63 protein-coding genes, 1 pseudogene and 6 riboswitches (1 of these 70 only partly in view) are annotated in these 56,343 nt (G+C 40.7%); of the genes and pseudogenes, 47 read left to right on the top strand and 17 right to left on the bottom strand.

The genetic code is table 11. The features are described from left to right. From proB to C6Y07_RS12515, 5 genes are all read left to right on the top strand, one after another. Positions 1 to 161, top strand: the 3' portion of a protein-coding gene (proB, locus tag C6Y07_RS12535) for a glutamate 5-kinase (protein WP_106061913.1). Its footprint begins 937 nt before the window's first position; the window shows 161 of its 1,098 coding nt (coding positions 938-1,098); the start codon falls outside the window, past its left edge; its stop codon occupies positions 159 to 161. Between the two features lie 12 nt (positions 162 to 173). Continuing rightward, positions 174 to 1,421: a glutamate-5-semialdehyde dehydrogenase gene (locus C6Y07_RS12530; protein WP_106156777.1), complete on the top strand. Its 1,248-nt coding sequence runs from the start codon at positions 174 to 176 to the stop codon at positions 1,419 to 1,421. A gap of 129 nt (positions 1,422 to 1,550) precedes the next feature. Continuing rightward, on the top strand, positions 1,551 to 2,687 hold the full coding sequence (locus C6Y07_RS12525) for a Rap family tetratricopeptide repeat protein (protein ID WP_106156775.1): 1,137 nt from the start codon (positions 1,551 to 1,553) through the stop codon (positions 2,685 to 2,687). Then, positions 2,677 to 2,811, top strand: coding sequence for a hypothetical protein (locus C6Y07_RS12520; protein ID WP_034662996.1), 135 nt, complete (start codon positions 2,677 to 2,679; stop codon positions 2,809 to 2,811). Before C6Y07_RS12525 ends, C6Y07_RS12520 begins: the two co-directional genes overlap by 11 nt. Before the next feature lie 198 nt (positions 2,812 to 3,009). After that, positions 3,010 to 3,438: an organic hydroperoxide resistance protein gene (locus C6Y07_RS12515; RefSeq protein ID WP_106036732.1), complete on the top strand. Its 429-nt coding sequence runs from the start codon at positions 3,010 to 3,012 to the stop codon at positions 3,436 to 3,438. Positions 3,439 to 3,470: 32 nt separating this feature from the next. On the opposite strand, the gene C6Y07_RS12510 is transcribed toward C6Y07_RS12515, so the two are convergent. Next, positions 3,471 to 3,917 carry a MarR family winged helix-turn-helix transcriptional regulator gene (locus tag C6Y07_RS12510; protein ID WP_034662988.1) on the bottom strand — a complete coding sequence of 149 codons (447 nt, stop codon included), beginning with the start codon at positions 3,915 to 3,917 and terminating at the stop codon, positions 3,471 to 3,473. A 161-nt stretch (positions 3,918 to 4,078) separates the two neighbouring features. Between C6Y07_RS12510 and ohrB the strand changes: the two genes are divergently transcribed. Continuing rightward, complete coding sequence (gene ohrB, locus C6Y07_RS12505) at positions 4,079 to 4,495, top strand: organic hydroperoxide resistance protein OhrB (RefSeq protein ID WP_106156773.1); 417 nt, start codon at positions 4,079 to 4,081, stop codon at positions 4,493 to 4,495. A gap of 59 nt (positions 4,496 to 4,554) precedes the next feature. Here ohrB and guaD read toward each other — a convergent pair whose 3' ends face one another. From guaD to C6Y07_RS12490, 3 genes are all read right to left on the bottom strand, one after another. After that, positions 4,555 to 5,025 (bottom strand): guanine deaminase, encoded by a 471-nt coding sequence (gene guaD, locus C6Y07_RS12500; RefSeq protein WP_106156772.1) that lies wholly within the window; start codon positions 5,023 to 5,025, stop codon positions 4,555 to 4,557. A gap of 138 nt (positions 5,026 to 5,163) precedes the next feature. Continuing rightward, positions 5,164 to 7,452, bottom strand: a complete 2,289-nt coding sequence (metE, locus tag C6Y07_RS12495) for a 5-methyltetrahydropteroyltriglutamate--homocysteine S-methyltransferase (RefSeq protein WP_066030992.1) — start codon at positions 7,450 to 7,452, stop codon at positions 5,164 to 5,166. Between the two features lie 153 nt (positions 7,453 to 7,605). Beyond that, a riboswitch (cobalamin riboswitch) is annotated at positions 7,606 to 7,797 on the bottom strand. A gap of 112 nt (positions 7,798 to 7,909) precedes the next feature. Next, on the bottom strand, positions 7,910 to 8,869 hold the full coding sequence (locus tag C6Y07_RS12490) for a S8 family peptidase (protein WP_003210884.1): 960 nt from the start codon (positions 8,867 to 8,869) through the stop codon (positions 7,910 to 7,912). A 445-nt stretch (positions 8,870 to 9,314) separates the two neighbouring features. Here C6Y07_RS12490 and C6Y07_RS12485 point away from each other — a divergent pair, with 445 nt between their 5' ends. The 7 genes from C6Y07_RS12485 to C6Y07_RS12455 all read left to right on the top strand — a co-directional run bounded on the left by C6Y07_RS12485 (position 9,315) and on the right by C6Y07_RS12455 (position 15,303). After that, positions 9,315 to 10,001 carry a response regulator transcription factor gene (locus C6Y07_RS12485; RefSeq protein WP_060596098.1) on the top strand — a complete coding sequence of 229 codons (687 nt, stop codon included), beginning with the start codon at positions 9,315 to 9,317 and terminating at the stop codon, positions 9,999 to 10,001. Positions 10,002 to 10,004: 3 nt separating this feature from the next. Then, entirely contained in the window at positions 10,005 to 11,354 is a 1,350-nt protein-coding gene (locus C6Y07_RS12480; RefSeq protein WP_106156770.1) for a HAMP domain-containing sensor histidine kinase, read from the top strand. A 67-nt stretch (positions 11,355 to 11,421) separates the two neighbouring features. Continuing rightward, entirely contained in the window at positions 11,422 to 12,111 is a 690-nt protein-coding gene (locus C6Y07_RS12475; protein WP_066030991.1) for a PepSY domain-containing protein, read from the top strand. A 93-nt stretch (positions 12,112 to 12,204) separates the two neighbouring features. Then, positions 12,205 to 12,723: a PepSY domain-containing protein gene (locus C6Y07_RS12470; RefSeq protein ID WP_034662966.1), complete on the top strand. Its 519-nt coding sequence runs from the start codon at positions 12,205 to 12,207 to the stop codon at positions 12,721 to 12,723. A gap of 76 nt (positions 12,724 to 12,799) precedes the next feature. After that, positions 12,800 to 12,940, top strand: coding sequence for a hypothetical protein (locus C6Y07_RS18970; protein WP_003212346.1), 141 nt, complete (start codon positions 12,800 to 12,802; stop codon positions 12,938 to 12,940). Between the two features lie 132 nt (positions 12,941 to 13,072). Next, positions 13,073 to 13,236, top strand: a riboswitch (M-box (ykoK) riboswitch). 208 nt (positions 13,237 to 13,444) lie between these two features. Beyond that, positions 13,445 to 14,803: a magnesium transporter gene (gene mgtE, locus C6Y07_RS12460; protein ID WP_034662959.1), complete on the top strand. Its 1,359-nt coding sequence runs from the start codon at positions 13,445 to 13,447 to the stop codon at positions 14,801 to 14,803. A 101-nt stretch (positions 14,804 to 14,904) separates the two neighbouring features. After that, complete coding sequence (locus tag C6Y07_RS12455; protein WP_060596101.1) at positions 14,905 to 15,303, top strand: hypothetical protein; 399 nt, start codon at positions 14,905 to 14,907, stop codon at positions 15,301 to 15,303. A 110-nt stretch (positions 15,304 to 15,413) separates the two neighbouring features. Here the strand turns inward: C6Y07_RS12455 and C6Y07_RS12450 are convergent, their stop codons facing one another. Then, positions 15,414 to 16,277: a LysR family transcriptional regulator gene (locus C6Y07_RS12450; protein WP_060596102.1), complete on the bottom strand. Its 864-nt coding sequence runs from the start codon at positions 16,275 to 16,277 to the stop codon at positions 15,414 to 15,416. Between the two features lie 188 nt (positions 16,278 to 16,465). On the opposite strand from C6Y07_RS12450, the gene C6Y07_RS12445 reads away from it, so the two are divergent. Then, positions 16,466 to 16,837, top strand: coding sequence for a cupin domain-containing protein (locus C6Y07_RS12445; RefSeq protein WP_080869519.1), 372 nt, complete (start codon positions 16,466 to 16,468; stop codon positions 16,835 to 16,837). Between the two features lie 119 nt (positions 16,838 to 16,956). Here C6Y07_RS12445 and C6Y07_RS12440 read toward each other — a convergent pair whose 3' ends face one another. Further along, positions 16,957 to 17,286, bottom strand: a complete 330-nt coding sequence (locus C6Y07_RS12440; protein ID WP_012009715.1) for a MerR family transcriptional regulator — start codon at positions 17,284 to 17,286, stop codon at positions 16,957 to 16,959. 183 nt (positions 17,287 to 17,469) lie between these two features. On the opposite strand from C6Y07_RS12440, the gene C6Y07_RS18965 reads away from it, so the two are divergent. The 3 genes from C6Y07_RS18965 (at position 17,470) to C6Y07_RS12430 (ending at position 18,652) form a co-directional block, all read left to right on the top strand. Beyond that, entirely contained in the window at positions 17,470 to 17,625 is a 156-nt protein-coding gene (locus C6Y07_RS18965) for a hypothetical protein (protein ID WP_189318371.1), read from the top strand. Positions 17,626 to 17,663: 38 nt separating this feature from the next. Next, complete coding sequence (locus C6Y07_RS12435) at positions 17,664 to 17,828, top strand: hypothetical protein (protein ID WP_034662950.1); 165 nt, start codon at positions 17,664 to 17,666, stop codon at positions 17,826 to 17,828. 359 nt (positions 17,829 to 18,187) lie between these two features. Continuing rightward, entirely contained in the window at positions 18,188 to 18,652 is a 465-nt protein-coding gene (locus C6Y07_RS12430) for a MarR family winged helix-turn-helix transcriptional regulator (RefSeq protein ID WP_088004396.1), read from the top strand. A gap of 30 nt (positions 18,653 to 18,682) precedes the next feature. On the opposite strand, the gene C6Y07_RS12425 is transcribed toward C6Y07_RS12430, so the two are convergent. Further along, complete coding sequence (locus C6Y07_RS12425; RefSeq protein WP_066030987.1) at positions 18,683 to 21,106, bottom strand: bifunctional diguanylate cyclase/phosphodiesterase; 2,424 nt, start codon at positions 21,104 to 21,106, stop codon at positions 18,683 to 18,685. Positions 21,107 to 21,351: 245 nt separating this feature from the next. Between C6Y07_RS12425 and C6Y07_RS12420 the strand changes: the two genes are divergently transcribed. From C6Y07_RS12420 to C6Y07_RS12405, 4 genes are all read left to right on the top strand, one after another. After that, positions 21,352 to 21,966, top strand: a complete 615-nt coding sequence (locus tag C6Y07_RS12420) for a DedA family protein (protein WP_106030756.1) — start codon at positions 21,352 to 21,354, stop codon at positions 21,964 to 21,966. Between the two features lie 68 nt (positions 21,967 to 22,034). Beyond that, positions 22,035 to 22,206: riboswitch (yybP-ykoY riboswitch) on the top strand. A gap of 31 nt (positions 22,207 to 22,237) precedes the next feature. Next, positions 22,238 to 23,029 carry a TerC family protein gene (locus C6Y07_RS12415; RefSeq protein ID WP_106156768.1) on the top strand — a complete coding sequence of 264 codons (792 nt, stop codon included), beginning with the start codon at positions 22,238 to 22,240 and terminating at the stop codon, positions 23,027 to 23,029. 215 nt (positions 23,030 to 23,244) lie between these two features. Beyond that, positions 23,245 to 24,000, top strand: a complete 756-nt coding sequence (gene sigI, locus C6Y07_RS12410) for an RNA polymerase sigma factor SigI (RefSeq protein WP_034662939.1) — start codon at positions 23,245 to 23,247, stop codon at positions 23,998 to 24,000. Beyond that, positions 23,997 to 25,178 (top strand): anti-sigma factor domain-containing protein, encoded by a 1,182-nt coding sequence (locus tag C6Y07_RS12405; protein WP_106071540.1) that lies wholly within the window; start codon positions 23,997 to 23,999, stop codon positions 25,176 to 25,178. Before sigI ends, C6Y07_RS12405 begins: the two co-directional genes overlap by 4 nt. Positions 25,179 to 25,217: 39 nt before the next feature. Here C6Y07_RS12405 and C6Y07_RS12400 read toward each other — a convergent pair whose 3' ends face one another. Further along, positions 25,218 to 25,412, bottom strand: a complete 195-nt coding sequence (locus tag C6Y07_RS12400; RefSeq protein WP_003211343.1) for an alpha/beta-type small acid-soluble spore protein — start codon at positions 25,410 to 25,412, stop codon at positions 25,218 to 25,220. 105 nt (positions 25,413 to 25,517) lie between these two features. Then, positions 25,518 to 26,246 (bottom strand): DUF1836 domain-containing protein, encoded by a 729-nt coding sequence (locus C6Y07_RS12395; RefSeq protein WP_060596106.1) that lies wholly within the window; start codon positions 26,244 to 26,246, stop codon positions 25,518 to 25,520. 280 nt (positions 26,247 to 26,526) lie between these two features. On the opposite strand from C6Y07_RS12395, the gene htpX reads away from it, so the two are divergent. From htpX to C6Y07_RS12375, 5 genes are all read left to right on the top strand, one after another. Continuing rightward, on the top strand, positions 26,527 to 27,426 hold the full coding sequence (gene htpX / locus C6Y07_RS12390) for a protease HtpX (RefSeq protein ID WP_034662931.1): 900 nt from the start codon (positions 26,527 to 26,529) through the stop codon (positions 27,424 to 27,426). Between the two features lie 143 nt (positions 27,427 to 27,569). Then, positions 27,570 to 28,916 carry a TrkH family potassium uptake protein gene (locus C6Y07_RS12385; RefSeq protein ID WP_081311421.1) on the top strand — a complete coding sequence of 449 codons (1,347 nt, stop codon included), beginning with the start codon at positions 27,570 to 27,572 and terminating at the stop codon, positions 28,914 to 28,916. Between the two features lie 97 nt (positions 28,917 to 29,013). Further along, positions 29,014 to 29,532, top strand: a complete 519-nt coding sequence (locus C6Y07_RS12380; RefSeq protein WP_034662926.1) for a DUF421 domain-containing protein — start codon at positions 29,014 to 29,016, stop codon at positions 29,530 to 29,532. Positions 29,533 to 29,538: 6 nt separating this feature from the next. Continuing rightward, entirely contained in the window at positions 29,539 to 29,703 is a 165-nt protein-coding gene (locus C6Y07_RS18960; protein WP_012009727.1) for a hypothetical protein, read from the top strand. After that, positions 29,696 to 29,878: a hypothetical protein gene (locus tag C6Y07_RS12375; protein WP_034662925.1), complete on the top strand. Its 183-nt coding sequence runs from the start codon at positions 29,696 to 29,698 to the stop codon at positions 29,876 to 29,878. Before C6Y07_RS18960 ends, C6Y07_RS12375 begins: the two co-directional genes overlap by 8 nt. A gap of 27 nt (positions 29,879 to 29,905) precedes the next feature. On the opposite strand, the gene C6Y07_RS12370 is transcribed toward C6Y07_RS12375, so the two are convergent. Further along, complete coding sequence (locus tag C6Y07_RS12370) at positions 29,906 to 30,925, bottom strand: acyltransferase family protein (protein ID WP_106072266.1); 1,020 nt, start codon at positions 30,923 to 30,925, stop codon at positions 29,906 to 29,908. Positions 30,926 to 31,217: 292 nt separating this feature from the next. Between C6Y07_RS12370 and C6Y07_RS12365 the strand changes: the two genes are divergently transcribed. From C6Y07_RS12365 to C6Y07_RS19230, 3 genes are all read left to right on the top strand, one after another. Next, positions 31,218 to 33,413: a PAS domain-containing sensor histidine kinase gene (locus C6Y07_RS12365; protein WP_060596110.1), complete on the top strand. Its 2,196-nt coding sequence runs from the start codon at positions 31,218 to 31,220 to the stop codon at positions 33,411 to 33,413. A gap of 1 nt (position 33,414) precedes the next feature. Continuing rightward, positions 33,415 to 33,906 carry a methylated-DNA--[protein]-cysteine S-methyltransferase gene (locus tag C6Y07_RS12360; protein WP_066030983.1) on the top strand — a complete coding sequence of 164 codons (492 nt, stop codon included), beginning with the start codon at positions 33,415 to 33,417 and terminating at the stop codon, positions 33,904 to 33,906. Between the two features lie 91 nt (positions 33,907 to 33,997). Then, complete coding sequence (locus C6Y07_RS19230; protein WP_262417168.1) at positions 33,998 to 34,132, top strand: hypothetical protein; 135 nt, start codon at positions 33,998 to 34,000, stop codon at positions 34,130 to 34,132. Between the two features lie 25 nt (positions 34,133 to 34,157). Here C6Y07_RS19230 and mtnA read toward each other — a convergent pair whose 3' ends face one another. Beyond that, the gene (mtnA, locus tag C6Y07_RS12355; RefSeq protein WP_106038807.1) at positions 34,158 to 35,219 is read right to left on the bottom strand and encodes an S-methyl-5-thioribose-1-phosphate isomerase; all 1,062 of its coding nucleotides are present in this window, start codon (positions 35,217 to 35,219) and stop codon (positions 34,158 to 34,160) included. A 6-nt stretch (positions 35,220 to 35,225) separates the two neighbouring features. Next, on the bottom strand, positions 35,226 to 36,419 hold the full coding sequence (mtnK, locus tag C6Y07_RS12350; RefSeq protein ID WP_106156766.1) for an S-methyl-5-thioribose kinase: 1,194 nt from the start codon (positions 36,417 to 36,419) through the stop codon (positions 35,226 to 35,228). Between the two features lie 79 nt (positions 36,420 to 36,498). Next, positions 36,499 to 36,657: riboswitch (SAM riboswitch) on the bottom strand. Positions 36,658 to 36,820: 163 nt separating this feature from the next. Between mtnK and C6Y07_RS12345 the strand changes: the two genes are divergently transcribed. From C6Y07_RS12345 to C6Y07_RS12320, 6 genes are all read left to right on the top strand, one after another. Next, positions 36,821 to 38,011, top strand: coding sequence for a pyridoxal phosphate-dependent aminotransferase (locus tag C6Y07_RS12345; protein WP_106071539.1), 1,191 nt, complete (start codon positions 36,821 to 36,823; stop codon positions 38,009 to 38,011). A gap of 44 nt (positions 38,012 to 38,055) precedes the next feature. Then, positions 38,056 to 38,157: riboswitch (SAM riboswitch) on the top strand. A gap of 71 nt (positions 38,158 to 38,228) precedes the next feature. After that, a complete protein-coding gene (mtnW, locus tag C6Y07_RS12340) occupies positions 38,229 to 39,479 on the top strand; it encodes a 2,3-diketo-5-methylthiopentyl-1-phosphate enolase (protein ID WP_181185450.1) in 1,251 nt (416 codons plus the stop codon). Then, positions 39,480 to 40,175: a 2-hydroxy-3-keto-5-methylthiopentenyl-1-phosphate phosphatase gene (locus C6Y07_RS12335; RefSeq protein WP_106047715.1), complete on the top strand. Its 696-nt coding sequence runs from the start codon at positions 39,480 to 39,482 to the stop codon at positions 40,173 to 40,175. After that, on the top strand, positions 40,139 to 40,777 hold the full coding sequence (locus C6Y07_RS12330; RefSeq protein WP_060596117.1) for a methylthioribulose 1-phosphate dehydratase: 639 nt from the start codon (positions 40,139 to 40,141) through the stop codon (positions 40,775 to 40,777). The genes C6Y07_RS12335 and C6Y07_RS12330 overlap by 37 nt, the downstream gene beginning before the upstream one ends. A gap of 16 nt (positions 40,778 to 40,793) precedes the next feature. Beyond that, complete coding sequence (locus tag C6Y07_RS12325) at positions 40,794 to 41,324, top strand: 1,2-dihydroxy-3-keto-5-methylthiopentene dioxygenase (protein WP_060596118.1); 531 nt, start codon at positions 40,794 to 40,796, stop codon at positions 41,322 to 41,324. Between the two features lie 301 nt (positions 41,325 to 41,625). Beyond that, complete coding sequence (locus C6Y07_RS12320; protein WP_034662891.1) at positions 41,626 to 41,868, top strand: aspartyl-phosphate phosphatase Spo0E family protein; 243 nt, start codon at positions 41,626 to 41,628, stop codon at positions 41,866 to 41,868. Between the two features lie 46 nt (positions 41,869 to 41,914). On the opposite strand, the gene kinD is transcribed toward C6Y07_RS12320, so the two are convergent. Beyond that, entirely contained in the window at positions 41,915 to 43,420 is a 1,506-nt protein-coding gene (gene kinD, locus C6Y07_RS12315; protein ID WP_060596119.1) for a sporulation kinase KinD, read from the bottom strand. Positions 43,421 to 43,625: 205 nt separating this feature from the next. Between kinD and mhqR the strand changes: the two genes are divergently transcribed. Further along, on the top strand, positions 43,626 to 44,081 hold the full coding sequence (mhqR, locus tag C6Y07_RS12310; protein ID WP_034662884.1) for a MarR family transcriptional regulator MhqR: 456 nt from the start codon (positions 43,626 to 43,628) through the stop codon (positions 44,079 to 44,081). Positions 44,082 to 44,110: 29 nt separating this feature from the next. Here mhqR and motB read toward each other — a convergent pair whose 3' ends face one another. The 3 genes from motB to C6Y07_RS12295 form a co-directional block, all read right to left on the bottom strand. Beyond that, positions 44,111 to 44,875, bottom strand: a complete 765-nt coding sequence (gene motB, locus C6Y07_RS12305) for a flagellar motor protein MotB (protein ID WP_060596120.1) — start codon at positions 44,873 to 44,875, stop codon at positions 44,111 to 44,113. After that, the gene (motA, locus tag C6Y07_RS12300) at positions 44,868 to 45,662 is read right to left on the bottom strand and encodes a flagellar motor stator protein MotA (protein WP_034662877.1); all 795 of its coding nucleotides are present in this window, start codon (positions 45,660 to 45,662) and stop codon (positions 44,868 to 44,870) included. The genes motB and motA overlap by 8 nt, the downstream gene beginning before the upstream one ends. Positions 45,663 to 46,037: 375 nt before the next feature. Beyond that, positions 46,038 to 48,140 carry an ATP-dependent Clp protease ATP-binding subunit gene (locus C6Y07_RS12295; RefSeq protein WP_106156764.1) on the bottom strand — a complete coding sequence of 701 codons (2,103 nt, stop codon included), beginning with the start codon at positions 48,138 to 48,140 and terminating at the stop codon, positions 46,038 to 46,040. A 243-nt stretch (positions 48,141 to 48,383) separates the two neighbouring features. On the opposite strand from C6Y07_RS12295, the gene C6Y07_RS12290 reads away from it, so the two are divergent. The 6 genes from C6Y07_RS12290 (at position 48,384) to C6Y07_RS12260 (ending at position 52,526) form a co-directional block, all read left to right on the top strand. Then, positions 48,384 to 49,427, top strand: a complete 1,044-nt coding sequence (locus C6Y07_RS12290; RefSeq protein ID WP_106036740.1) for a YkvI family membrane protein — start codon at positions 48,384 to 48,386, stop codon at positions 49,425 to 49,427. Positions 49,428 to 49,499: 72 nt separating this feature from the next. Continuing rightward, positions 49,500 to 49,544: riboswitch (PreQ1 riboswitch) on the top strand. A gap of 158 nt (positions 49,545 to 49,702) precedes the next feature. Further along, entirely contained in the window at positions 49,703 to 50,359 is a 657-nt protein-coding gene (gene queC / locus C6Y07_RS12285; RefSeq protein WP_024424683.1) for a 7-cyano-7-deazaguanine synthase QueC, read from the top strand. Next, positions 50,360 to 50,800 carry a 6-carboxytetrahydropterin synthase QueD gene (gene queD / locus C6Y07_RS12280; protein ID WP_060596123.1) on the top strand — a complete coding sequence of 147 codons (441 nt, stop codon included), beginning with the start codon at positions 50,360 to 50,362 and terminating at the stop codon, positions 50,798 to 50,800. Next, positions 50,793 to 51,524 (top strand): 7-carboxy-7-deazaguanine synthase QueE, encoded by a 732-nt coding sequence (gene queE, locus C6Y07_RS12275; RefSeq protein ID WP_034662862.1) that lies wholly within the window; start codon positions 50,793 to 50,795, stop codon positions 51,522 to 51,524. Before queD ends, queE begins: the two co-directional genes overlap by 8 nt. A gap of 15 nt (positions 51,525 to 51,539) precedes the next feature. After that, positions 51,540 to 52,037: a preQ(1) synthase gene (gene queF, locus C6Y07_RS12270; protein WP_003211403.1), complete on the top strand. Its 498-nt coding sequence runs from the start codon at positions 51,540 to 51,542 to the stop codon at positions 52,035 to 52,037. Between the two features lie 270 nt (positions 52,038 to 52,307). Next, positions 52,308 to 52,526 (top strand): hypothetical protein, encoded by a 219-nt coding sequence (locus C6Y07_RS12260; protein WP_034662856.1) that lies wholly within the window; start codon positions 52,308 to 52,310, stop codon positions 52,524 to 52,526. A gap of 123 nt (positions 52,527 to 52,649) precedes the next feature. Here C6Y07_RS12260 and C6Y07_RS12255 read toward each other — a convergent pair whose 3' ends face one another. After that, positions 52,650 to 52,838, bottom strand: a complete 189-nt coding sequence (locus C6Y07_RS12255; RefSeq protein WP_003211747.1) for a YkvS family protein — start codon at positions 52,836 to 52,838, stop codon at positions 52,650 to 52,652. A gap of 167 nt (positions 52,839 to 53,005) precedes the next feature. On the opposite strand from C6Y07_RS12255, the gene C6Y07_RS12250 reads away from it, so the two are divergent. The 5 genes and pseudogenes from C6Y07_RS12250 to C6Y07_RS19100 all read left to right on the top strand — a co-directional run. Then, a complete protein-coding gene (locus C6Y07_RS12250; protein ID WP_024424688.1) occupies positions 53,006 to 53,200 on the top strand; it encodes a hypothetical protein in 195 nt (64 codons plus the stop codon). A 307-nt stretch (positions 53,201 to 53,507) separates the two neighbouring features. Beyond that, positions 53,508 to 54,161: a cell wall hydrolase gene (locus C6Y07_RS12245; protein ID WP_095285075.1), complete on the top strand. Its 654-nt coding sequence runs from the start codon at positions 53,508 to 53,510 to the stop codon at positions 54,159 to 54,161. 116 nt (positions 54,162 to 54,277) lie between these two features. Beyond that, on the top strand, positions 54,278 to 55,594 hold the full coding sequence (locus tag C6Y07_RS12240; protein WP_034662848.1) for a polysaccharide biosynthesis protein: 1,317 nt from the start codon (positions 54,278 to 54,280) through the stop codon (positions 55,592 to 55,594). Between the two features lie 54 nt (positions 55,595 to 55,648). After that, a complete protein-coding gene (stoA, locus tag C6Y07_RS12235) occupies positions 55,649 to 56,137 on the top strand; it encodes an endospore biogenesis thiol-disulfide oxidoreductase StoA (protein WP_066030974.1) in 489 nt (162 codons plus the stop codon). 116 nt (positions 56,138 to 56,253) lie between these two features. Then, positions 56,254 to 56,343, top strand: a pseudogene (locus C6Y07_RS19100) (hypothetical protein); the annotation flags it as partial.

Here is a 56,343-nt window from a genome sequence, read left to right as displayed (position 1 = left end):
TCGTTGAAGTCGTCGGTCCGAACGGACTAGTAGGTAAAGGACAAACCTTGTACGCATCCGATGAGCTTCTCGGTATTAAAGGACTGCGAAGTGATGAGCTTTCAAATGAGAAGCCTGAAGTCATACACAGAGATCACTGGGTACAGCATGTACAAAACTGAGGAGGAAATATGATGAATGAAGTTCTTGAAAAAGCAAAAAAAGCAAGTACAGCCAAAGATCAGCTGCTGCTAAAAACGACGGAGCAAAAAAATGCTGCTTTACATGCCATCGCAAATGCACTAAAAGCATCTTCCGCTTATTTATTGAAGGAGAATAAAAAGGATGTTCAGGCTGCCGAAGAAAAGCAGTTCACGCCTTCTGTTATTGACCGGATTACACTCACAGAAGAGAGAATTGACGCCATTGCAGACGCTACTCTTCAGCTGATTCACCTAAAAGACCCAATTGGTGAAACATTAGAAACCATTCAAAAAGAAAACGGTCTGTTCATCGAAAAGGTGCGTGTGCCTCTCGGAACGGTTGGAATGATTTATGAAGCAAGACCAAACGTGACAGTAGATGCTGCCACCCTTTGCCTCAAAACTGGGAATGCTGTTATTCTTCGCGGGAGCTCCTCTGCCATTCATAGTAATAAAGCGATTGTCAAGGTGATCCATGAAGCGCTTCAGACAACGGATATTCCAGTAGACAGTGTGCAATTGATTGAAGATACAGGCCGTGAAACGGCGAAAACGCTGTTCACTTTAAATGAATATCTGGATGTCCTTATTCCGCGCGGCGGGAAAAATTTAATTGATCTTGTCGTGAGAGAGTCTACCGTGCCAGTGCTTGAGACAGGTGCAGGGAACTGTCATATCTACATTGATGAAACAGCGAAAAACGAAATGGCTGAGCAGATTGTGCTGAATGCTAAAACCCAAAGGCCATCTGTTTGCAATGCGATTGAGAGCATTGTCATTCATGAAACATGGGCAAAAACATATGGCGCTTCGTTATTTGAAGCCCTGCATGCAAATGGGGTAGAGATACGGGGCGATGAAGCCGTATGTGCCCTTGCGCCTAGTGCTTCATTAGCGACAAAAGAGGACTATGAAACAGAGTTTTTAGCGCCGATTGTCAGTATTAAAATCGTAGAGAGCATAGAAGAAGCGATTCAGCATATTCAAACGTATAGCTCCAAGCACTCTGAAGCGATCATTACGGAAAATGATCAGCATGCTTCACTTTTCTTAACAGCTGTCGACGCTGCCGCTGTCTATCATAATGCTTCTACTCGGTTCACAGATGGCTTTGAATTTGGCTACGGAGCAGAAATAGGGATTAGCACACAAAAACTGCATGCAAGAGGGCCGATGGGTCTGCCGGCTTTAACCTCTGAAAAATTTGTCATTCGTGGTCAAGGACAAATAAGAGAATAACGAATTCAAAAGAGAGTCTTGTGACAGCAGGCTCTCTTTTTCCTTTCATTTCATTTTTGTATTTCTTCGGTCAAGTATGATAAAATATGGTAATGTTTTATATTTTGAGAAGATTGGAGAAGGCAACGTATGGCGAAAATCATTCCCTCTTCGGATATTGGAGTGAAAATCAACAAGTGGTATGAATTAATCCGCAGATTTGATTCAGAACAAGCAGAACAATTAAAGCAGGAAATTCGCACCTCTCTTGATTCAATGGAAGAAGATCAGAATTTGCTTCTCTATTTTTCTTTAATGGAATTCAGGCATGAGGTCATGCTCGATTACTTAAAGCCATTAAAGGAAGGAAAGCTTCGCGCCAACTTTTCCGAGCTTTCGAAAGAAATAGATGAGCATCAAACACATGTCACAGGCATGCTTGAATACTACTATCATTTTTTCAGAGGCATGTATGAATTTGGCCGTAGGCAGTATATTGCTGCCATCTCGTCTTATCAAAAGGCAGAGCACAAGCTTTCTTTTGTGTCAGATGATATTGAACGTGCGGAATTTCATTTTAAAATGTCAGAAATATATTATCACATGAAACAAACACATATCTCGATGCACCATGCCAAACTGGCGCTGGATGTCTATATTCAACATGAGCTATATGCGCTTCGCATGATCCAATGCGAATTTATTGTGGCCGGTAACTATGATGATATGAGAAGGCATGAAAAGGCATTACCACATCTCGAGAGAGCGCTTGCGAGATCAAGAGACTTTCAGAATGTGCGTTTTATTGCTTCCTCTTTGTTTAATATGGGCAACAGTTATTACCGAATGGGAGATCTTGACCGCGCACTCGAACTAATGAAAGAATCCATCTCGTTATTTGACCAAAATCAATCCGATCACCTTCGTCGATCTATAGACCCTCTTTATACCGCCGCTCAGATATTATACAAACAAGGTAAACACGAAGAAGCCTTACACTACAGAGAAGAATGTATGAAGCGAGCAGAAGCACTTCAGGATGATATTCATATTCAGAAGACGATATTTTTAGAAGCATTGTATTTAAAGCAAGATGCGGAGCATATTAAACGAATTTTTCATTTTTTAGAGTCTGCCTATGCATATCCAGATATAGAGGAGCTGGCATTAGACACCGCAAAGTATTATAATGAAATGGGAGATTATGAAAAATCTTCCATGTTCTACGGAGAAGCGGAACATGCTCGAATCTATATTCAGAGAGGGGATTGTTTATATGAATTTTAAAAAATGGGCAGTCGTCTGTACAAGCATCACCATCCTGGCGTTATGGCTGGCAGCAGCAAATGCCGACCCGGATAACAGAAACCATACGCTAGAACAACCAAATGCGCAGCATGACATCATCTAAAAGCTTTTGTCAACAATCTGAAAGCCCTTATTCAAGGGCTTTTTTTTACTGTCTAAAAATGAATCTGCGTGACATGCTCATAAAATAGAAGTGAGAAGGAAATCTTAGAAAAAGAGTGTTTATTCATTGACTCTTGAATTTAAATTGTGTACAATTCAATTGTAGAAAATATTATTAGAGAGAAAGAGGGTTATATTCATGTCAGATATTTTATTTACTGCAACGGTATCAGCTGTCGGAGGAAGAGAAGGAAAGGTTGTTTCAACCGATGGTGTGCTTGAGCATGATGTAGCAATGCCTGGAACACCAAGAGCGAAAAAACTTGAAAAAGCAACAAATCCAGAGCAATTATTCGCAGCAGGCTACTCTGCATGTTTTGATTCAGCCCTTCAAATGGTCGCGAGACAAGAGCGTATCCGTTTTGAAAGTGAAGTAACAGCACATGTGAGCTTAGTGAAAGATAGTTCAGATGGCGGCTTCAAACTAGGCGTTAAGCTAGAAGTAAAAGGAACTGGAATCGAGCAATCAGCATTAGATGAGCTTGTTCATAAAGCACATGGCGTATGCCCATATTCAAAAGCAACTCAAGGAAATATCGAAGTAGAACTAGTAGCTGTCGCACAATAATTGACATCATAAAAGGCTGAGGGAATGTTCCCTCAGCCTTTTGGTTGTGTTAATTTTTGCAAAAGCTCATGTAAAGAGGCACGCAGTGTTTTTAACTCTTCTTCCGATCTGCCTGTCCCAGACAGCATATGAAATGGAATCGCAGTAGCCTTCTCTTTTAGCTGTTCACCATATTCCGTTAAACGAATTTGCACAGAACGTTCATCCTCTTTCGAGCGCTCGCGGATGATGAGTCCGTTTTGCTCCATCCGTTTCAGCATAGGTGTGAGTGTACCGGAGTCTAAATATAAAAGCTCTCCCATCGTTTTCACATTTAATGTCCCATGCTCCCACAATAAAAGCAGTGCCAAATATTGCGGATACGTAATGTCTAACTCTTCTAATAACGGTTTATATTGCTTCGTCATCTCTCTTGAACTTGCATATAACAAGAAACAAAGCTGATTTTCCAGCTTCATATGCTCGAATTCATTTGTCATGTCAGTCACCAACTATTTTTTGTCATACTTATTATTGTATAAGATTTTCTTCCTTTTTAAAATAAATACAGCCCAAAAATGAAAAATTCTTTAATGTGCGATAAATGTTTGAGAAATGGATAGAACGTGAAAAGAATAAATAGATAAAGGAGGAGATGAAGATGAAACCATTATTCACAGCAAAAGTAAAGGCGCAGCATGGAAGAGCTGGACATGTTCGTTCAGAAGATGGTGTACTCGTTCATAACATTGTCATGCCTAATGCAAAGAAAGACGGAGAAACTGGTACGAATCCAGAGCAATTATTTGCAGCCGGCTATGCAGCTTGTTTCGGAGGGGCACTTGAACAAGTAGCGAAGAAGCAAGGGATAGACATTGAATCGGAAGTAGAAGGACATGTCAGTCTTTTAAAAGATGAAAGTGATGGCGGCTTTAAGCTTGGTGTCAAGCTGATTGTGTCTGCAAAAGGCCTTGACCATGACAAAGCGAGAGAGCTTGTCGAGGCTGCGCATGAATTCTGTCCATATTCAAAAGCAACAAGAGGGAACATCGAAGTAGAGCTTGAAGTGGCTGAATAAAAAAGGTTTTCTATCACGCTGAAAAAAAGAAACACCTGCTGGTAAGCAGGTGTCTTTTTTTAATATTCTTTCTTTTGTTCGTATGTTTCCCAAGCTTCAAACGGTGCAAGGGTTTTTTGAAGTGTCAGCTGGTAAAATGGAATATTTCTTGATTCGTAATCCTTGTTGATTTCTTCATAAATAAACGAGTCATCAAAACCAGAAGTCGCTGCATCCTGATGTCCAGCAGCAAAATACACGGCTTTTGGTCTAGACCAGTAAATAGCGCCAAGGCACATCGGGCAAGGCTCACAGCTTGTATATAAAATACAATCTTCTAATTGGTATGTATGTAGCGTCTGGCACGCCTTTCGAATAGCTGTGACTTCTGCATGTGCAGTTGGATCATTCGTTGTTGTCACATTGTTGCTTCCTTCTGCAATAATCTGTCCATCCTTGACAATGACTGCTCCAAAAGGGCCGCCAGTACCACTATTGACTCCTTCTACTGCAAGATCAATTGCGCGTTGTAAAAAATCTTCGTGATTCATTGTCTTCCTCCCTTTGTTCGACTGACTTCTCTAGTATAAACGAATCATGCTAGAAAAGGAAACATCCTAGTAGATGGTCAAACAGGACAATCTGCGCATAAAAACCCCCGCCATGTTCGGCAGGGGAGAGGGAATCAATTATGCATGCTGCGCCAGCTTTTTACGAGCGACTTCAGCAGCCGTCACCATGTTTTTCAAAGCAGCAATGGTTTCAGGCTCTTGTCTCGTTTTTAGACCACAGTCAGGATTCACCCAGAAGCGATCTGTCGGACATACGTTCAGCGCATCATCAATGATTTGACTCATTTCTTCGACAGATGGAACGCGCGGGCTATGAATGTCATATACACCAAGTCCAAGTCCTTTCAAATACGGATGCTTTTCTAAGTAATCGAGGAATCCGCCATGACTGCGTGAATGTTCAATCGTAATTACGTCGGCATCAAGGTCTTCGATCGTATCGACAATATCCTCGAAGTTACTGTAGCACATATGTGTATGAATTTGCGTTTCATTTTGAACAGATGATGTTGATAGTCGGAACGACTCTGCTGCCCAGTTTAAATATTCTGCCCAATCACTTTCTTTGAGTGGAAGACCTTCTCTTAGCGCAGGTTCATCCACTTGAATAACTTGAATCCCTGCTTCTTCTAACGCTTCTACCTCTTTACGTAATGCGAAAGCGATTTGGAAGGCAATGTCTTTCCGGGAAATATCTGTTCTTGGGAAAGACCAGTTTAAAATGGTGACAGGTCCTGTCAGCATTCCTTTGACCTTTTTCTCCGTTAAGCTTTGTGCGTAAACCGTCTCTTTCACGGTCATTGGCGCTGTAAACTCGACATCTCCATAAATGATTGGCGGCTTCACGCAGCGTGATCCGTAGGATTGTACCCAAGCAAATTTCGTAAAGGCAAATCCGGCTAGCTTCTCACCGAAGTATTCAACCATGTCTGTACGTTCGAATTCTCCATGTACGAGAACGTCCAGACCGATTTCCTCCTGAATATCAATCCATCTTTTTGTTTCTTTCTTAATAAATTCATCATATTCTGCATCTGTCCACTCATTTTTACGCCATTTTTGACGAGCACTGCGCACTTCAGCAGACTGCGGGAAGCTGCCAATGGTTGTTGTTGGCAAAAGCGGCAGTTCAAGAGATTCGTTTTGGATACGAAGGCGCTCTTCAAAGGCAGCTGGACGTTTAAAGTCTTTCGATGAAAGATTGTTGCGTTCTGCTGTGAAATCCGCATTGGTTCCTTTTGCAAATTCTTTTAAAGTAAGAAGTGCTTGCGTGGCTTCATTGATGGCGGCTTCAATCGCTGCGGCTCCTTTTGTTAAGCCTTCTTTTAATGTTGTTAATTCATCCAGCTTTTCAGTGGCATAAGACAGTCCGTTTAATAGTTTCTCTTCAAGCTGTTCGCTTGGGTGTTTTGCAACTGGTACATGCAGCAAACTGCTTGATGGCTGCAGCCATACTTCCTTCGGCTGAGCGTCAGCAATGACCTCAGAAATGAATGACAATCTTTCTCCAAGATCTGATCTCCAAATATTTCTTCCATCAATGACGCCTGCTGCTAAAATTTTATCTTTCGGGAAGCCATGCTTTTTCATTTGATCAAGATTGCGCCCTTGATCATGGACAAAATCAAGACCGATGGCTTCAACAGGATATGTGACAAGCTCTTCATAGGCATCTACTGAATCAAAGTATGTTTGAAGAAGAATGTTTAAGGCAGGTACGGCTTCTTTAATCGTTTGATAGATTTCTTTTACGGCTTTCACGTCTTCATATGAAGCGGTGACAAGTGCTGGCTCATCAATTTGAACCCATTTGACGCCAGCTTCTTCAAGTTCTTTTAAAACCTGAGTATAAAGCGGCACGAGACGCTGCTGAATCTCTTTTACTTCATTTGGTTCATAGCCTTTAGAAAGTGAGACAAATGTATAAAGACCAAGTACAACAGGTTTTGTTTCAACACCAAACGCCGTTTTCACCTTTTCGTAAGCTTCAAGCGGTTTGTTATGTGTGAGTTTGAATTCGGTGCTTTTTTCGTATTCTGGAACGATGTAGTGATAGTTTGTATTAAACCATTTTGTCATTTCACTTGAGACAGCATCTTTTGTTCCTCTTGCCATCGCAAAGTATGTATCTAGCGGGTCTTTTAAGCTGCGGAAGCGCTCTGGAATCCAATTGAACATGACAGCAGTATCGAGCACGTGATCGTAGAAGGTAAAATCTCCAGAAGGAACAACATCAATTTGTTGATCAATTTGCGTTTTAATGGCCGTTAAAAATTGTTCATCCAGTGTGCTTAAGAGGGTTTCGCGGTCTGTTTGACCCTTCCAATAAGACTCAAGTGCTTTTTTCCATTCTCTGTTTAAACCAATTCGCGGAAAACCTAGATTACTTGTTTTAACAATTGTCAATTCCAATTCCTCCTCTAAATATAAAAAGACATTTACACTCATGGCGAAGATTGATGAGGGCAAATGTCTGGTTTAAAAAGACAAAATGTGTGTGCGAAATAAGGCGTGAGCATAACTGACGCTTTTTCCGACATCTCCTATCAACCGTAGGGGGTTTGATGTGATAGAGCGGCTGGTATCCTGGCTGGTGAATCTGCAAGCTTTTCATCCTTCCCATCCTTATGACAGTGGATTCATGAGAAAAGCTCTCCTCACTCACAGTGGCGGGACCGCGCCGGATTTTCACCGGTCTTCCCAATTAAAATTCGACGTGTGATCGAATTACCGACTCTCAAACTATGAATTTATTGTGTTCGATTATATAACGTCCACTTCATTTCGTCAAAGTAAATTTTGAATAATTTTAATTAAAAAAATCCTGAGAAAATTCAATCTATTCTCAGGACCTTTATTCAAGCTATAGAGATAAAAGATCTGCTTCCAATGTTTTTTCTAAAAGGACATCAGGCGCAGTTAAATATAAAAATCCATTACCGACGAGGGCTTTCGACTGCTTCAGTGGAAGGGTTCTTCTGACAAGCTGAGCATAGACCTCAGGCTCTGTCAGCTTGCGCTGGAACGCTTCTTCCTCGGCATTTTTAATAATGGCTAGTGCACCGCTTACGTGAGGGGCGGCCATTGAGGTGCCTGTGAGTCTGCCGTATTTATGGTTAGGGAGAGTGGATAAAATGTCTTCTCCTGGAGCGACGAGGTCGATTTCTTTATTGGCATTGGAGAATTCAGAGGATTCTCTTGCAAGGGAGACAGAGCCGACGGCAATGACTTCATTGTATGCTGCTGGGTAGGAGAACTCTTCTGTACGCTCGTCCCCATCCCCTTCATTTCCTGCTGCGCACACAACAAGTACACCGCTTTTCACCGCGTTTTGAATGGCTTCCTGCAAGGCGGGCTCATTGCTTGGACCACCGAGAGACATGGAGATAATATCCACCTTCTGCTCAGCGGCATAGTTGATGCCATTAATGATCCATTCGTATTTCCCGCTGCCATTTTCACCGCCAAGAACTTTCACGATCAGCAGCTTGGCTTCAGGGGCAACCCCTAGAATTCCGCCATTTTGATCTGTTGCTGCAATCGTCCCTGCTACATGGGTGCCATGTCCGTTGTAGTCTTTCACATTTTCAGCATCTCCGTTGTCATCATCGGTAAAGTTCTTGCCTCCGATAATCTGATCTTTTAAGTCGGGATGCTCCGTGTCGCAACCTGTATCAAGGACAGCAATGGTTATGCCTTTTCCTTTGAAGCCACTTGACCAAAGTTCGGGTGCTTTAATCTCCTGAATACTTTCCGGCGTCTCTTTCGCTTCCATCACATTGGCTTTTACTTCATACGGAATTAAGCGAATTTCACCTTTCATAAGAAAGCCCTCCTTATTTTGTTTTCAAAGTAGATTCAGGCTGCGTAATGTTATTGTATAAAAGAAACTTTTGATCGGAAAGGGTCAATTGTAATAATTTTTCAAATAATCAATCTATTATCAAAAGTGCAGTTCTCCTCACTTCTTGACGAAAGAACTCAACTTTTGAGGAAAACTCTTGATATCATATGAAAAAGGAGGATATGCTGCATAGTGAGTTTGCACCTGTACAGATGAAAATGGGTTAAAAGGACTAAAAGAGGCAAACTAAAAAACAAGGAAATCAAGCAATAAATGCGATATAAAAAGTATGTATAATGTTTTTGTTCAAAAATAAATGTTTCTTTCATAAAAAATAGACATGAAGATTGTGACTGTTCCAAATGCGAAAGGCAACATATAATAATGAAAAGACAAGCTTGCCTTTCAGATAGGAGAGATAGAGATGAATAAAGGGAAGATACTCGTAGTCGAAGATGAAAAGAAAATTGCAAGGGTGCTGTCACTAGAGCTTGAATATGAAGGATATGAGGTGACAGTCAAAGAGACTGGAATGGATGGACTTCAGGCTCTTGAAGAAGAAAGCTTCGATTTGGTGCTGCTTGACGTCATGCTTCCAGAATTAAGCGGTCTTGAAGTGCTGAGAAGGGTTCGAAAGACAAATACAGCGACACCTATTATGTTGATTACAGCAAGAGGAAGTGTTCCTGATAAGGTAAGCGGGCTCGATCTTGGGGCGAATGATTATATTACAAAGCCCTTTGACATAGAAGAATTATTAGCACGAATTCGCGCGCAGCTAAGGTTGAATATTCATGCGCAAGAAGAGATGGAGACAGAGCTGAGCATAGCAGATTTGACTGTCAACGAGAAAACAAGAGACATACAAAGGGCAGGCCAAATGCTTGAACTCACACCGAGAGAATATGATCTGCTTGTCCACTTGCTGAAGCATCAGCAGCAAGTGCTCACAAGAGATCAACTTTTAACAGCCGTTTGGGGTTTTGATTATTTTGGTGATACGAACGTGGTGGATGTCTATATCCGTTATTTAAGAAAAAAAGTCGATTACCCATTCGAAAAACAGCTGATTCACACAGTGAGAGGTGTGGGTTATGTGATGAAAGGATAAAGAATGAGATTAAAAAATAAGATCCAGCTTTATACGTCGTTGTCTTTGTTTTTAATGGTGCTCTTATTTCATACAGCCATTTATTTTATTTTTTCGATAACCTTGACGCAAAAAGATATGTCCCGGCTGTCTGAGGTGGCTGAAAATATCGCCATTGCTTTAAAAAAATCAGAAGAAGAAGGTCTTCCATCTTCGGAGCTTCTGAAAGCGTACTTGCCCCAAAATGGCATGATCCGTGTCGTGACAGAAACGGGTGAATCAAAGCTGACTGTCACAAAGGAGTCAACGTTTAGTTCACTGCCTTTCACATATGAATCTGGGCAGACAGCAGAAATCAAAGAATACAACAAGCATATGACTGCGTTCGCTGCGATCCCGGTTATTTGGACAAATGGAGAGATTGTGTCGCTCCAAGTATATGAAGAAATCGAAAATACGGAAGAGAATTTGGCGTTATTAAGAATGATTTTAATCGCTGCTGGCGTTTTAATTATAGTGCTTTCCTATTTTGCTGGCCACATTTTAACAAAACAAATCGTACGCCCTATTAGTAGAATGACGAGCACCATGAAGGCAAGTATGAAGGAGAAGGCGTTTAAACGAATCAAACTAGCAGGCGATTCAAAGGATGAATTGTATCAAATGGGACAAACCTTTAATGAAATGTCAGAAATCCTCGAGAAGCATTATGAGAAAGAGCAGCAATTCTTGCATGATGCCTCTCATGAATTGAAGACACCGATTACCGTCATTATGAGCTTCAGTAATTTACTGAAGCGCTGGGGGCAAACACGTCCAGAGGTTGTTGAAGAATCCTCCCAAGCGATTCATGATGAAGCGAAAAAAATGAAAAGGCTGACAGATCAATTGCTGACACTGGCAAAAAATGGTCAGCCTCTATATGTGGATATGAAGCCAGTCGATCTTGGTCATTTGTGCAAGCAGATATGCCATACACTTGAAGTGGCCACCAATCGAACCATTCAAACTCATGTGCAAACAGATCAGCCGCTTATTGTGGAAGGAGACGAAGAGAAAATCAAACAGCTTTTGACCATCTTGATTGATAATGCGGTCAAATATAGTACAGAGCCAGTTGATGTGACATGCGGATGGGCGGGAGAGAAGCCGTTTATTTCAGTCGTTGACCATGGGATTGGCATAAAAGAAGAGGATTTGCCGAAAATCTTTGACCGCTTTTTCCGTGTGGATGAAGCAAGAAACAGTGAGACGGGCGGAACGGGTCTTGGTCTTTCAATTGCGAAGCAAATTGCAGAAGAGCATAGAGCTGAGCTGAAGGTAGACAGCCGAATCGGCGAAGGGACAACCATGACCATTCTTTTCCGGAAATAAAATAGGTCTTTTCTCATCAATTTCTCATTTCCTCCTTATAAAATAGGAAATAGGAAGGAGGCGCTGCATGTCTAGAAAAACGAAAATGGTGCTTGCGCTCGCAGGATGTCTCGTCGTTCTTGCTGCCTTTGCAATGCTCATGATTCAAACCATTGATCAAAAAATATTAAGTGAAGCAGAAATCAAAAAAATCATCGCAAAAGACTACAATGGAAACATTACAAATATTGATTTAATCAATCATAAACAGGACTATACATTGACGCTGGAAAATGCAAATGGCATCTATCAAATCATTGCATCTTCTGCAAGCGGTCAAATGAAAGAAATCAGACAGACCAAAAGCTATCAAAAGCCAAATGAAAAAAATGCTGAGCTCCAGGCAGAGGAAGCGGCTGTTAAAAAAGTAAGCGGTACTGTCATCCAAAAGAAAGAAAAGTCAGATCGTTTTATCTTTACGATCCAATCAAAAAAAGAATTATATCAAGTCGATGTCGACAAGCAAACGTTTAAGGTGCTTGAAGCAGAAAAGAAAAAACCAACCTCTAAAGAAAAGAAACTGACGAAAATCACGGTTGAAGAAGCCATCCGAATTGCGGTAAAAGAAGTCGGAGGGACAGTGGATGATGCAGATCTTGAAACATTTAGCGGTATGCTCGTCTTTGAGGTGGAGCTGGATTTGCCTGACGGGCGTGAGGCAGAGGTGCTTGTGAACGCATATACAGGAGACATTGAAGGTATTACGTACGAAAACTAATCCTTTTCTCATGATTTTCTCATGTTTCTTTCCTTTCTTTATCATCTTGTTTCTTTAAGATAAAGGAGAAATCAAATAGAGGAGGACATGAACATGATGAAAAAAGTACTAGTAGCTACAGCATTAACAGGAACTCTTGTCGCAGGTGGTTTCACACTTCAAGCGCAAAATACAAATCAAACAGCACACGCCGAGCAGGTGGTGCAAAAGAAATCATCGTTTGTCTCAAAGAAACAAGCTGAAAAAGCAGCCCTAAAAGTCGTGAAAGGGTATGTGGACGATGTGGATCTTGAGCGTAAAAAAGGAAAATGGGTGTATGAGGTCGAGATTAAAAAAGGCGGCTTTGAATATAAAGTATATGTCGATGCGAAAACAGGAAAAGCGCTGAACGATCCAGTCAAAGAAAAGAAACAGAATGTGAAAATCACTAAAAAGCAGGCTGAAAAAATTGCCCTTGCAAAAGTAAAAGGAACAGTCACAGATTCTGATTTAGATAAAGAAAATGGTGTGTACTTGTATGAAGTCGAAATCACCACACCAAACGGCGAGGAAGTTGATTTTGAGATTTCCGCTAAAACAGGCAAAATCCTGAAGCAAGAATGGGATGATTAAGCCATCACCAAACCTTACACTTTCATGTGTAAGGTTTTTTCATTGGGACAAACTACGGGAAAGGAGGCGAGAGAATATGAAGAAAAAAGAAGAAGAGCAGACAATGGACCATGCGGAATATGTTCCGCATCCTGATGGAGAAGGATATGCTTTGTTTTTGCATGATTCCTTTCATCTCCTCTCCCAAGAGGATATGAATCAGCCAGAAGAGGAATAAAAGACATGAAAGGGCGATGGTCAACTTTGTCTATCGCTCTTTTTTTCAAAAGTAAGCGAATACATGAGGAAACTTGGCATCTTGCTTATTGACATCACTGCGCTTTTTCTGTAATCTCAGTGTGTCAACAATATGAGACTTCGTTAGGTGAGGCTCCTGTATGGAGATACGCTGCTGCCCAAAAATGTCCAAAGACGCCAATGGGTCAACAGAAATCATCGACATAAGGTGATTTTTAATGCAGCTGGATTTTTCCTATGCCATACAGTGCTAAAGCTCTACGATTGAAGGAGCAAGTGTTTATTTTGTTATGCTTACAAAGCGCCTTCATTCGGTTGAAGGTGCTTTTTTATGGGAAAAGGAGGTGTGGGGATGGATCATCCCGATTCGAGACACATAGAGAATATGTCAAAAGATCAGATTGAGACATCAGATAGAGGAGATCCTGACCCCCGCACATTCTAAGGGATTCGGGTATCTCCTGACTTTGGGGAGGTAACAGCGATGATACAAAATATTACGTACGATGAACTCATTTTACGCATCATTATTTTACTAAGAGATGGAAAACGCAAAGAATTTAAAAACATCATGGAAGAACTTCAGCCATATGATATGGCCTACTTATTTAAAGAGCTTCCAGAAAAACACCGCGGCCGCTTCCTCAGCTTTTTACCAGTCGATGACGTGACAGAAATGATGGGTGAGCTGGAGCGGGAATACCAAGAAATCGTTCTTGAAAAAGTAGGGAAAGACAAAGCTACCTTCGTCACAAACAAAATGGATAACGATGATCTAGCCAACTTGTTTGATGAGATGGAGGATGAGCTAAAGGATCAGCTTTTATCTAACATGGAAGCAGAGGAATCAAAGGCCGTCCAGCTTCTTATGAATTACCCTGCTGAGACAGCGGGACGGATCATGACCAACCGGTACGTTTGGATTCCTCAGCATTATACGGTGCAGGATGCCGTTGTGAAGCTGAAAAGCTTTGCAGAAATTGCGGAATCAATCAACTATTTATATGTGATTAATGATCAAAAACAGCTTGTAGGCGTTCTCTCATACCGTGATCTCATTTTAGGTGAACCGGATGAAAAGGTGCAGGATCTCATGTTTACAAGAGTCATTGCCGTTGGAGCCTTTCAAGATCAGGAGGAAATCGCAAAGCTGATTGAACGGTATGATTTTCTTGCCATTCCTGTTGTGGAAGAGAACAATGTCCTAGTCGGAATCGTTACAGTCGATGATATCATTGATGTTGTCATTCAAGAGGCAGGCGAAGACTATGAGAAGTTTGCTGCCTCTGGTAAAGATATTACGTTCGACACGCCGGCATTTGTGGCGGCATACCGCCGTCTTCCATGGCTCATTCTGCTCTTGTTCATTGGGCTGATTTCAGGCAGTATTTTAAATTATTTTGAAGATACCCTTCAGCAAGTCGTTGCTTTAGCGTTCTTCATGCCGATGATTGCCGGGATGACAGGGAATACAGGGACACAGTCTCTTGCCGTCGTGATTAGAGGGCTTTCAAAAGAAGAATTAACGAAAAAAACCATTATGCGTCTTATTTTTAGAGAGCTGAGAACAAGTATTTACATTGGGATCGTCTGTTCCATTATTATTACAGTCGTCGCAATGGTGTGGCAGGGCAATATGATTTTAGGTTTTGTTGTCGGCTCCTCACTGCTTGCAACACTGATTATTGGGACAATGGCAGGTACGGTCGTGCCGATTATTTTACACAGATTAAACGTGGACCCAGCCATTGCATCTGGCCCGCTGATCACAACATTGAATGATATTCTATCCTTACTGATCTATTTTGGAATTGCAACAGCATTCCTTCATACACTGATGTAGCAAGAAGACTGTAAAACGTTACGTTTTACAGTCTTTTTTGAATAAAGATTGCATATAGCGCTTCCATCCTTTACATTTTAAGGAGAAGGTGGGAGAGAAAAATGAAGAAGTTTTTATTCATTTTAATGTGCATGGTATTGCTAGGTGCATGTTCAAGGGAAGACGAGGGGAAAGACAGAAGACTTGTGGCAGCAGAGCATATGATTGAAGCGATTACCGAAGGAGATAAACGAAAAATAGAAAACATCTATGTTGAAGGTGCTGTCCCAAGCCCAAATGACATTCTAAAGCTGAAAAAGGAATGGGGCATAGAGACGCTTTCTTATGAAGATTTTCAATTGGAAGAAGCCAGCATTCACGTCTTTCATGCGAATTACGAAGATGAAAAAACAGGGGAGAAAAAGGCACTTGCCATGCGGGTAATAGAAGATCCTGAAAAAGGCGGTGTACGGATTGACTTTGTAGGGGTCGTTGAAGGAACTGACGCTTCCTCTCAATGAAAAATTTTATTAGAAGACAAGGTATAATCTAAAATGATTTTATTTAAAAGGATAGAAGAGCTGAAAGAACTTCGCTCTATCTATCCTCTTTTTTACCACAAATGACCTGATCACATATGAGTTATGCCCATTAACTCCATAAATCGTGAGAGGGCACTGGTCATGTACGAATCGCGGCGCCTTATAAACACAGTGGGCACGATTCTATGTGGTTCCGGTAATGGATGACAGGTAAATCTGCCTTGCATCCGAGATTCAACCATAGATTTTGGTAATACGGTGACTCCAAGCCCGTTTTCAACGCATTTAAGCACGCCCTCTAAAGTGCCATATTCCATTACCTTCATAGGAGGGTAGCCATTGCTCTCTAACCATCGCTGCCAACGCCCCAAATAGATGCAATGCGCGAATGACGAAAGCAATGGTTCATGTAAGATTGATTCTACCTGGAATTCCTCCCGGGAGTAGCTTGTAATCAGAGCAAGTGATTCTTCCAATACAGGGTACTCAATAATGTCCGGATGAAGAATTGGCCCATCAACCAATGCACCGTCTACCTTGTAGTTAAGAATAGCACTAACCTGATCTACAGTAGGTGCCATATACATGCTCAATTCTACTTGTGGAAATGTCTTATGATATTCTGTAAAAATGATTGGCAATCTTGTAGAAGCGGTTGACTCTATAGATCCAATGTGTAAAGTTCCCCGCGGAGTAGAGGAAAGCTTTACTGCCTCTATTGCTTCTTCAAAATCGTAGAGTAATTTGTTTACATATGGCAACAGTTCACGTCCTGCAGGCGTTAAGGATATCTTCTTGTGATATCGATAGAGAAGAGGAACACCTAATTCTTGTTCAAGACGTTGGATTCGTGCAGTGACATTCGACTGCACATAATTTAATTTCTCGGCAGCTTTTGTAATGCTTTGTTCAATAGCTACTGCTTTAAATATTTCCAAAGATTTAATATCCAAAATAACGCTCCTTTTTGCATCGCAAATTGTGATGAACTATACACTATTTTTTGATTTTACGTGATCCAATAGAATAAGTAAACTTAATGATATAAGAGATTTATCATGAGGAGGAGAATTGAAAGGTAGAGAGTTTTAACTAGGAAAAGATAAAACAGACGTTTCCAATTAAATGAGGAGGGAATTAATTGATTTCAAAGATTAATATCCAAGAGAAATTTTTGCAAATAAATGATTATTGGAATCCTAGAATAAGTGGAGAGTTGAACGACTCATACATTAAAATGGTAAAAATTAAGGGTGAATTCATTTGGCATCACCATGATGACGAGGATGAAATGTTCTTTGTATGTAAAGGGAATCTAGTCATCCGTTTTAGGGATAGAGAAATAGCTCTTAATGAAGGGGAGTTTCTTGTGATTCCTAAAGGAATTGAACATCAGCCAATTGCTGAAGAAGAAGTTCATTTGCTCTTAATTGAGCCCAAAACGACGCTAAACACGGGGAATGTGGTCAATGAACGAACTGTTTCGATTCCTGAACGAATGGATGAACACTAGATCGTTGCACTTAACAGGTGCTTTAGTTGAAAAAGAGGCAGCAATCGCTGTCTCTTTTTACTACGTTATCATACATTCACTTGTCGTTAATTTTAAAGAGTAAGCGAATCTTTATTTGTTTATCGATTTTTGTACCGGAAGTGTGCGTTAATCTGGCCTTCCAGCATTTTTTTCTTATATTGTCCGCTTTTTAATGCCTGTTCTTTTTTCTTCATGTCTTTCAAAATCTCGGCTGTTTGCACACCGTCTTCTCGTTTGTTGGCGATGTCCATTAAACGTTCTACATCAGAAAAAGAATATTTACGCGTGCCTCTTGTTGAGCGCTGGGGGTAGATGAGTCTGCGTTCCTCATAATATCGGATTTGCCTGACGGATAGCCCTGTTAATTCACTGACAATCCCGATTGAAATGACTTTTTTATCTTTATAAGATACATCTTCCTGCGTCATATACTCACCCCTGCAAGTCTTTTCTTCATATTATACAGAATGAGAAGGAAAAAAACCTATCATTTGTCAGAAAATATAACACAAAAACGAAAAAACCATGGAAGGAAATATAACAACAAATGTGAAATGAGTGTTGTGCGTGCATATAATGATGATGAGTTGAAATAGGAGGAGGAGCAAATGATGGAGCAAACACAGATCATCTGTATGGCAAAAGAAATCATCGCATTAGATATGAAGAGGGATGAATTACTGGAGCGATTCATGCAGGCGGCAGGTCAGAATGCACATGCTCTTCTAAGAGCCATACAAAATGATTTGTATAAAAGATCTTCATAAGCAACTGGTCCAGATCACTTGATAGGAGGGGATAATCGGTGCGGCGTATCTTAACAGAAGCTTTAGCAAAGGAAAGACATTATTATACGAAGCAGCTCTGTTCATTAGGAGTTTACAGCCCTGATGCGGCCAAGAACATGACAATTAGTGACTTAAAAAAAGAGTATCACTTCTTTTTCAACAAAACAGAGCGTAATTTGTGAAAATCCCTTGAAATGTGCGTATGTCACATAAAGGGTTCTTTTTTTGCGTGCTTAATATTATAGCAATATTGAATTTTGTAGAAATTTGACGAATACAGTGTAAGGAAACGCAGTTCCTTTACAGATTATGTTAAACTATGTCGCATCTTGATGGTTTGCTAAAAAAGCTTTTTTTCGAGATGATTGTGAAAAATAAGAAGGATTTTAAAAGTTTATATCGAAATCTTATACATAACACGAATGGAGTCACTTATGTGGTTGAAAGGGTTTTCAAAAACGTACTTCTATTTTTTACGAAAGGCTCCAACTGCACCGCAAGAAAGCCTTGAAGTTAAAAAAATATTATAAGAGGTAGATATGTGATGAGACTATCGTTTAATGAAGAAGAAGTAGAACGTTCAATGACACTTTACAAGGTATTTGCAAGAGCATTTAAAAGCGTTTCAGAACACAGCATTAGAGACAGCAAAGAGCATGGATTTAATCCAACTGAATTTGCCGTTCTTGAATTGCTGTACACAAGAGGTGCTCAAAAACTTCAGCAAATCGGCTCAAGACTCCTGCTTGTCAGCGGGAATGTGACGTACGTAATTGACAAATTAGAACGAAATGGTTTCATTGAAAGAGAGCAGGACCCAAAGGATAAACGGTCGGTTTATGCCCATTTAACGGATAAAGGGCGCAGTTATCTTGATAAGATTTACCCGATTCATTCTCTTCGGATTGCGCGTGCGTTCTCTGGCCTCTCGCGTGAAGAACAAGAACAATTGATTAGTCTATTGAAAAAAGCAGGCATTCACAGTCAACATTTATTATTTAGATAGAACGAAAAGGTGCCATGATTGGCACCTTTTTTATGTGTCCAGCTGATGCGCCGGATAGGCAATGAATTTTTCGATATCGGTTGCTGGAAGGGGCTTTGCATAATAAAAACCTTGCAGGTCGTCACATCCTTGCGCAGATAAAAGCTGCGCCTGCGCAAAGGTTTCCACACCTTCTGCTATGACTTCGAGAGATAATTGATGTCCCATCGCGATAATGGCACCTGTAATCTGTTCAGACTTCGAATCATTTAAAATATCTTCAATGAAGGATTTGTCGATTTTCAGTCGATGAATGGGCAAATCCTTTAAATAGCTTAAGGAGCTATGACCTGTACCAAAGTCATCAATACTAATGCGAACGCCCAGATGTTTCAGCGACGTCAGCACCTGTTTTGATTGCTTGATATTGTCCATTGTCATACTTTCTGTGACTTCAAGCTCGAGCAGTGACGATGTCAGGTTGTATTTTTTCAGTGTCAGCTTAATCAAATCAATTAAGTCTTCAGAATTGAATTGTTTCGCAGATAAATTGACAGCTACAGGAATTTTCAGCCCGTTGTCATACCACGTTTTAGCCTGCCTGCATGCGGTATCAATGACCCATCTGCCAATATCAATGATCAGCCCTGATTCCTCTGCCAGCTCAATAAAAGCCTCAGGTGATTTTAAGGAACCATCTGGTGCCTTCATTCTTAGAAGAGCTTCTACGCCAGTCATCTTTCTTGTTTTCGCACTGACTTGCGGTTGGTAATGAAGCACAAACTGTTCTCTCTGAATGGCATCCCGCAACTCAAGCTCTCGATTTAACCTGTCTTCACTTGATCTTTCCATTGATTCGGTAAAGAACTCATACCGGCTTTGCTTATGTTTTTTGGATAAATACATCGCCATATCGGCTTTCCTCATCAATTCCATCCCATCTTTGCCATTTTGAGGTGAGATGGCGATCCCAATGCTGATAGATGTAATGAGCTGATGATTCTGGATGAAAAAAGGACGTTCAAATTGACGAATGATATTTTGAGAAAGCTGCTCAATTTTGTGTGTGTCATGTCCCATGTGAGGGAAGATCATTAAAAATTCATCCCCGCCTAGTCTTGCAATAAAGCCATTGTCCGGTAAACATTGTGTCAGTCTGTTTGCAGCTGCTTTAAGTAGTAAGTCTCCTATGTTATGACCAAGTGCATCATTAATAATTTTAAAACGATTCAAGTCAAGAAACAGAACAGTCGTCGATGTTCCTGTCTCTTCTTGAGCGGAGAGAACATCATTTAAATGGTTGATGGCGTGGCGCCGATTAGGAAGCTCAGTTAACGCATCATAATGTGCCATGACATGAATTTCTTTTTCTGCAATCCGCTGCTGCGTTAAATCTTTTAAGACAAGATAAATACTGTCAAGTGTATTGTTGACATGAACAGGTATGTAAGTGACATGATAATAATAAAAACGATCTGCTGCTTTCAGTTCTGCTTCACGTGTGATGGCTTTTTTTGACCGGGAAATAAATTCTTCCCACATCTCAGTCGGCATCACGTATTGACTGACATCATCACCAATCCAAGAATTGCACATTTTTAAGATTTGTTTACCTGAGTCGTTCGCAGAAAGCACCTTTCGATCGACAGATAACACGATAATGCCATCGATATTATGTTTAATGAGCGATTGAAACCGCTGTTCATTTTCCTTTAACTGATCTGACTGCTTCATGATTCGGTGATCTATATAGGCACCAAAGATCATCAGTGTTTGGACAATCAGTGTCATCAAGCCGATGAAAATCGACAGACTGAATGGCGACATTTCAAGAGAGCCGCCTGCAGCGGACTGTCCATCTGAATGAAAAAACATAGTAGAAGCAGCCATACCAGTATAATGCATGCCAGAAATAGCCCCACCCATCACGAGTGCACCAGCTATTTTTAACAGATGATCCTCCTTTTTTTTCTCGGATCGATGGAGCCGAAAAAAGAGATGCAGTGAAAAGAAAGATGCCAGCGCAGCAATGAAAAACGAAAGAAAAAAGAGGACTGGATCATAGCTGATTGAGACATTGGCCATTGATTCCATTCCAAGATAATGCATGCTGCAAATAGCAGAGCCCATGGTGATTGAACTAATGAGCAGCCGTCTTATGGAGAGCTGCTCTTGAATGCATATCGAGAATGCGATTAAAGAACCGACAAAAGACGCCAAAATCGATAAAATCAGTAAGGGAGTTTCATATGTGATGCCGGTTTGCATGTGAAATGCCATCATGCCAATAAAATGCATCGACCATATGCCCATCCCCATGATCATTGCACCAATGACCAGCCATACCTTTTTCTTTGCACCGCTTGACTGTATCACTCGGCTGGCTAACTGAAGAGCTGAGTAGGAGGCCACAGCGGCGACAGCGACTGACAGAAAGACAAGCCATCCGTTGTAGCTTCCTGTTAATTGGGTCATGTGAGAAAACCTCCAGTATCTTAAAACAGACATATACTTAATATATCGGATCGAATGGCTTCTGTGTTCACTTTTCCTTCACTTAAATACCACAATCAACGTTTTTTTCACGTGTCTTTTATAGTAAAATCAAATTTAATGTAAAAAAACGACGAAAAGTGAATCGTTTCTTCGGTTTTATTCGTTTAATATATGGTGTGATTCTAAAAGAGATAGAATCGTCAAACGATTATGTGTGAAAGGGATTGATAAACATCGAAGATTTTATTATTTCTTTAGCTGATGCTTTTAAGAACTTGTCGTACTTTGGCATCTTCCTCGCATTATGCATTGAATTTGTTCCTGCTGAAGTGGTTCTGCCTCTTGCGGGTTACTGGGTCTCAGAAGGGGACATGGCCTTCATCGGTGTTGTGGCTGCCGGCTCCATTGGCGGCGTGGCTGGCCCTTTGACCTTGTACTGGTTAGGACGTTATGGCGGCAGACCCTTTTTAAATAAATATGGGAAGTACTTTTTTGTCAAACCTGAGTCGCTTGATAAATCGGATGCTTTCTTTGAAAAGCATGGTGGTTTCGTCGCCTTTAGCGGCCGGTTTATTCCAGGGGTCAGAACGCTTATTTCCATCCCGTGCGGTATTGCCAAGATGAATGTCTGGGTCTTTTGCTTGTATACGTTTTTGGCGATTACGCCCATTACATTTGTGTATGTGTATCTTGGGTTTGTGCTCGGGGAGAACTGGAAAGAGGTTGGCGCTATGTTAGATCCATATCTTTTACCGATTGGGATCGGGGTTGTGTTGTTGTTCGTGATGTATATATGGCTGAAACGTAGAAAAAGAAAAACAGAAACACCAACGGCCTAATCACTGAAAGTCACCTGTTGACAATACAGTGTGTATTGATTATGATATAAGTAATCTAAATATTCTTAAATCCCACCAAAGGGGAGTAGCGTCCGGTTTTTACCGGAAACAAAGTCGTCATTACATGGACTTAAGTTCCATCGGCTTTGTTGGCATGATTCTACATATCACATGTCTAGCAAGACCTTTGCCATTACAGGCAAAGGTCTTTTTTGTATTCATAAGCCTTTGTCTGTTGTGGGACAATAGATAAAAACAAGGAGGAATGATGATGGATGCAGCAATTATTTTAGAGTACGGGTGGGTTCTTCTCGTACTGATTGGATTAGAAGGGATTTTAGCAGCTGATAACGCGCTGGTCATGGCTGTGATGGTTAAACACCTTCCTGAAAAGCAAAGAAAAAAGGCATTGTTTTACGGACTTGCGGGTGCGTTTGTCATGCGATTTGGTTCCCTGTTTCTTATTTCGTTTTTAGTGGATGTGTGGCAAGTTCAAGCCATTGGTGCAATTTATCTTCTTTATATTTCCATTCACCATATTTTAAAAACGCACGTATTTAAGAAAAAGGAATCAGACACAAACATGAAGCAAAGCGGCTTCTGGGCAACAGTCGTAAAAGTCGAGCTTGCCGACATCGCTTTTGCTGTAGATTCCATCTTAGCGGCCGTCGCATTAGCCGTGACATTGCCGAAAACGAGTCTTCCGCAAATCGGCGGACTCGATGGCGGTCAATTTATTGTCATTCTTTTAGGTGGTATCATCGGTCTTATCATCATGCGATTTGCAGCTACTGTCTTTGTGAAACTGCTCAAAACAAGACCGAGCCTAGAAACAGCAGCCTTTGTCATTGTCGGATGGGTTGGTGTGAAGCTCACGCTTTATACACTGTCACATCCAGCTATTGGCGTCGTATCGTCTCATTTTATTCATTCAACATTATGGAAAGTCATTTTCTGGACAGTGCTTCTCGCAATTGCAGCATTTGGCTGGTTTTTATCAAGCCCATCAAGAAAAGGCGGGCAACAAAACAAGGAAAAACAAGAGGGACGCCTAGAAGAGTAGGTTTTTTGAAAGAAATATCATTTCATTTTCATAACACGTATATTACAAATAAGGGGGAGATACCCCCTTATTTCTTTGCTTTTAGACGAAACATTGTAAAGTAGATGATGATATACATGTCATAATTGAGTAACAGGAAATGAATTCCTCATTTCTTCCTTTGCGCTTCCCTCATAAATTAGCTATCATAAATGAGTAATATAGGGAGAACTGAGGTGAAACCATTGCTTAGCCTTTTGTTTAAAAAAGGAAAGAAAAAGCAAACATTAGAGCAGTCGGCTATCAGTATTCAACAAGGTGATATCGAGCTGCAAAATGCATTAATAGAGCAATACAAACCATTTGTCGCTAAGACGGTTTCATCCGTTTGTAAACGATATATAGATGAAAAAGATGATGAATTCAGCATAGGCTTAATTGCCTTTAATGAAGCGATAGAAAAGTACTCTGCCGAAAAAGGAAACTCACTCCTTGCTTTCGCAGAATTAATTATTAAAAGAAAAGTGATCGACTATATTCGAAAAGAAGCGAGAAATGCGCCAACGGTTCAAATGGACCTGCAAGAAAGTGAAAATGGCGAGTACTCTCAAAGCATGATTGAAGCAGAGCTGTCTACAAATGAATATAGACGTTTAATTGAACAAGAACATAGAAGAGAAGAAATAGAACATTTTAAAGAACGATTAAAAGTATACGGTCTCACGTTTCAAGAGCTGCTTGAACATTCACCAAAGCATGCAGATGCCAGGCAAAATGCTATTAAAGTAGCTCACACACTCGTTGAACACGATGAGCTCAGAACCATTTTATTTCAGAAAAAACAATTGCCGGTCAAACAGCTTGAAAAGCTAGTGGAAGTCAGCCGCAAAACGATTGAGAGAAATAGAAAATACATCATTGCGATGGCGATCATTATGACGGGTGATTATGTGTATTTGAAAGATTACCTTAAAGGGGTGCTTAATTCATGAGAAGAGGCATTATAGTAGAGAAAAACAAAAAATATGTCACGCTGCTGACCCCTGATGGACAATTTCTGCGGACAAAATATGAACAGCAAGACTATGAAATCGGTCAAGAAGTGACATTTCCGAATGAATCACGTCTCGAAAGAAAAAGAGCCGGTTTTTTTGACCTGCTTCGTTTACGTCCGTTAAATGCAGGAATCCTATCAATCGCAGCGATTATTGTCGTGATTTTTACTATGATGCCATCTTTCTCAAGTCAAAAAGCATATGCATATATGACAATTGACATTAACCCAAGCTTTGAACTGAAGCTTGATCACGATTATCAAGTGATCGGTGTCACACCACTGAATAAAGATGCGAAACAAGTACTGGCCAGTATGAAGGATTTAGAAAAAAACGACATGACCAAAGTCGTGCAGGAAATCATAGATGACTGTGACAAAAAAGGTTACGTGAACCACTCTAAGAGCATTTATATTTCAACGGTTTATGAAAACAAGCAGGACCATACATATAAAACCAACGTCAAAAGTAAAATTAACACCATCTCTGGTGAATATCAAAAGCGCGATTACAAGCTAGAAACTGTAGAAAGTGACCTGGAAACAAGAGAAAAAGCTCAAAAGGCAGGCATTTCAACAGGCACATATATCAGAAATCAAGAAATGCAAGACAAAGATCAAGAAGACATTCAAAAGGATGAAGACGCAGCAGAGAGTGATGCTGTCAAAGAAGAAGAGCCTAACAAAGATGATGAAGATCAAACAGACAAAGACAAACAAGAAGACGTCAAGACAGACGATAGCGAAGAGATGAAGCCAGATCAAGAGGCTCCTGAAGCTGAAGACAAAGAGCAGAAGGATCAAGAGAGGGAAGAGCAAGGATCTGTTCAAAAGCCTCACCAAACAAAACCTGATGATGAAAGCAAAGACAATCAAATAAAGGAAGAAAAGGATCGCTCTTTCGATAAAGAACAAAAAAAAAATCACTCAACGGAACCTGATGACAAAAGAAATCCAAACGGCACATCACGTGATGGCGCTGAAAAGCACACAAAAAAAAACGACAGGGATCAGAAATGGCCGTCCGCTGAACGAAAAAGAGAACATATGAAGCAAGGAAAAGGTGTACCGTCCCCTTATCGTGAGAACCGGGGCGAGCACACATATGAACAATAAAAAAACGCCAGAATAGCTCCGGCGTATTTCACCATGTTTTTATTTAGATTGATTGCCCATTTGTGATTGAGCCTGTTGAACGAGTCTTTTTGTAATTTCACCGCCAACAGAACCGTTTGCACGTGCGACTGTATCTGAACCGAGAGTCACGCCAAATTCTTGAGCGATCTCGTATTTAAATTGATCTAATGCTTGTTCTACTCCAGGAACAAGAAGTTGATTTCGGTTTGCCATGTCCATATTCCTCCTTTCACCTCATGTTTGTTGCGCCTTCTTATTTTGAAGAAAACAGCGTACAATTATGCTGGCAATTGCTGCACAAAAAACCGAGGTGATGATTCACCTCGGTTCTTCTTTATCCTGATGCTGCAGTGTATGAAACATCATTTCTTGTGCCGTACTTTGCAAGTGTGAAGTAAAGACAGAAAAAACGGTTGAACTGATAATGCCTTTGATCAAATGCCATTGGTGCTGTGTCAATTCAGAAAATTCTTCACGGAGCTTATCTGTCTGTTCCTCTGTGATTTCCCGTAAGTTTGTTTCTTTTAACGGAAAATGAGTATGATGATAAATAAAATCAAGGACATGCGCATATGCTTCATAAAAGCGCAGTGGACTAATAATATCATCAGTTCGATCCGTAATTGTGTTAAATAAGGCAGATAAGATGGTACGGATGGCATCAAAGTCAAAAACTGATTTTAAATCTCTAACAATTAATAAAATAACGACCTGATCAATTGAGTACTTCTTTCCAAGCTCAGGGTGGCCAATCATATCTTTAATATCACGTTTGATCCAGTTTTGAATCGCTGTCGATTTAAGAGAAGTCAGTTCGCATAGGTTTCCTAATTCTACAATTTCATTTGTGGAGAGTCCATGCTCTGATTTGTGTTTCCGACGTTCAAGCCTCTCAAAAAAAGAAGGGATTTTTAGCTCGTCATGTTCGTGATGTTTGTCTTTTTTTACAGATAAATTTAATAGCTGAAGCGGAGTCAGATCTCCCTCTCCTTTTAGAGAATAGAGAAGACTTGTCATGTCAATTCTCGTTAATTTAAAAGCACCCATTATTCCACCTCGTTTGTACGTCAAAAACGTCATAATTGATCTAATTCAACATCATAATCTCTTTTTGATGAAAATGCAAAATAAACTAAAATCCAGAAAGCGGCGTCACAATTTGTTCACTTTTCAGCTGTAGCAAATGTCGTAAATATTGAAGTGACGGGGCTTAAGCCGTTATGATAAACATAAGTAATGATTCCTTTTTCCTTGCAATTTGAGACGTTTATTTTTATAATTTTATTAATAAGTTCAAATGAACTTAATATGACAGCGGAGGTTATGTATGGGTAAAAGAATATTTCTGTTTATATTAACGAACATTCTTGTTATCACTACGATTGGTATTGTACTATCGGTTATTAGTGCAGCAACTGGTGTTGGTTCTTATATAGGAGCAGATGGTGGAATTAATTTTGTGGCATTGCTAGTATTCAGTGCAGTTGTTGGTTTTGTTGGCTCGTTCATGTCACTTGCAATGTCTCGCTGGATGGCAAAAATGATGATGGGTGTGCGCGTGTTAAACCCTGAAAAGGATTCATTAACATATGATGAGCAGCAGCTTGTTGACCGCGTGCACAGATTATCAAGAGCAGCAGGCCTTTCTAAAATGCCTGAGGTTGGTATTTATCAATCATCTGAAGTAAATGCTTTTGCGACAGGTCCTTCTAAGAGAAGATCACTTGTTGCGGTTTCCACTGGATTGCTTCATGAAATGGATGATGCAGCAGTTGAAGGTGTAATCGCTCACGAAGTTGCTCACGTTGCGAACGGTGATATGGTGACAATGACGCTGCTTCAAGGGATCGTCAACACGTTCGTTGTCTTCCTTTCAAGAATTGCGGCATGGATCGCAAGCCGCTTTGTTCCGCGTGAAGAGCTTGTGCCGATTGTTCATTTTATCGCAGTGATTGTTTTCCAAATCATTTTCTCTATCTTAGGAAGCCTTGTCGTGTTTGCATATTCTAGACACCGTGAATTCCATGCAGACCGCGGCGGAGCTGACCTTGCCGGTAAAGATAAAATGATTCATGCGCTTCGCTCACTTGAGGCGTATACGTCAAGAATCAAAGATGATGATCAAACAGCAGTTGCTACGCTTAAAATCAGTGGTAAACGAAAAGCTTCTCTTTTCTCCACACACCCTGATTTAAACGAAAGAATCAGAAGACTAGAAGCAAAATAAGAGAGACGAAAAGACATTCTGTTACAGGATGTCTTTTCTTTTTTGATGAAAAAGTAAATAAAGCATAAAATACCTTTAAAATCATGTCTCTTTTCATTAAAATGATAAGTATTGAAAAATGAAAGTTAAAAGAAGGAATGACAATGAACCCAATTAAAAAGCTAATTGACCGGCTATCGGCTTTCCAGCTGATTGCCCTTTATTATTTTCTCGCTGTGACCGTCTCATTTATTCTTCTAAGTTTGCCAGTCGCTCATCAAGATGGGGTGAAGTGGACATTTATCGATGCATTATTTACGGCAGTGAGTGCGGTAAGTGTCACAGGACTCACCGTTGTTGATACCTCCCAAACATTTAGTGTGGCAGGTATGTGGATCCTTGCGTTTGTCCTGCAAATCGGAGGTATCGGCATTATGACGCTCGGTACCTTTGTGTGGATTGTCATGCGAAAAAGGATCGGGATTAAAGAAAGAAAGCTCATCATGGCAGATCAAAACCAGAGCAATTTATCAGGAATTGTGAAATTAATGAAGCAGGTCTTATATTTAATTTTGCTCATTGAGTTTGTAGGCGGTCTGATTTTAAGCATGTATTTTCTCAAATATTACGATGTGCAGGCAGCATTCTTACATGGCTTCTTCTCAAGTATTAGTGCGACCACCAATGGGGGCTTTGATATTACAGGGAACTCGCTCATCCCTTACAAAGATGATTATTTTGTCCAATTTATTACGATGCTGCTGATCATCTTTGGAGCGATTGGCTTTCCTGTCCTCGTAGAAGTAAAGGATTACTTATTTAATCAGGACCGAAAGCACGCATCGTTCTCATTGTTTACAAAAATAACAACGATTACGTTTGGCAGCTTAGTCATTGTTGGCGCTATTGGGATTTATGCCCTTGAAGCCCGGTTTACGTTTTTAGGGAAGAGCTGGCACGAAGTTTTGTTTTATTCATTGTTCCAATCGACCGCCACAAGAAGTGGTGGACTTTCCACATTAGATATTACTCAATTGACAGAACCGACGCTGTTATTTTTATGTCTGCTCATGTTTATCGGGGCATCTCCAAGCTCGGTTGGGGGCGGAATTCGGACAACCACCTTTGCCCTTAATTTACTCGCACTGTTTCATTTTGCTCGGGGAAATAAGTCCATTAAAATCTTCAAAAGAGAGCTGCATCAAGCGGATATAAACAAATCTCTAATGGTGACGATGATGGCCTTTATATTGGTGTTTGGCGCTACATTCTTATTAACCTTATCCGAGCAAAATACGCTTCTTCAAAATTTATTTGAAGTCTGTTCTGCATTTGGAACAACAGGGCTATCACTAGGGATTACCTCTGAGCTCTCTGTTTTCGGTAAGTGTATCATTATGATGGTCATGTTTATTGGACGGATCGGCATTCCAAGCTTCTTGTACTTAATTGGCCGAAGAGAAAGCGAAGCGAATTACCATTATCCGAAAGAGCGTGTCATCATCGGCTAAACAGCATTCCGAGCGAATGCTGTTTTTTTATTTCCATTATCTAACTGGCTAAATCACGCGAGATGTTCGCAATCTATAGGTAAGAGGTGAACGAGACGTGCTGGATGTAATATGGAAAGCAATTGTCATGCTGCTAGTTGGTACCTTGCTGCTGAGAATAGCAGGGCCTAAATCCATTAGTCAATTAACTGTTCAACAAACAGTGATCATGATTTCAATCGGATCGATTATTATCCAACCCTTTATTGAGCACAATTTACTTGAAACGATTTATGCCGCTGCTACATTTATCATTGCACTCGTCATCATGGAAAAATTGTCTATCCAATCTGATTTCTTTGAAAAATTGGTTTCAGGGAAATCTGTGGTCATTTTGCAGGATGGAGAAATGCTTGATCACAAGCTGAAGAAAACGAGGCTCACAAGGGATGAATTCAAAATGCGCTTAAAGCAGCAAGGCATCACAGACATCAGCTGTCTCAAAAAAGCCACCCTAGAAGCCAATGGACAAATTGGCTATGAGTTAAAGCCAGAAGAAAAGCCCGTGACGGTCAAACAAATGAAGGAACTCCTAGACCAATTAAGAGAAGAACTAAATATGTTAAAAAAGGACTGATTTCAGATGAAAAGAAAAGCAGCGAAAAATGAAGCACTGACAAATAATATGACACCGACAGAAAGCATGGCACATGATCAAGGACAAACCCAATTTGATGAACAATCAAGAGATCGTCAGGCAAACCGAAATTCTCACAAAGGGAAACAAGGGGGAGGATCTCGTGACTAAAAAGCATGTGAAGAGCAAGGACATGAAAGACCATAAGAGGCCAATGGACCCAGATATCTTAGAAGAGGAATTTGGCAGTGAGCTTGGAGATATCAACAGCAGCAAATGGATTGATACTCTTGTAAAACCTAAGAAAGATGCTGAATGTCACAATGGACACATGGATGAAAAATAGAAAAAACGATCCTCGCGGGATCGTTTTTTATTTGATATAACTGCCTTGCCTGCCGGTGATTGTACGCAAAAGATTGTTCATTTTGAGCTCAATCACTGGCTGTGCAACGTTTTTAACAAAGGTGCTAGACAGGGTAAAGGTTAACAGAATGGTCAGCAGCAATAACATCAGTACACTTGCTGCATTCAGGGCCCAGTCGTCAAACCAAGTCGTTCTAAGCAGCTTGATCACAAAGCCATGTAGTAAATACACATATAACGTTCTTGTGCCCCATTTTGTAAAGAAGAAACGGCGTGTTGGCACTAATGCAAAGAAGCTGAATGTAGCGCCAAATGCAAGCATGTACCATGCCATTCGTTTCATTGCCGCAATCAATCCCTCATCTCCAAGAGAAGCATATGACTGTGATCCAAATAAGAAGGAATAATCAAATTCATAGAAATAGCAAAATAAAAATACAGCCATTAATACAAGAAGTGCTGCCAGCTTTCCTTTGCTTGTACGGATGAATTCAAAATGCTGCTTTTTTAAATAGAAGCCAGCTAAAAACATCGGCAAAAACACAAACGTACGCGATAAGCTGAGCGTATTGCTGATGCTGTCCACGTAACCGACAAGTAACGCAATCGACAAACTGACGATCATCGCCCAGTGAAACGGAAGTTTAGAAAAAGGAATGAGCAGCAAATTCCAAAAAAATAAACTAATTAAAAACCATAAAGACCATTGCGGATCAATTGGATTTAAATTGGCCATGCTTTGATCCTGCAAGAGATAATAGTAAACTGAATAGATCACCTGAAAAATTAAATATGGGATGATCAGCTTAACGGCGACTTTTTTCATAAAACCTGGCTTTCTAAAGCCTTTTGCAAAGAAGCCGGAAACCAAGATAAAGGCGGGCATATGAAAAGTATAAATAAACTTGTATAAATAGAGCATCCAATCATTATCATGAATGAATGATCGTAACAAATGACCAAAAACAACTAGAAAAATCAGAAGAAATTTCGCATTATCAAAATAACTATCTCGTGAAGATACCATAACATCACCTTTCCTGCTTGATTTCAAACATAAATGTCTCTGTGCACTGTTCCCGTATTTGCCCCATTTTAAAATACATTTTGGCTCATTTCGCTATTTGATGTGAAATTGTAGAACGGTTGTAAAAGAAGCGTAAGAAAAGAGAATCGCAGTTCGATCCTGTCATCCAAATGAAATAAATGAGACAGTCTTCGTGTAAAAAGTTATTTTTTTTTATGAGTCGAATGAAGGAACAATGAAAATATTGTAGAAATATTGTAGAGGAATGAGGCTGGAAAAGGAGTGTAAGAGAATGACTGAAACGCTCGATGGCGCAGAAGATATCAGAAAATTAGAAAAAGAGAACGAATATTTGCGAACAGAGTTGATGCAGCAAAAGAGGCTGTTAAATAAGACGTTAGATGCCATTTTCATATTTGATCAGCACCTCAATATTATCCAAGCCAACGAAGCGACATGCAGGCTTGTACAGACATCGAAAGAAGACCTCCTCAATAAATCCGTTCTAGATTTCCTATACGGCATCCCGAAAGACAAAATTGAATGCTCCCTTGATTTATTTTTTCGAAAAGGAAAGTTAAGAAGAGAAATCTCCATTCAGCTTGAAAACGGGGAAACAAAATACATTGAATTTGTCGCAGAGCATGACGTCGTGAATCAGCAATATATCGTGGTCATGCGAGATATTTCCTCAAAGAAAATACTAGAACGAGAACGCTCCATGAATGAGCAGCTGTTCAAAGATTTGTTTGACCGAGCCATTGACGGGATGGTCATTTTTGATCAGGATGGCTGCATGATCGACGCCAATCACTCTTTTTGTCAGAGCTTTGAGCTGCAAAAGACCGATTTAACCGATCGTTATTTAAATGAATTTGTCGAAGATGAAAATCTTCCAGCCTTGCAGCACCTTTTAACGTCACTTAAAGAAACAGGGAAAGCCAAGGGAGAGCTTCCCGTTACCCTTCAATCTGGCCAGCAAAAATTATTCGAGCTCACCATTACATCAAATGTCATGAGCGGTTTTTATATGTCCATCATGCGGGATATTACAGAAAAAAGGTTAATGGAAGAAAAGCTGTTAAAAAGTGAGGAACGCTTTAGAGAAATTTTCGAAAATGCAATGGATGCGATCATCATATGGGCAGATGATGGAGAGATTGTGAGAGCCAATGAATCAGCCTGCCGAATTTTTGAATTGCCTATGCACTCACTGATTGGCAAGAAACTCACAGACTTTCTCGTGAAATCTGATCAGAGATATAGGCCGACTAGAAGACGTTATATTCGGAATCATGAAATAAGGGAAGAGCTGTTGTTCAGAATGGCAAATGGTCAGTTTAAAGAGCTCGAGTTTACATCAAAGCATGCGGTATTAGAAGGACAGCACTTAACCATTTTACGTAATGTGAGTGATCGAAAAAGAATGGAAGAGGAGCTGCGCGAAAGTGAGCTCAAATTCCGTAAAGTATTTAATGGATCAATGGACGGCATTGTTCTTTTTGATAACCAGTACCGCATTATCGAAGTCAATCCATCCGCAAGCGAGCTGCTCGGATTGAAAGACGATCATTTAACGGAAATGAACCTTTTCCATATCCTTGCGCCTTATCAAATTGAACATTTGGCACAGCCTGCTCAGGCGATGTCGTTAGATGAAATGGACAATGAAGTTCCGTTTGTGCTGAACCATCCAGATCAGCGTATATTGGAATTCTCTTTTAAACGCAACATTATTCATAATATGAATTTGGCGATCTTTAGAGATGTGACAGAGCGGAAGGAATTAGAAGAGCGGGTGAGAAAATCAGATACCCTTCATGTGGTGGGAGAGCTTGCCGCTGGAATTGCGCATGAAATTAGAAACCCGATGACAGCATTAAAAGGCTTCATTCAGCTGTTAAAAGGGAATATAGAAGGGGAGTATTCGCTCTATTTCAATGTCATCACATCTGAGCTGAAAAGAATTGAATCCATCATCACCGAATTTTTGATTTTAGCGAAACCGCAAGCCATCGTATATGAAGAAAAAAATGTGGTGCAAATTATGAAAGACACGATGGATCTTTTGCACGCACAGGCGAACCTCGGCAACGTTCAAATGCATCTCAATGTGTTGGATGAGATTCCGCTCATTTATTGTGAACAAAACCAATTAAAACAGGTCTTTATTAACATTTTAAAAAATGCAATTGAAGTCATGCCGAGAAAAGGAAATGTCTATGTGAGCATTCAGCGGAAGGGCGAAGAGCATATTGTCATTTCACTGCGGGATGAAGGCTGCGGAATGGCAGAGGACAAGCTCAAGCGTCTAGGGGAACCATTTTATACGACAAAAGAAAGAGGAACTGGACTTGGCTTAATGGTTAGTTATAAAATTATTGAAGAGCATCAAGGAACGATTGAGGTAGAAAGTGAGGAAGGGGTAGGAACCGTCTTCCATCTCACGCTTCCACTGAGGCAGAAGAAACAAGAAGGAGAGCACTAACGTGTATTATACCGTCTATCACGCACCAATTGGGGCATTATACATACTAGAAAAAGACGATGCCATCATCGAGGTGATGTTTGATGATGAGCCATTTTTAGTAAAAAAGCAGAAAGCCGATCTAAAAGAAGAAGAAACGCCTGTATTACAAGAAGCGAAAAAGCAGCTAGATGAATATTTCAAGGGAGAGCGCCAAGTATTCGATCTCCCGCTCAAGCAAAAGGGATCTCCGTTTCAAGAGCAGGTGTGGGAAGCACTTTCGACTATTCCATATGGTGAATCAAAAAGCTATGCAGACATTGCAGAAGCGATTGGCAACCCAAAAGCTGTAAGAGCGATTGGACAAGCGAACAGACGCAATGCATTACCTATTTTTATTCCCTGTCACAGAGTGATTGGAAAAGACCGCTCTCTGACGGGCTATGCAGGAACAAAAACAGACATGAAAGCGGTCCTGCTAGAATTAGAAGGTATCCCATTTGTTCAAAAATAAATCGATTGACCTGTTCCAAATGTTTGTCAAGCGACATATCCTTTTATTAAGCTAAAAAAGTTGGTTGAGGGAAAAAGGAGGGCGCTAGGGAATGTTTTGGGGCAAAAAAAATAAAATGTATGCCGTCACATCACTATGTGTCAAAATGAACGTTTTGACAGAAGAACAGAAAAAAGAAATCTTAGCAAAAACGAATGAAATAAAAAAGCGCGGTGCTCTTAAATAATAAGTACACGGCGCTTTTTTTATGATCAGAGTGAGATGTTTTCAGCGAACAGAGCATCAATCTCTTCTGTATAGTTCGATGTGATAATCCCTTTCTCTGTAATGATACCTGAAATGAGATGGTGAGGAGTGACATCAAAGGCGGGATTGAATACCTGAACATCAGGCGGTGCAATTTGGACGCCGTTTAATTCCTTTACTTCCAGCGGATCGCGCTCTTCAATTGGAATATCTGCCCCGTCTTGGGTTGATACATCAAAGGTGGAAAGCGGTGCAGCTATAAAAAACGGAATTTGAAAATGCTTAGCTAAAATGGCGAGACTTAACGTTCCAATCTTATTCGCCGTATCTCCATTACGGGCAATACGATCAGCTCCGACAATGACAGCAGAAATTTTCTTTTCTTTCATCGTATGGGCTGCCATGTTATCTGTGATGAGCGTCACATCTACGCCGCCTTGCATGAGTTCCCATGTTGTCAGCCTAGCCCCTTGAAGAACAGGGCGTGTTTCACAGGCATAAATGTGAAGATCGAGATTTTTCTTTTTGGCTAAATAAAATGGAGCAAGGGCTGTTCCGTACCGGCTTGTGGCGATGGAGCCTGCATTGCAAATGGTCATAATACGATCACCCGATTTAAAGAGCTGGAGTGCATTTTGACCGATTTGTCTGCATGTTTCTTCATCTTCAATTTGAATTTGAATGGCTTCATGGACAAGGTCTGTTTTGGCTGCATTGACCGAAGCTGCACGCTCAATGCGCTGCAATAATCGCTCTAAAGCCCAGGCTAAATTCACAGCGGTTGGACGAGCACTGTTTAAATATTCTTTTATCTGAATGACTTCTTGTTTAAAAACATCAATTTCTTCTGTCTCAATGTCTTGGGCACTGAGCGCCAGTCCAAAAGCTGCTGTAATGCCAATGGCAGGTGCTCCCCGCACTTTTAACGTGACAATGGCATCATACACGTCTTCTTTTGTATATAAATGCTCAAACTCAGTTTCGGCCGGTAATTTTTGCTGATTCAAAATGTTAATATGGTTTTCTTCCCATTCGACAGAACGGGGGACTTCAAATTCTTTAGACAAAACCCGTCACTCCTTTACAGATTGATGGAATAATGCGACGAGGTCAGACGCTGCTTCCACTGCATGATATTGTTTGATCATTGTTTTTCCGAGCGTTAGTGCTGCTTTTTTCTGCTGAATCCTTCTAGATGGTGATGGAATCGCATCGAGATCAGCGGCATGAGCAAGGCCGATTGTTCGGCGGACAAGCTCACAGCCCGCAAAGCCTGCCGCTTCTTTTAAAATACGGTCAAAGGTTGTTGCTAAAAAACTGTCAGATACACTAAATGCTTCAATGCTGTCTTCTTTCCAAGCTTTTGCGAACACTTCTTTGAATGTCGCCCATACATTGATGACATGGTCAAAAAGGTGCTGCTGATCGTGTTCATTCTCACGAGACAAAGCATTCAGGAACAGGTTAGCGATAAAGTGGCCAATATCGAATCCAAAGGGACCGTAAAAGGCGAATTCTGGATCAATGATTTTTGTTTCCGTCTCATTTGCAAAAATACTGCCTGTATGAAGATCTCCATGAACGAGTGTTTCAGCAGATGTCAGGAAAATACGCTTCAGTTCGGCTGCTTTGGCCTGCACTTCAAGATCTGCCCAAAGCGCTTCGGCAGCTTCTCTTAATTCTTCTTCGAAATCATTTGTGCCGCTATCAAAGAAAGGATCTGTGAAGACGAGTTTTTCAGTAATGTCACAAAGGTCCGGATTCGTAAATTGCTTCACAAATTGTTTTTTGATTTTAGGATTTGTGGCAAAGTCAGAAGTGTAAAAAAGTGTTTTTCCTAAAAATACTCCTACATGATCGGATAAATGCGGATATTGTTTTCCGGCAATTAGCCCTTTTCTGACGATTTCCAGGTGTGATAGATCCTCCATTGCCGTCACAGCAAGAGCTGTATCTGAATAATAGACTGCAGGTACAAGGTGCGGCGTATATTCTGACTGCTTGATCAGGGCAGCACTTTCAATTCTCGCACGGTCTAATGTAAGCGGCCAGCTCTCTCCGACCACCTTGGCATAGGGCAGGGCCTGTTTGATGATCAATCCTTTTTCTTGTTTGTGATCAAAAATATGAAAGACGTAATTTAAATTCCCGTCACCGATTTCCGTACATGTCAAATGACTGCTTTCTTGGATCAAGCCAAGTCTAATTGCGAGTGCAACTGCCGAGCTTTCTGTTAATTCTTCATATGATGCCGTAAGTGTAACCAATTGCTATCCCTCCAAATCATATAAAAAAGCCTCTTTCTCCTGAGAGAAAGAGGCTTGATGGCGTGTATGCTCAAAGCCTCTCTTATCTCTCAGCACATACGTCTGATGGAATTAGCACCGTGCCCTATAAGACAATTGTCTTGGCGCTTACTTGCTGCGCCCCACTTCACAGTGGTATTAACGGTCGGTTGCTGTTGGGGTCAAAAGGCCAAATCCCTCGCCCAACTCTCGATAAGAGAAATCAATATGTAATTATTTCGTGTCTGTTTGCATTTCTTAATTCAAGATATTATCAGAGCTGCGCTTCACATGTCAATCTTTTTTCAAAATTGCTTTACAATTCATAAAACAATCCATTACAGTGTTTGTATTGTTACGTAACTTGAATAGAAGGTGAAGAAATGGAATTCCAGCAATCAGATGTATTGAAACAATTACCGAAACAATTTTTTGCGTCTCTTGTCCAAAAGGTGCAGAAAAAGATGCAGGAAGGGGCAGATATCATTAATTTAGGGCAGGGAAATCCTGATCAGCCAACCCCTTCGCATATTGTAAAAGCCATGCAGGAAGCGGTATTAAAACCTGAAAATCATCAATACTCGTCATTCCGCGGAACAGCGAAATTAAAAAAGGCTGCCGCCGCCTTTTATGAAAGAGAATATGGTGTCACGCTTGATCCGATGAAGGAGATTGCGATTTTATTTGGCGGGAAAGCGGGACTTGTTGAGCTGCCGCAATGCCTGCTGAATCCTGGAGATACACTCCTTGTCCCAGACCCTGGTTACCCTGATTATTGGTCAGGTGCCGTGCTTGCTGGAGCTCAGATGGTGACGATGCCGCTTCTTGAACAAAATGATTTTTTACCTGACTATGATCGATTGCCTGAGAATGATAAGAAAAAAGCAAAGTTGATGTATTTAAATTATCCTAACAATCCGACAGGTGCCACGGCAAGTCGTGCATTTTTTGAAGAAACCGTTACGTTTGCGAAAGATCACAAACTCTGTGTTGTCCATGATTTTGCCTATGGCGGCATTGGGTTTGATGGGAAAAAGCCGATCAGCTTTTTGCAAACAGATGGAGCGAAAGAGACGGGTATTGAAATTTACACATTATCTAAAACGTATAATATGGCCGGCTGGAGAGTAGGTTTTGCAGCAGGAAATCCGTCTGTTATTGAAGCGATCGAGCTTTATCAGGATCATCTGTTTGTCTCACTGTTTAAAGCAACTCAAGATGCAGCAGCGGAAGCCCTATTAAGCGACCAAACGTGCGTACAGGTGCAAAATGATCGATATGAGAAAAGGCGAAATGTGTGGATTGCTGCCTGCAAGGACATTGGCTGGGAGGTCACAGCACCAAAAGGGTCATTTTTTGCTTGGCTAAAGGTGCCAGAAGGATATACATCTGAATCTTTTTCTGACGTATTATTAGAGAAAGCACATGTTGTTGTGGCTCCGGGGAATGGGTTTGGTACTCACGGTGAAGGGTATGTGAGAGTTGGGCTTTTAACAAGTGAGGAGCGGTTACAAGAAGCCGCTCGGCGTATCGCTGCCTTGAATCTGTTTGAAAATAAGCCATTGACAACATAAAAAAATGGTGCGATAATTCAGACAATATTTAAGAAAATTGAATATTCTTATCAAGAGTAGGCAGAGGGACTAGCCCAATGAAGCCCGGCAACCGACTTCCATGAAGCACGGTGCTAATTCTTGCAGCAAGCGCTGAGAGATAAGATTCGGATGAATGACACGAAACAACCTCTTTAAGGCGCTGACAAAGCACTTGAAGAGGTTTTTTATTGACCATATGCATGACGAAATTGAAAGGGGATTCCTAGTGAGTGAATTACTGGCAACATACGTATTAACACATCGAGAGGATGAACAAGTGAACCGAAAAGCGGAGCAGATCGCACTTGGTTTAACAGTGGGATCATGGACAGATTTGCCGCAGCTCAAAAAGGAGCAGCTTCAAAAACATAAAGGGCGGGTAGAAAAAGTATCAGAAAAGGTTGCTTCAGCCGAAAATGGCGTATATCAATCTGAGGTGACCATTGCTTATCCTGAGGCTAACTTTTCAGCTGATATACCGGCCGTTTTGACGACGATCTTTGGAAAGCTTTCACTTGATGGAAAAGTGAAGCTAGTCGACATACAATTCTCGGATAGATTTAAAAGAAGCCTGCCAGGACCGGTATTTGGAATTGATGGCATACGCAAAAAAGCAGGCGTGTTTGATCGTCCGTTGTTGATGAGTATTTTTAAAGGTGTCATTGGCCGTGATATGGCGGATTTAAAAGAGCAGCTCCGTTTACAAGCATTAGGCGGCGTTGACTTTATCAAAGACGATGAAATTTTATTTGAGAGCCCGCTAGCCCCTTTTGAAGAACGAATCAAAGAAGGAAAAAAGATATTAAAAGAAACATATGAAGAGACAGGGCACCGAACGTTATATGCCGTTAATTTAACAGGCAGAACCTTTGAACTGAAGGATCGAGCAAGAAAGGCAGCTGAACTTGGAGCGGATGCACTCTTATTCAATGTCTTTGCCTACGGACTAGATGTCATGCAAAGCTTAGCTGAGGATCCAGATATTCCATTGCCTATTATGGCCCATCCCGCAGTAAGCGGCGCTTTGACATCATCGCCTGAATATGGATTTTCGCATTCTCTTCTTTTAGGTAAATTAAATCGATATGCTGGCGCTGATTTGAGTCTTTTTCCCTCACCTTATGGGTCGGTCGCACTTCCGAAAAAAGATGCCTTTGGAATCTATGAAGCTTGTGTAAAAGAGGATTTGGTTCAAAAAACGTTCCCAGTCCCGTCAGCAGGCATTCATCCTGGAATGGTTCCAGTATTGATTAAAGATTTTGGACTCGATCATGTGATTAATGCTGGTGGAGGAATTCACGGACATCCGCGTGGAGCCATCGGTGGAGGGAAAGCATTTCGATCGATCATTGATGCGGTGATACATGGAGAGTCGATCCAAGAGAAGGCAGCTTCTTGCCAAGACTTAAAAGCAGCACTTGAACTATGGGGAAGGGTAGCAGAATAAATGAAAAAACCAATTGTATGTTGTGATTTTGATGGAACAATTACAAAAAATGATAATATCATTCGCATCATGAAACACTTTGCACCAAGTGAATGGACGAAGCTGAAGGATGATGTTCTCACAAAGGAGATCACCATTCAAGAAGGCGTCGGGCAGATGTTTCAATTACTGACGAGTGATCAAAAAGAAGCTATTCAGTCGTTTATTTTAGAAGATACAGAGATTCGAGAAGGATTCAAGCAATTTGTTGATTATGTGAAAAAGGCTGATATTCCTTTCTATGTGCTAAGCGGCGGGATGGACTTTTTTGTCTATCCCATACTCGAGGGCATTGTGGGCAGAGACAATATTTATTGCAATCATGCCTCATTTGGGGAAGATCATATTCAGATTGAATGGCCGCATGTCTGCGATTCGCAATGTCAAAATGGCTGCGGATGCTGCAAGCCGTCAATCATTCGAGAGCTGACCCATGAGAAGGACTTCATCATCATGATCGGAGATTCAGTCACCGATGTGGAGGCAGCAAAGCATGCGGATCTCACATTTGCGCGCGACTACTTGCTGAATGAATGTAAGGAGCTTGGGGTTGTATATAAAGAGTATGAAACATTTATTGATCTTAAAGCGCAATTTGAACAAATAAAGGAAGTGAAGGAATGGCAGACGCAAAGAGCAAGCGCTGGCAGGAGCTAGCAGACGTCAAACGTGAACTGGCACAAAGAGACTGGTTTTACGGAACAAGCGGCAATTTATCGATCAAGGTGTCGGATGATCCAATCACGTTTTTGGTGACGGCAAGCGGTAAAGATAAACGAAAAGAAACGGATGAAGATTTTGTTTTAGTGAACGCAGCAGGCAAGCCTGATGATCCGAACGAACAGCTTAGACCTTCAGCCGAAACACTGCTTCACACATACGTGTATGAGCGGACGAAAGCAGGTTGCTGCCTCCATGTCCATACAATCGATAATAATGTGATGTCTGAGCTGTATGGGGGTAAGGGCGAGGTTCGTTTGAAAGGAAACGAAATCATCAAGGCGCTTGGTTACTGGGAAGAGGATGCAGAAGTGTCGATACCGATTATTGAAAATCCAGCCCATATTCCGCATCTTGCAGCACAATTTGCAAAGCATCTCACTGAAGAGTCAGAATCAGGTGCGGTGCTCATTCGAAATCACGGCATCACTGTCTGGGGAAAAACAGCCTTTGAAGCAAAACGAGTATTAGAGGCGTATGAATTTTTATTTAGCTACCACTTAAAATTAACGCTTTATCAAAAGCAGCTTGTCAGATAAAAAGGAGGAAAAGCACATGGCGACGATTTTGATTCATAACGAAGAAAACACATTACTTGAAAACGAGCAAGAGGTAGCAGCATATTTAGAAAAGCAAGGGGTCATTTATGAACATTGGGATATTGCAAAGCTGCCAAACCGGTTATCAGAAAAGTATGATTTAACAGATGAGGAAAAGGAAGAGATTTTGACTGTTTTTCAAAAGGAAATCCAGCGTATATCTGAAAAACGAGGGTACAAAGCGCAGGATGTGATTTCATTATCTGACGCCACACCAAATCTAGATGAGCTGCTCCAAAATTTTAAGCGTGAGCATCATCATACAGATGACGAAGTACGTTTTATTGTAAGCGGGCATGGAATCTTTGCCATTCAGGGTAAGGATGGCGTCTTTTTTGATGTGAGACTGAATCCAGGCGATTTAATTTCTGTCCCGCCACATATTCGCCACTACTTTACACTTCAAGAGGATCGCAAAGTGGTCGCAGTTCGCATATTTGTCACAACTGAGGGCTGGGTGCCAATTTACGAGGAAGAAACGGTTTAATGACAGGAGCTGATCATTCCGCATGAGGCGGATGATCAGCTTTTTTTTAGGAAAATAGGCATAAAATGAGAAAGAAAATAGTTGATTTTGATCTTCTGCATAGGATAAAATTCTGTTTAATCCATGTGTCAGTCCTGTCCAAATTTGAAGTTTACCCCCAAATTAGATTGGGTAAGAGGTCTTTAGGCTGTAAAAAATTAAATAAAATAAGCATATTTAATTTAATTTACAAATAAAGTATAATTTTGGTGTCGGATCATTTTGAGCATAGACAGTCGAATTCATTGCGGGAGCTGAGATCATGAATATTTATGTAAGGAAAGAACAATTGCTGATGTCCATTGATGAGAAGAGAAAACAGATGGTAGAAGCTGCTCAAGCGGAAGGCTACACTGGTGAGACGACAATTAAATATAGTCAAGAACTAGACAACCTGATGAATGAGTATCAGTATCTCCTTTTTCATGAGAAACAATCTGCCCCCTCCTTTCATGATCTTGTATCTCAAATGAGTCTTCTATCTGTGAACCGCCCTTCTTATTGACATGAAAAACCGGTCTTGCCTAAGCAAAACCGGCTGAATGTTTCAACTATGCTGAGTGAGCAGAAGGAAGCATGATCATGACGGTTGTTCCTTTATTCACTTCGCTTTGAATATCAATTGTCCCGCCATACATCGAAATAATTCGTTTACACACGACAAGCCCAAGACCTGTACCTTTTTCCTTCGACGTAATAAAAGGAAGGAAGATATGCTTTAACATTTCTTCTGGTATGCCTTCACCCGTATCTTTCACTTTAATGATGACATGTTCTTTTTCAGCCTCAATCAAAATCTTCAAATGACCGCCATTTGGCATCGCTTCTAACGAGTTCTTCGCTACATTTAATACGACTTGTTTAATGTGATCCTTTGTGCAATATACCCCAACATCTTGAATCGTATTAATTTGCAAATCAACCTCAACATTATAAAGGTTCGCCTCAGAGAAAACGATCGGCATGATCTCACTTACAATTTCTTTTACAGAGTTATTCTGCCATTTTTCTGCCGTTGGTTTCCCTAATACAAGAAACTCACTGACGATTTGGTTGATTCGTTTAATTTCTTCTTCAATGACAGAAAAATAGAGCTGATCTTCTTCTGAATGATACTTCTTTTGCAAAAGCTGTATAAATCCGCTGATCCCTGTTAATGGGTTGCGAATTTCGTGTGCCGTACTTGCTGCGAGGGTTCCGATTAATTCAAGCTTTTGCGCTTCATTTTGGTGACGCTCCTGCTGGGTTTGACGCCTTAAAATGATATATTGAACAAGTGTGAATAAAATATTTAATAAAATAAAAGCACTGGATAAAGGGATCAGCATAACAGACAGCACTTCACCTGTAGACGCGCGCTGCGGAAAGACCTCCAGCTTCCAGCTGTTTTCATCTAAATATGTAGACACGGTGCTGCCATTTTCTGATGCTGGCTGCGGACCACTTGTAAACACCACATGTCCATTTTGATTCAGCATCTTAAAATGAAGATCAGGGTTCAATACATTCATAATATTTCTTAAATAATCAATTTGAATGGCGGCGACTAGCACATTGGTGACTTCTTCATTTTCATCTAGCACAGGCACGCAAATGGAGAGAATCCGCTGTTTTGTAATTCGGCTCACATAGTTATCTGTGATCACCGTCTGCTTGGTCACTTGAATGCGCTTAAAGTAATCTCTAAATGACAGGTTGATTTTTTCCTTTAACGGTGTGGTGCTTACTGATACATTTCCTTTTTTGTCTAGGAGATACAGACCTGAAAAACGAGGTTCTTGTTTATAGATTTTCTCTAGGATGTTTTGTACTTTTTTTGTCTCAAGAGGCTGGTCAAATCCCATGGCAAGTGAAGTTAATCTCGCTTCTGTTTCACTAATTAAATAATTCATTTGGTTTTTGTGAATATTTAACATAAGTGTAGCAGTTTGTTTGTTTTTTAAGTCGATTTTTTCCGTTTCTTTTTCGTAGATAAAATAACTAATGATTAGGGTTGGAATCATGACCAAAATAAGGTACAGCCTGATCTTCTTCCAAAACCCTTTCAGTATACTCATCATTCATCGCTCCAACGTATTACCTAATAGACTTATTATAGCATTGAACCTATCTTTATTACGATGACTTGTGTGATTTTTAAAAAATTAGGTGATTCGTTCTGGTCTCATTTTCATGCTAAAGATGGATCAAGATGTTGACATTTTACTTATTGTTTATTAATGTCACATTAGTGGGTTGCATTTCATAAAGGATGATAAAAAAATGGAAAATCATAATGTTGAGAAATCTTTGAAATTATTTATTGTATTATCACGTGCCTATCGCTCAATTAATCATCACATGAACAAACATATTGTGAAGCACGGGCTGAATCCGACTGAATTTGCAGTATTAGAATTACTGTATCATAAAGGGGATCAGCCTCTTCAGCAAATCGGTGATAAGATTTTACTTGCAAGCGGCAGCATCACGTATGTGGTCGATAAATTGGAGAAGAAAGAACTCCTCAGTCGTAGGGCCTGTGCAGAAGACCGCAGGGTGACATTTGCGCATATTACCAAGCAGGGACGAGCTTTGCTTGATGATATCTTCCCAGATCATGCGAAAGAAATTCATGAGATGATCAGTGTCCTTAGCGAAGAAGAGAAGGATGCCTGCATTGATATGCTCAAACATGTGGGACTGCGTGCAAAGCATTTATATGATCATACAGAATAAATAGAAAAGGAAGCCGAGGGCTTCCTTTTTTATTTCGCTTTTTTCTCAATCGGTAAAATGAGTACTTCTACGCGTCGGTTTTTACTTCTGCCTTCTGCTGTATCGTTTGAAGCAACCGGCTTGAATTCACCGAAACCTTTTGTACTAAAGTTCTCTTGGTCTAAATTGCTGTTCTCAAGAAGAATACTCAAAAAGTTTACAGCACGAATGGCACTTAAATACCAGTTGGATTCAAATTCTGAATTTCTGATCGGTACATTATCAGTATGTCCGCTAATGACGATGTCACGAGCGGGGTTTATGACAAGTAGTTTTGAGATTTCCTTTGCTAACGGGACATCTTGAGGGCGAATAACCGCCCGGCCAGAATCAAAGAAGATACTGTCTTCTATCGTAATGAGCAAACCTTCGTCCGTGAGCTTTGTTTCGAGCTTAGCTCCAAGTTTCTTATTGGCAATGAAGGAGTCCACTTGCTTTTTGACCTTTGTGAGAACGGCATGGTCTCGAGCTTTCGCTTTGGCTTCTTCATCTTCTTCGGCTGCTTTCTTGGTCTGGTTGCTATTTTCAGTTTCTTCAGTGCTTTGCATGCTGGTTTGATCCATGACACCAGTACCACCCGTAAAGACGACATTAAAAGACTTTGCCATCTGTTCGTATTTTGCCGCATCAATCGAACTAGATGCAAATAGCACAATGAAGAGAGCGAGTAGAAGCGTCAGAAGATCGGCATAAGGGATCAGCCAAGATTCATCTACATGGTCATCGTGATCATGTTTTTTACGTTTCCTAGCCATTTTGTTTTTCTCCTTCTTCAATGACAAGATTTGCACGTTCTTTCGCTGGTAAGTACATGAGAAGTTTTTGTTCAATCACTTTTGGAGATTGACCTTCAAGAACAGAAAGGATCCCTTCGATCATAATCAGACGAAGCTTTACTTCTTCCTTTGATTTACGCTTCAGCTTGTTGGCAAATGGATGCCATAACACATACCCGGTAAAAATCCCAAGCAGTGTGGCAACGAAGGCTGCACTGATTGCATGTCCTAGTGCTTCAATATCTCCCATGTTTGCAAGTGCGGCAATAAGTCCGACAACGGCGCCAAGTACACCAAGCGTCGGAGCGTATGTACCTGCTTGTGTAAAGATTAATGCGCCTGACTGATGTCTTTCAGACATGGCGTCAACCTCTTCTGTTAAGACGTCGCGAATAAATTCTGCACTCTGACCGTCAACCGCCATGCTTAAGCCGTTCTTAAGGAAATCGTCATCTACTTCCTCAATGCTAGCTTCTAATGCCAAAAGACCTTCACGACGCGCAATTTGTGCCCAGTTTGAAAAAAGAGGGATCATTTCTTGAATCGTTGGAAGCTGGTTGTCTTTGAAAATTTTGCCGAACAATTTTGGTGTTTTCTTAATTTCACTAGATGGGAATGCGATGACAACAGCTGCAATCGTCCCAACAACAATGATCAATATAGCCGCTGGGTTGATAAGAGCGGTTAGACTCACACCTTTCAAAACCATACCGACACTCAGTGCAATAAATGCTAAAATAATACCAATTAACGATGTTTTGTCCATTATCTCACCAAATCCTTTAACTATCTTTTTCTATAGTTAATATCGGTGTCTTCTAGAAGGGTTTTAGTCAGAATATAAAATTAAGGCAGTTTCTGTGAAGAAATTTTGACGAAAGCGCTTTCTATTACCTTAAAAAAGAAACTCCCTCTGATATAAAGGGAGTTTCTTTTTAATTTCTTTGAGCAGTTTCATTTAAAAGCAGCTCTTTTAATTTTTCTTCATACATAATTTTGACAAGATCATAGCTCCAATTCATCATGTGATCCACCTCTTTTTCTTTTATCGTAAAGGAAAAGAGGCGGAGGGGGCGTCGGCGTGCGGATGGAACTTAGACACCGCAACATGATGGAGCTGTAGATCCTTCTTAGGATGTACTTATCCTTTTTTTACTACAATTTCGTTATCTTCAACATCTACAGTAAATCCTGAAAGCTTTTCTTCTTCAAGCAATATTTCCGTCATTTGATCTTCAACATGCTCTTGAATGGTTCTTCGCAGTGGACGAGCACCAAATGCAGGGTGATATCCAAGTTCTGCAATTTTTTCTTTCGCTTCTTTTGTCACATGGACTGTTAAATGTTGCTCTTTTAATTGCTCTGACAGCTCATTGAGCAGAAGATCCACAATCTTCACTAAATCATCTCTATCTAATGAGTCAAACTGAATGATGCTGTCAAAACGGTTCAAGAATTCTGGCTTGAAATAGGCGCTGAGTGAATCAATGAGTGATTGTTCCTCAATCGCTTCTTCCTGATCAGACTGGAAGCCGACTTTGACCGTTTTATCTGTGCTGCCTGCGTTACTTGTCATGATGATGACTGTATCTTTAAAGCTGACGGTTCTGCCTTGGCTGTCTGTTAACCGGCCATCTTCCATGATTTGAAGGAACATATGCTGCACATCAGGATGTGCTTTTTCGATTTCATCCAGCAAAATGATGCTGTATGGTTTTCTGCGCACTTTTTCCGTCAGCTGACCCGCTTCATCATGTCCAACATAACCAGGAGGAGAACCAATGAGCTTGGATACTGAGTGTTTCTCCATGTACTCACTCATATCTAAACGGATGATCGCATCTCTTGAACCGAATAATTCTTCAGCTAGCGTTTTTGACAATTCGGTTTTCCCGACACCTGTTGGTCCAACGAATAGGAAGGAGCCTGTTGGTCTATGTTTCGATTTTAAGCCGGCTCTGCTTCTTTTCACAGCTTTCGCCACTTTTTCAACCGCATGTTCCTGACCAATCACCCGTGCTTTTAAGCGGACGTCCATTTCTTTCATTTTGGTTTGTTCGTCTGCTTGCAGTTTGCCGACAGGGATGCCTGTTTTTTGTTCCACAATGGCTTGAATGGCTTCTGCTGTGACGACATGTTCTTTGTCATTTGTTTTGTTTTGAAGTCTTGCTTCAATGGCTTCTTCTTCATCTCGAAGCTTCGCTGCTTTTTCGTATTGTTCTTCTTTTAAAGCAGCTTGTTTTTCAGCAGCAATTTCTCTCAGACGATTCGTTAGTTCATCTTCACTTGCTGCATCAATGGAGAGGTTCGCTTTTGAACCTGCTTCATCCATTAAATCAATGGCTTTATCCGGCAAATGACGGTCTTGAATATACCGGGAAGATAATTGAACACACGCTTGAATAGCTTCGTCTGAATAAGTGACGCCATGATAACTTTCGTACTTATCTTGAATGCCTTTTAAAATCTCGACCGCTTCATCTTGTGTTGGCTCATCCACAATGACGGGCTGGAAGCGTCGTTCAAGTGCGGCATCTTTTTCAATTTGACGATATTCTTTTAATGTCGTCGCACCTACTAGCTGGAGCTCGCCTCGTGCAAGGGCTGGTTTTAAGATGTTTCCAGCATCCATTGACCCTTCGGCAGATCCTGCGCCTACAAGAAGATGGATTTCATCTACAAATAGGATAATATTTTTACGGCTTTGCAATTCTTTGATTAACTGCTTCATTCTTTCCTCAAATTGACCACGTATCCCTGTATTCGCTACAAGGGAGGAGACATCTAATAAATAGATTTGTTTGTTCTTTAATTTATTTGGTACATCGCCACTTGCAATTTTCAGTGCGAGTCCTTCAGCGATCGCTGTTTTCCCAACACCTGGTTCACCAATCAGAACAGGGTTATTTTTATTTCTTCTATTTAAAATTTCAATGACTCTTGCGACTTCTTCATCACGGCCGATGACTGGATCAATTAAACCAGCATTTGCGCCATCTGTTAAATTCCGGCCAAGTTCATCGAGTAAGCCTTTTTGCTTTGGCTGCTCTACGCTTTGTGCATGTCCTGCTTGCTCAGAGAAGAATGAGCTTCCCCCGAACAATTGAGGTCCCATTTTCATTTTTGATTGCTCCATCAAAGAGGTGTAGCAGTCTTCACATAAAACCATTTGGCTCCGGGACGAATTCACTTGCATATTCAGGCGAATAGTTGCTTCATTTACTTGACAATGTTGACAACGCATTTGCCATAACCTCCTTAAAATAAAGTTTGACTTTATTTGACCAATGAATGTTAAAGGAAATGGTCTGTTGTTTGACCATCTTTGACTATAGTATACTCTGACCTATTTTGACTTTCAACTGTTTTGCTCAAAGGCAGTTGAAAATCCTTTTTTGCATTTAATCATGGTTTGTCCTTCTTTTCAAGGAACTCGTCTCATAGGATAAAAAAAGACAATCGAAAGTGATGGGTGCGGAGGGGTCACATGAAACGTTCAAATGAATCCGCTTTTCAGCTTGCCTTTTTATATGTAGGAACAGTGGTTGGAGCTGGGTTTGCGACAGGAAAAGAAATCGTAGAATTTTTTGTTCGTTTTGGCTGGATTGGACTATTCGGAATCTTGATTAGCGGCGCTATTTTTACTGGACTTGGTGCAAAAATGATGCTCATTTCTAAACGAATTGAAGCAGAGTCTTATCAAGATATGAACCGGTTTCTATTTGGCACAGCTGCAAGCAGGTATATTAATGTCGTCATGTTTTTTATTTTACTAGGCGTCACTTCAGTGATGATTTCTGGCGCAGGGGCTATTTTTGAAGAGCAGCTTGGCATATCAAAGGAATATGGAATCTTTTTGACGATCATTCTAAGCGTCATTGTGCTTTTGAAAGGTTCAAAAGGATTATTTGGTGTCAATGTTCTCGTCGTCCCAATGCTTATTTTCTTTTCATTGATCGTATTTCTTGATTCATTCGTTTTTAGCAGTAGTGAAAGTTATGTTCTTGCGCTTCAAATGGGTGAGGGAGAGTGGATTTTATCAGCTATCTCATATGGAGCTTTTAATTTAGCACTTTCTCAAGCAGTGTTAGTGCCCGTCGCAAATGAAATGACCTCTGAAGCGGTGATTAAAAAGGGAGCTGTGCTTGGGGGCGTCATGCTGACCCTTATTTTACTGGCATGCTTTTTATCTCTTTCTTCATTAAATATGCTGGAGGCGTTTGATATTCCAATGGCTCAGGTAGTGTATCAAGTAGCAAACTCCATTCACCTCATTTATTTATTTGTGATCTTCGGCGAAGTCTTTACATCCGTCATAGGCAATTTATATGGACTCGAGAGACAAGTGAGGGCGTATATTCGGATGAACAGTGTCTTGACAATATCCCTTATTCTCTTATGCTGCTATGTGATTAGTAAAATCGGTTACGGTACATTGATATCAACGGTTTATCCTATTTTTGGCTATGTGAGCATCTTTTTTATCCTCTTTCTTTGTCTAAAAAAAGTGCCTGCATCTCTTGATAAGTAAAGAAGGGATAGCCTGCATGAAAAATATGTGGTACACTATCCTCTGTGAAAATTGAACAAAAATCCGTGTAAAACGGGAGAGGTTCTAGCAAAACCCTCTATAAAAAACTAAGGACTTGCCGTATCCTTGGATGTGGCATTTTTTATTTTTTATGGCTGGGACACCTCATACACTTGTAAAGGTGTCTTTTCTTTTGAGAAAATAGGGGTTTTCAAGAGCCTTTCAGATGCAGCTTTGTACGATTGTATAGATCTGCAAAAGGAGGAGAACAGAAAATGAAAAATGAAAAAGCAGTCGTTGTCTTTAGCGGGGGACAAGACAGTACGACATGTTTATTATGGGCACTTCAACAATTCGAAGAGGTAGAAACCGTGACCTTTCATTATAATCAGCGTCATCAAGAAGAAATTGATGTCGCCAAAAGAATTGCTGACAAGTTAGGTGTGAAGAATCATCTATTAGATATGTCTCTTTTGAATCAGCTTGCACCAAATGCTTTAACAAGAGATGACATTGACATTGAGGAAAAAGAAGGAGAGCTGCCTTCCACATTTGTACCAGGACGAAACTTAGTGTTCTTATCCTTCGCTTCTATTCTTGCATATCAAATCGGAGCAAGACATATTATCACCGGTGTATGTGAAACAGACTTTAGCGGCTATCCAGATTGCCGTGACGAGTTTGTAAAGTCTTGTAATGTCACAGTGAATTTGGCGATGGAAAAACCATTTGTGATCCATACACCACTCATGTGGCTCAATAAAGCAGAAACATGGAAGCTTGCGGATGAGCTGAATGCGCTGGATTTTGTAAAAAATGAAACGCTCACTTGCTATAATGGCATCATTTCTGATGGCTGCGGGGAATGTCCTGCGTGTAAGCTTCGGAAAAATGGCTATGACACTTATATGGAAATGAAGGAGGCAAAATAAGTGCTTTCTCAAATCTATCCACAAACGAATCATCCATACTCATTTGAATTGAACAAAGATATGCATGTATCGGCTGCCCATTTCATCCCAAGAGAAGATGCAGGTGCTTGTAGCCGCGTACATGGTCATACGTACACCATCAATATAACCATTGCGGGAGACGAGCTAGATGAATCGGGTTTCCTTGTCAATTTCAGTACATTGAAGAAGCTCATTCATGGTCAGTATGATCACACACTGCTTAATGATCATGAAGAGTTCTCGTCAACCGATCCATACGCGATGCCTACTACAGAGGTTGTGGCAAAGACAGTCCATGACAAAGTGGCAGCGTATTTATCGACTTTAGCGAACAAACCGGTATGTGTTCAGGTCTTTGTGAGGGAGACTCCAACAAGCTACTGCATTTACCGGCCGAAACGAGTTGAAAACAATGGCTAAAGCGATTCCTGTATTAGAAATCTTTGGTCCGACCATTCAAGGAGAAGGGATGGTCATTGGACAAAAAACCATGTTTGTCAGAACAGCTGGCTGTGACTACTCTTGCAGCTGGTGTGATTCCGCCTTTACATGGGATGGCTCAGCGAAGCATGACATTCAGTGGCTTCACGCAGAAGACATTGTCAAAGAATTAAAAAGAATAGGCGGACAGGCTTTTTCTCATGTCACCATTTCAGGGGGGAACCCTGCGCTTTTAAAACAAATGGAATCACTTATTGATTTGCTGCACGAAGAAGGAATTGATACAGCGCTTGAAACACAAGGGACGATGTATCAGGACTGGTTTTTGAAAATCGATGATTTAACCATTTCTCCGAAGCCGCCAAGCTCAAATATGAAAACAGATTTTACGAAACTAACACGAATCATAGATGAGCTGAAAAGCGGAAATAGATTGCAGCATGCAAGCCTGAAGGTCGTGATCTTTGACGATCATGATCTAGCCTATGCAAAGGATGTTCATGCGAAATATCCAGAGCTTCCTTTTTATCTGCAGGTAGGAAATGATGACACGACGACAGGTGATGATGCGTACTTATTGACGCATTTATTAAAGAGATATGAAGCGCTTGTCGATCAAGTAGCGCAAGATCCAGACTTAAATCGCGTAAGAGTGCTGCCGCAGCTGCACACATTATTGTGGGGAAATAAACGAGGCGTATAGAAAGGAAGAGAAGACATGACGACAAGAAAACCAGAAGAATTAGAAGGTGTCACTTTACTAGGAAATCAAGGGACCAATTATTTGTTTGATTATGCACCACAAGTGCTTGAAACGTTTCCGAATAAACATACAAATAGAGATTATTTTGTGAAATTCAACTGCCCAGAATTTACGTCACTTTGTCCGCAAACAGGTCAGCCGGATTTTGCGACAGTTTATATCAGCTATATCCCAAATGAAATCATGGTCGAAAGTAAATCACTAAAATTATATTTGTTCAGCTTCCGTAACCATGGTGACTTTCATGAGGATTGTATGAACATTATTATGAACGATCTCATTGAATTGATGGACCCAAGATACATTGAAGTGTGGGGCAAATTTACACCAAGAGGCGGTATTTCAATTGACCCGTATACGAACTACGGAAAACCTGGTACCAAATATGAAGAAATGGCATCATATCGTATGATGAACCATGATATGTATCCAGAAACGATTGATAATCGCTAATCAATAGGAAAAGACATGCCTGATGACATGTCTTTTTTTACGGGGTTAAAATGAATCAATCAGGCTGAACTTATAAAAAAAGAGAAGAGTCATGTCGCTCTTCTCATACAAATGGGAATAGAACTTGCTAGGACGGCTGGGGGCTACCAGCTCGTAAACATATTATATATGACAGAACGTATGTTTGTAAAGATAAATCGTGTTTTTTGCTTATCCTATTTGCTTTGAGATAAAATAGGGGGCAATGAACGGAAAACGGAGGCGTTTGAGTTGGCAAACAAAGAAGAAAAGACAGAGAAGCTGCTGATGGAGCTAAGAGAAGAGCTTCAAATGCTCGAACATCAAAACAAAGAACGATATAAATGGAGTGCCTCCACATTGCTTGGAGTGATTGCACTTTTGATTGATAAAGGCGTTATCACCCCCGAGGAAGTTGACATGTACAAGACGAAAGCGGAAATGCAAACCTTTCATACGCAAAAAGACTGACACCGCTTCATATAGTGTCAGTCTTTTTCATATGTGATTGTCAAAGAGAGCTAAACTGTCAAACGAGAGCAGCTTTGCTTCGTATTTACGTATGTAACGATAGTCTGAATTGAGGATTGCAAATTAATGTACGGAGTCTTTGATGATTTTATAGTTTTTATGATTAACGACTGTTAGTGAATCCAGTTCTAAATCTCTATAGTTGTCCATAATGGTGACATCCACAATGACAGAGTTTTCATTCACTTTTTCAACTACACCTGTTAAACCATTTCTAAATTCGATCACATTTCCAATTTTTGCAATCTTCAACCGATCCCTCTCCTTTAAAAACAGATTTCATTCCCTATTAAAAAGTATTTTGCAATATTTTCATACCAATGTAAAGGATAAAGACGTTTTTGTTTCGTTTTCGTTGTATGCTTTCCTAACGGATGGTATATTTAATATTTGATGATGGCTGTAAAGGAGCGGTTTTTTTGACTGAAGAACAAATCCTCACAATCCTTGAATCGTTACGAAATGGGACGGAAAAGCAAGTGACCATCCAAAAAGATGATTTTTTAACGTTTCGTTCGGTCTTGGTGAATCAAGATGATTTTAAGCATTTTCGCGGGATTGCGAAACATGGTGGAGATGTTATTTTTGAATATCTTACAGAAGCAAGAAGCTAAAGCTTTTTCTCATGAATGAGAGAAAGCTTTTTTATTTTAGTTCTTTTGTCACACTTCAAACGAGCTTGATACATCTGAAAAGAAAATGTAATAACCCATAATCAGGTGCATAAGGATGATTATAGGCGGAAACAGGACCTTTTTAAGCGCTAACAATGCCAGTTTATAAGCGATCAAACTAATAAATTCCATTTAATGACGGAATTTGGACAGGCATGCAAATCTTTGTGCGTGAAAATAGAAGGAGCTCTTGTTAGAGTGGACAAGTATCTTACCGCCTATTTTGATTAAAGGAGGAATGAGGCGAATGATGAAAATTCATACAGCTCTTTTTGTCATCCTTATGCTGGTCGCAGCCATGAAGATGGACAACCTACAAGAGCAGCAAGGCACATTAAGTCACGAACTTTCACAAGCACCTGTTAAGCATGAGCTTTCATATATAGATCAAGATGATCACGATCAAGTCATCCCAGCATTTTCAGAGGAGAAGCGTCAGCCGAAAGTCAAAATGCTTAGTACGTCTACAGAAGAAAAGTCTTCAAAAACGAAGCAAAAGAAAAGAGTAAAATCAGAAACGACGAATGAGGAAAGCGCCAAACGCTATTCTAATGAAGAAATGGAGCTACTCTCACGATTGGTACACGCTGAAGCGAAAGGTGAATCTTACGCAGGTAAAAAAGCTGTGGCAAGCGTCGTCTTAAACAGGGTGGAGCATCGCTCGTTTCCTGACAGTGTCAAAGGTGTTATTTATCAGCGAAATGCTTTCCAGCCAGTATCGAATGGAAGTATTCATGATAAAGCAGATCAAGATTCTGTTAAAGCTGTGAAACAGGTAGTGAAAGAACATGACAGAACAACAAAGGCCATCTATTTTTATAATCCCAAAACGGCAACAGATAACTGGATTCGTTCCCGCAAAATTGTAGAACGTATCGGTCGTCACGTATTTGCCGTATAAAGAAAAGAAGCGATCAATCAGATCGCTCTTTTTTTTGTCTTCAATTATCAAAATATTTTCAGGACTTGTCTCATAGAATGTGAAAAGAATTTGCTTTTAGACAAAGGGGAGGCTACATGAATCGATTTGTAAAAGGGGTCATTCTGCTATCTGTCGCAGCTTTCATTGCGGAGTGTATAGAGTTTTTAGTCAATATGATTTTAGCGAGAGAGCTTGGAGAACATGGAATGGGTCTATATATGAGTATCCTTCCAATCATCATGCTTGTCCTTGTGATCGCCAGCTTAGAGCTGCCAGTCTCCATTTCTAAATTCATTGCAGAATCGCATGAGCGGCTCCACAAAAGTATGCTCCGCCATGCGTTTAAAATGACGCTTGTGGTGACATGTACAACAACGGGGATCGCAGCGATTGTACTGCCGTTCATTCCTGTATTTCAGTCATATCATCCGCTCATGAAAGGGCTGGTGCTGTCTCTTATTCCGATTATTGCGTTTACCTCTATCGCACGCGGCTATTTTATGGGAAAGCAGCAAATGGGCAGGATCGCTCTCGCCAATATGCTGAAGAAAACGATCCAGCTTATCTGCTTGTTTTTGTTTTTTCATTGGTATTCGTTTGATATTGAAACAGCGGTACTCATTGCCATCGGTGTCATTGTCGCGAGTGATCTCGTCGTCTTTATTTATTTATACTCCCAATACGTCATGGCGAAAAATGCTGTCAATGTCAGGTCTGTTGAATTAAGAGGGATTGACGTGAGAAAGCGCCTCTTAGCCGTCTCCATTCCGACAACGGGCATGCGGATTTTTCATGCGATCGCCAATGCGGTTGAACCGTTTTTAATCAAAGGAGCGCTTATTGCAGCAGGCATCTCTGGCACACTTGCTGTTGATCATTACGGCATGCTGGCTGGTGTCGCGATGTCGATTGGTTTTTTCCCAGCGTTTATCGCCCATTCCATCATGATTGTGATGATTCCCAATGTATCTGAAGCCTATGCATTAGGTCAGTATGATCTTGTGAAAAAACGTGTCAGGCAGGCAATACTCATTACGTTTGGGTACGGGGTGCCGGCAGTGATGGTGATGTATTATTTTGCTTATCCGCTCACACATCTCTTTTTTGATTCACCGCAAGCTGCTGTCTATTTACAGCTGCTTTGGCCGTACTTTTTATGCCATCTGTTTGTGATGCCATTTCAAGCGTGTTTAATCGGTATGGGGCTCATTAAAGATGTGTTCCTACATAATATATGGGTGCATGTCGTCTCGTTTTCTATGGTCTATTTTCTTGGTTCAATTGAAAGCTTAAATATGATGGGGGTTATATTAGGGATGAATACGGGGATGCTGCTGCTGACTGCACTGCATTATGCGACAATATGTAAGGAGCTCGGCGTTTCCATGTTTCTTAGAATGAAAAAAGCTTGAATGTCATTGTGATCGAGAGGGCAAGCTATAAGAAAACTGGGAAGGAAGATCCTGATGAATCGTAAATGTCTACCCGCCAGGCTTCTCATGATGACCCTGCTTCTATTACTCATAGGCAACGATGCTGAAGCAAAAGAATCCGTTATGGCGCCAAGGATAGAGGCTTCTACATTAACTGGTGATATGCAGATGATTCCGCCGAAAGGAAAAAAGACCATCCTGCATTTTTGGACAACATGGTGCCCGTCCTGTAAAATGGAGCTGCCCGTATTTGACCAAATCGTGAAAGAAAATCAGAGTGATGTTGATATCTTAACCGTGAATTTACTAGGGGCTGAACAAAGTAAACATGCGGTTGCCCAATTTGTGAAAGACAGAAAGTTTACATTCCCGGTCATTCTAGATGAGCACGGAGAAATGATGAAGAAATACCAAATCATCACCATTCCAACCACCTTTTTGATAAATGAAAAAGGGGAAATAGTGAAAAATCATGTAGGTCCACTGACGAAAAAACAAATCAAAGAGTGGACGGATTTTTAGAACGAAACCTTATTGTTAAGAACCAAGGCTCATTCCTTTGGTTCTTTTTTGTGTTCAATTGCTTTTCATCTGAATAAACTGTGCTCAGAAGAGACGGAATGGTCCACATCAATAATGTGGCGAATTCGGCGATGGATGCAGGAACGTATCCAGCGTTAATGGAGGCTTTTCCTCAAAACTCGGGATCTGCGACTGTGATGGTGAAG

The organism is Bacillus sp. LNXM12-1 (assembly GCF_003004375.1).
GTDB lineage: Bacteria > Bacillota > Bacilli > Bacillales > Bacillaceae > Bacillus.
The sequence above is the reverse complement of the archived record's forward strand: the minus strand, read 5'-3'. Positions and strand labels throughout refer to the sequence as shown.

What these genes read in the sequence shown, in the direction of transcription:
- C6Y07_RS12440 (WP_012009715.1), bottom strand. Translation starts at nt 17,286, where the DNA reads ATGACGCAGGAAGATGTATCTTATAAAGATAAAAAAGTCATTTCAATC.
- C6Y07_RS12415 (WP_106156768.1), top strand. Translation starts at nt 22,238, where the DNA reads ATGGATGCAGCAATTATTTTAGAGTACGGGTGGGTTCTTCTCGTACTG.
- C6Y07_RS18970 (WP_003212346.1), top strand. Translation starts at nt 12,800, where the DNA reads ATGAAGAAAAAAGAAGAAGAGCAGACAATGGACCATGCGGAATATGTT.
- C6Y07_RS12510 (WP_034662988.1), bottom strand. Translation starts at nt 3,917, where the DNA reads ATGACAAATGAATTCGAGCATATGAAGCTGGAAAATCAGCTTTGTTTC.
- C6Y07_RS12320 (WP_034662891.1), top strand. Translation starts at nt 41,626, where the DNA reads ATGAATATTTATGTAAGGAAAGAACAATTGCTGATGTCCATTGATGAG.
- C6Y07_RS12245 (WP_095285075.1), top strand. Translation starts at nt 53,508, where the DNA reads ATGATGAAAATTCATACAGCTCTTTTTGTCATCCTTATGCTGGTCGCA.
- C6Y07_RS12530 (WP_106156777.1), top strand. Translation starts at nt 174, where the DNA reads ATGAATGAAGTTCTTGAAAAAGCAAAAAAAGCAAGTACAGCCAAAGAT.
- C6Y07_RS18965 (WP_189318371.1), top strand. Translation starts at nt 17,470, where the DNA reads ATGGAGCAAACACAGATCATCTGTATGGCAAAAGAAATCATCGCATTA.
- C6Y07_RS12295 (WP_106156764.1), bottom strand. Translation starts at nt 48,140, where the DNA reads ATGCGTTGTCAACATTGTCAAGTAAATGAAGCAACTATTCGCCTGAAT.
- C6Y07_RS12470 (WP_034662966.1), top strand. Translation starts at nt 12,205, where the DNA reads ATGATGAAAAAAGTACTAGTAGCTACAGCATTAACAGGAACTCTTGTC.
- C6Y07_RS12330 (WP_060596117.1), top strand. Translation starts at nt 40,139, where the DNA reads ATGGCAGACGCAAAGAGCAAGCGCTGGCAGGAGCTAGCAGACGTCAAA.
- C6Y07_RS12240 (WP_034662848.1), top strand. Translation starts at nt 54,278, where the DNA reads ATGAATCGATTTGTAAAAGGGGTCATTCTGCTATCTGTCGCAGCTTTC.
- C6Y07_RS12365 (WP_060596110.1), top strand. Translation starts at nt 31,218, where the DNA reads ATGACTGAAACGCTCGATGGCGCAGAAGATATCAGAAAATTAGAAAAA.
- mgtE (WP_034662959.1), top strand. Translation starts at nt 13,445, where the DNA reads ATGATACAAAATATTACGTACGATGAACTCATTTTACGCATCATTATT.
- motA (WP_034662877.1), bottom strand. Translation starts at nt 45,662, where the DNA reads ATGGACAAAACATCGTTAATTGGTATTATTTTAGCATTTATTGCACTG.
- motB (WP_060596120.1), bottom strand. Translation starts at nt 44,875, where the DNA reads ATGGCTAGGAAACGTAAAAAACATGATCACGATGACCATGTAGATGAA.
- C6Y07_RS12425 (WP_066030987.1), bottom strand. Translation starts at nt 21,106, where the DNA reads ATGACCCAATTAACAGGAAGCTACAACGGATGGCTTGTCTTTCTGTCA.
- ohrB (WP_106156773.1), top strand. Translation starts at nt 4,079, where the DNA reads ATGAAACCATTATTCACAGCAAAAGTAAAGGCGCAGCATGGAAGAGCT.
- queF (WP_003211403.1), top strand. Translation starts at nt 51,540, where the DNA reads ATGACGACAAGAAAACCAGAAGAATTAGAAGGTGTCACTTTACTAGGA.
- C6Y07_RS12290 (WP_106036740.1), top strand. Translation starts at nt 48,384, where the DNA reads ATGAAACGTTCAAATGAATCCGCTTTTCAGCTTGCCTTTTTATATGTA.
- C6Y07_RS12400 (WP_003211343.1), bottom strand. Translation starts at nt 25,412, where the DNA reads ATGGCAAACCGAAATCAACTTCTTGTTCCTGGAGTAGAACAAGCATTA.
- C6Y07_RS12485 (WP_060596098.1), top strand. Translation starts at nt 9,315, where the DNA reads ATGAATAAAGGGAAGATACTCGTAGTCGAAGATGAAAAGAAAATTGCA.
- C6Y07_RS12455 (WP_060596101.1), top strand. Translation starts at nt 14,905, where the DNA reads ATGAAGAAGTTTTTATTCATTTTAATGTGCATGGTATTGCTAGGTGCA.
- guaD (WP_106156772.1), bottom strand. Translation starts at nt 5,025, where the DNA reads ATGAATCACGAAGATTTTTTACAACGCGCAATTGATCTTGCAGTAGAA.
- C6Y07_RS18960 (WP_012009727.1), top strand. Translation starts at nt 29,539, where the DNA reads ATGAAAAGAAAAGCAGCGAAAAATGAAGCACTGACAAATAATATGACA.
- C6Y07_RS12525 (WP_106156775.1), top strand. Translation starts at nt 1,551, where the DNA reads ATGGCGAAAATCATTCCCTCTTCGGATATTGGAGTGAAAATCAACAAG.
- C6Y07_RS12520 (WP_034662996.1), top strand. Translation starts at nt 2,677, where the DNA reads ATGAATTTTAAAAAATGGGCAGTCGTCTGTACAAGCATCACCATCCTG.
- C6Y07_RS12335 (WP_106047715.1), top strand. Translation starts at nt 39,480, where the DNA reads ATGAAAAAACCAATTGTATGTTGTGATTTTGATGGAACAATTACAAAA.
- C6Y07_RS19230 (WP_262417168.1), top strand. Translation starts at nt 33,998, where the DNA reads ATGTTTTGGGGCAAAAAAAATAAAATGTATGCCGTCACATCACTATGT.
- mtnW (WP_181185450.1), top strand. Translation starts at nt 38,229, where the DNA reads ATGCATGACGAAATTGAAAGGGGATTCCTAGTGAGTGAATTACTGGCA.
- C6Y07_RS12480 (WP_106156770.1), top strand. Translation starts at nt 10,005, where the DNA reads ATGAGATTAAAAAATAAGATCCAGCTTTATACGTCGTTGTCTTTGTTT.
- htpX (WP_034662931.1), top strand. Translation starts at nt 26,527, where the DNA reads ATGGGTAAAAGAATATTTCTGTTTATATTAACGAACATTCTTGTTATC.
- C6Y07_RS12370 (WP_106072266.1), bottom strand. Translation starts at nt 30,925, where the DNA reads ATGGTATCTTCACGAGATAGTTATTTTGATAATGCGAAATTTCTTCTG.
- queC (WP_024424683.1), top strand. Translation starts at nt 49,703, where the DNA reads ATGAAAAATGAAAAAGCAGTCGTTGTCTTTAGCGGGGGACAAGACAGT.
- C6Y07_RS12345 (WP_106071539.1), top strand. Translation starts at nt 36,821, where the DNA reads ATGGAATTCCAGCAATCAGATGTATTGAAACAATTACCGAAACAATTT.
- C6Y07_RS12405 (WP_106071540.1), top strand. Translation starts at nt 23,997, where the DNA reads ATGAGAAGAGGCATTATAGTAGAGAAAAACAAAAAATATGTCACGCTG.
- C6Y07_RS12475 (WP_066030991.1), top strand. Translation starts at nt 11,422, where the DNA reads ATGTCTAGAAAAACGAAAATGGTGCTTGCGCTCGCAGGATGTCTCGTC.
- mhqR (WP_034662884.1), top strand. Translation starts at nt 43,626, where the DNA reads ATGGAAAATCATAATGTTGAGAAATCTTTGAAATTATTTATTGTATTA.
- C6Y07_RS12515 (WP_106036732.1), top strand. Translation starts at nt 3,010, where the DNA reads ATGTCAGATATTTTATTTACTGCAACGGTATCAGCTGTCGGAGGAAGA.
- C6Y07_RS12395 (WP_060596106.1), bottom strand. Translation starts at nt 26,246, where the DNA reads ATGGGTGCTTTTAAATTAACGAGAATTGACATGACAAGTCTTCTCTAT.
- C6Y07_RS12325 (WP_060596118.1), top strand. Translation starts at nt 40,794, where the DNA reads ATGGCGACGATTTTGATTCATAACGAAGAAAACACATTACTTGAAAAC.
- C6Y07_RS12385 (WP_081311421.1), top strand. Translation starts at nt 27,570, where the DNA reads ATGAACCCAATTAAAAAGCTAATTGACCGGCTATCGGCTTTCCAGCTG.
- queE (WP_034662862.1), top strand. Translation starts at nt 50,793, where the DNA reads ATGGCTAAAGCGATTCCTGTATTAGAAATCTTTGGTCCGACCATTCAA.
- kinD (WP_060596119.1), bottom strand. Translation starts at nt 43,420, where the DNA reads ATGAGTATACTGAAAGGGTTTTGGAAGAAGATCAGGCTGTACCTTATT.
- stoA (WP_066030974.1), top strand. Translation starts at nt 55,649, where the DNA reads ATGAATCGTAAATGTCTACCCGCCAGGCTTCTCATGATGACCCTGCTT.
- C6Y07_RS12490 (WP_003210884.1), bottom strand. Translation starts at nt 8,869, where the DNA reads ATGAAAGGTGAAATTCGCTTAATTCCGTATGAAGTAAAAGCCAATGTG.